At 69.5% G+C, this 56709-nt stretch carries 52 protein-coding genes and 1 pseudogene (1 of these 53 only partly in view); 22 read left to right on the forward strand and 31 right to left on the reverse strand.

Annotation, left to right across the window (positions count from 1 at the left end; all coding sequences use genetic code 11):
- The 15 genes from ABD830_RS07315 to ABD830_RS07385 all read right to left on the reverse strand — a co-directional run.
- A protein-coding gene (locus ABD830_RS07315; RefSeq protein WP_344985664.1) for a carbohydrate ABC transporter permease crosses the window boundary here: on the reverse strand, positions 1–387 show its beginning. The gene continues 531 nt to the left of window position 1, outside the view; only the first 387 of its 918 coding nucleotides appear in the window; it begins with the start codon at positions 385–387; the stop codon falls past the left edge of the window.
- Between the two features lie 102 nt (positions 388–489).
- Positions 490–1854, reverse strand: a complete 1365-nt coding sequence (locus tag ABD830_RS07320; protein ID WP_344985665.1) for an ABC transporter substrate-binding protein — start codon at positions 1852–1854, stop codon at positions 490–492.
- 148 nt (positions 1855–2002) lie between these two features.
- The gene (locus ABD830_RS07325; RefSeq protein WP_344985666.1) at positions 2003–4165 is read right to left on the reverse strand and encodes an alpha/beta hydrolase; all 2163 of its coding nucleotides are present in this window, start codon (positions 4163–4165) and stop codon (positions 2003–2005) included.
- 183 nt (positions 4166–4348) lie between these two features.
- The gene (locus ABD830_RS07330; RefSeq protein WP_344985667.1) at positions 4349–5335 is read right to left on the reverse strand and encodes a LacI family DNA-binding transcriptional regulator; all 987 of its coding nucleotides are present in this window, start codon (positions 5333–5335) and stop codon (positions 4349–4351) included.
- A gap of 1241 nt (positions 5336–6576) precedes the next feature.
- Positions 6577–7026 carry a DUF1931 family protein gene (locus ABD830_RS07335; protein ID WP_344985669.1) on the reverse strand — a complete coding sequence of 150 codons (450 nt, stop codon included), beginning with the start codon at positions 7024–7026 and terminating at the stop codon, positions 6577–6579.
- A 5-nt stretch (positions 7027–7031) separates the two neighbouring features.
- Positions 7032–8699: an FAD-dependent oxidoreductase gene (locus ABD830_RS07340; protein ID WP_344985671.1), complete on the reverse strand. Its 1668-nt coding sequence runs from the start codon at positions 8697–8699 to the stop codon at positions 7032–7034.
- A complete protein-coding gene (gene trxA / locus ABD830_RS07345) occupies positions 8696–9127 on the reverse strand; it encodes a thioredoxin (protein WP_192791799.1) in 432 nt (143 codons plus the stop codon). The genes ABD830_RS07340 and trxA overlap by 4 nt, the downstream gene beginning before the upstream one ends.
- Position 9128: 1 nt before the next feature.
- Positions 9129–11732: an ATP-dependent chaperone ClpB gene (clpB, locus tag ABD830_RS07350; RefSeq protein ID WP_344985675.1), complete on the reverse strand. Its 2604-nt coding sequence runs from the start codon at positions 11730–11732 to the stop codon at positions 9129–9131.
- Between the two features lie 24 nt (positions 11733–11756).
- Positions 11757–12047, reverse strand: coding sequence for a chaperone modulator CbpM (locus ABD830_RS07355; protein WP_344985676.1), 291 nt, complete (start codon positions 12045–12047; stop codon positions 11757–11759).
- Positions 12044–12982 carry a DnaJ C-terminal domain-containing protein gene (locus ABD830_RS07360; protein ID WP_344985678.1) on the reverse strand — a complete coding sequence of 313 codons (939 nt, stop codon included), beginning with the start codon at positions 12980–12982 and terminating at the stop codon, positions 12044–12046. The genes ABD830_RS07355 and ABD830_RS07360 overlap by 4 nt, the downstream gene beginning before the upstream one ends.
- Positions 12982–13485, reverse strand: coding sequence for a nucleotide exchange factor GrpE (locus ABD830_RS07365; RefSeq protein WP_344985680.1), 504 nt, complete (start codon positions 13483–13485; stop codon positions 12982–12984). The genes ABD830_RS07360 and ABD830_RS07365 overlap by 1 nt, the downstream gene beginning before the upstream one ends.
- 1 nt (position 13486) lies before the next feature.
- The gene (gene dnaK, locus ABD830_RS07370) at positions 13487–15379 is read right to left on the reverse strand and encodes a molecular chaperone DnaK (protein WP_344985683.1); all 1893 of its coding nucleotides are present in this window, start codon (positions 15377–15379) and stop codon (positions 13487–13489) included.
- A gap of 19 nt (positions 15380–15398) precedes the next feature.
- Positions 15399–15872, reverse strand: a complete 474-nt coding sequence (locus tag ABD830_RS07375) for a YflT domain-containing protein (protein WP_344985685.1) — start codon at positions 15870–15872, stop codon at positions 15399–15401.
- Between the two features lie 19 nt (positions 15873–15891).
- Positions 15892–16353 (reverse strand): Hsp20/alpha crystallin family protein, encoded by a 462-nt coding sequence (locus ABD830_RS07380; protein ID WP_344985686.1) that lies wholly within the window; start codon positions 16351–16353, stop codon positions 15892–15894.
- A gap of 47 nt (positions 16354–16400) precedes the next feature.
- A complete protein-coding gene (locus ABD830_RS07385; protein WP_344985687.1) occupies positions 16401–19052 on the reverse strand; it encodes a helix-turn-helix transcriptional regulator in 2652 nt (883 codons plus the stop codon).
- 173 nt (positions 19053–19225) lie between these two features.
- On the opposite strand from ABD830_RS07385, the gene ABD830_RS07390 reads away from it, so the two are divergent.
- Together ABD830_RS07390 and ABD830_RS07395 are read left to right on the forward strand one after the other, a co-directional pair.
- The gene (locus ABD830_RS07390) at positions 19226–19840 is read left to right on the forward strand and encodes a DUF1345 domain-containing protein (protein ID WP_344985690.1); all 615 of its coding nucleotides are present in this window, start codon (positions 19226–19228) and stop codon (positions 19838–19840) included.
- 39 nt (positions 19841–19879) lie between these two features.
- Positions 19880–20545, forward strand: a complete 666-nt coding sequence (locus tag ABD830_RS07395; RefSeq protein WP_344985691.1) for a hypothetical protein — start codon at positions 19880–19882, stop codon at positions 20543–20545.
- 92 nt (positions 20546–20637) lie between these two features.
- Here the strand turns inward: ABD830_RS07395 and ABD830_RS07400 are convergent, their stop codons facing one another.
- Entirely contained in the window at positions 20638–20793 is a 156-nt protein-coding gene (locus ABD830_RS07400; RefSeq protein WP_344985692.1) for a hypothetical protein, read from the reverse strand.
- Between the two features lie 370 nt (positions 20794–21163).
- Here ABD830_RS07400 and ABD830_RS07405 point away from each other — a divergent pair, with 370 nt between their 5' ends.
- Together ABD830_RS07405 and ABD830_RS07410 are read left to right on the forward strand one after the other, a co-directional pair.
- The gene (locus ABD830_RS07405) at positions 21164–21478 is read left to right on the forward strand and encodes a hypothetical protein (RefSeq protein WP_344985693.1); all 315 of its coding nucleotides are present in this window, start codon (positions 21164–21166) and stop codon (positions 21476–21478) included.
- A 157-nt stretch (positions 21479–21635) separates the two neighbouring features.
- The gene (locus tag ABD830_RS07410; protein ID WP_344985694.1) at positions 21636–22799 is read left to right on the forward strand and encodes a response regulator transcription factor; all 1164 of its coding nucleotides are present in this window, start codon (positions 21636–21638) and stop codon (positions 22797–22799) included.
- On the opposite strand, the gene ABD830_RS07415 is transcribed toward ABD830_RS07410, so the two are convergent.
- From ABD830_RS07415 to ABD830_RS07425, 3 genes and pseudogenes are all read right to left on the reverse strand, one after another.
- Positions 22787–23839 (reverse strand): alpha/beta hydrolase fold domain-containing protein, encoded by a 1053-nt coding sequence (locus tag ABD830_RS07415; RefSeq protein WP_344985695.1) that lies wholly within the window; start codon positions 23837–23839, stop codon positions 22787–22789. The two genes, ABD830_RS07410 and ABD830_RS07415, sit on opposite strands and share 13 nt — an antisense overlap.
- Before the next feature lie 101 nt (positions 23840–23940).
- Positions 23941–24448 (reverse strand): annotated as a pseudogene (locus ABD830_RS07420) (cupin domain-containing protein).
- A gap of 496 nt (positions 24449–24944) precedes the next feature.
- On the reverse strand, positions 24945–25907 hold the full coding sequence (locus ABD830_RS07425; protein ID WP_344985697.1) for an acyl-CoA desaturase: 963 nt from the start codon (positions 25905–25907) through the stop codon (positions 24945–24947).
- 216 nt (positions 25908–26123) lie between these two features.
- Between ABD830_RS07425 and ABD830_RS07430 the strand changes: the two genes are divergently transcribed.
- From ABD830_RS07430 to ABD830_RS07445, 4 genes are read left to right on the forward strand one after another with little or no spacing between them, the layout of a single operon-like run.
- On the forward strand, positions 26124–27425 hold the full coding sequence (locus ABD830_RS07430) for a cytochrome P450 (protein ID WP_344985698.1): 1302 nt from the start codon (positions 26124–26126) through the stop codon (positions 27423–27425).
- A 2-nt stretch (positions 27426–27427) separates the two neighbouring features.
- On the forward strand, positions 27428–29008 hold the full coding sequence (locus ABD830_RS07435; RefSeq protein WP_344985699.1) for a peroxidase family protein: 1581 nt from the start codon (positions 27428–27430) through the stop codon (positions 29006–29008).
- Positions 29005–31182: an alpha/beta hydrolase family protein gene (locus ABD830_RS07440; protein ID WP_344985701.1), complete on the forward strand. Its 2178-nt coding sequence runs from the start codon at positions 29005–29007 to the stop codon at positions 31180–31182. Before ABD830_RS07435 ends, ABD830_RS07440 begins: the two co-directional genes overlap by 4 nt.
- A 10-nt stretch (positions 31183–31192) precedes the next feature.
- Entirely contained in the window at positions 31193–31435 is a 243-nt protein-coding gene (locus ABD830_RS07445; RefSeq protein ID WP_344985702.1) for a hypothetical protein, read from the forward strand.
- Positions 31436–31584: 149 nt separating this feature from the next.
- Here ABD830_RS07445 and ABD830_RS07450 read toward each other — a convergent pair whose 3' ends face one another.
- The gene (locus ABD830_RS07450; RefSeq protein ID WP_344985704.1) at positions 31585–32988 is read right to left on the reverse strand and encodes an FAD-binding oxidoreductase; all 1404 of its coding nucleotides are present in this window, start codon (positions 32986–32988) and stop codon (positions 31585–31587) included.
- Between the two features lie 110 nt (positions 32989–33098).
- On the opposite strand from ABD830_RS07450, the gene ABD830_RS07455 reads away from it, so the two are divergent.
- Together ABD830_RS07455 and ABD830_RS07460 are read left to right on the forward strand one after the other, a co-directional pair.
- Positions 33099–33557, forward strand: a complete 459-nt coding sequence (locus tag ABD830_RS07455) for a MarR family winged helix-turn-helix transcriptional regulator (protein WP_344985705.1) — start codon at positions 33099–33101, stop codon at positions 33555–33557.
- A 408-nt stretch (positions 33558–33965) separates the two neighbouring features.
- Positions 33966–35186: a cytochrome P450 gene (locus ABD830_RS07460; RefSeq protein ID WP_344985707.1), complete on the forward strand. Its 1221-nt coding sequence runs from the start codon at positions 33966–33968 to the stop codon at positions 35184–35186.
- A 203-nt stretch (positions 35187–35389) separates the two neighbouring features.
- Here ABD830_RS07460 and ABD830_RS07465 read toward each other — a convergent pair whose 3' ends face one another.
- The gene (locus tag ABD830_RS07465) at positions 35390–36331 is read right to left on the reverse strand and encodes a LacI family DNA-binding transcriptional regulator (RefSeq protein ID WP_344985708.1); all 942 of its coding nucleotides are present in this window, start codon (positions 36329–36331) and stop codon (positions 35390–35392) included.
- A 169-nt stretch (positions 36332–36500) separates the two neighbouring features.
- Between ABD830_RS07465 and ABD830_RS07470 the strand changes: the two genes are divergently transcribed.
- From ABD830_RS07470 to ABD830_RS07490, 5 genes are read left to right on the forward strand one after another with little or no spacing between them, the layout of a single operon-like run.
- Positions 36501–37292, forward strand: a complete 792-nt coding sequence (locus ABD830_RS07470) for an ABC transporter permease (protein WP_344985709.1) — start codon at positions 36501–36503, stop codon at positions 37290–37292.
- Positions 37289–38080 (forward strand): ABC transporter permease, encoded by a 792-nt coding sequence (locus tag ABD830_RS07475; protein ID WP_344985710.1) that lies wholly within the window; start codon positions 37289–37291, stop codon positions 38078–38080. The genes ABD830_RS07470 and ABD830_RS07475 overlap by 4 nt, the downstream gene beginning before the upstream one ends.
- Positions 38077–39057, forward strand: coding sequence for an ABC transporter ATP-binding protein (locus ABD830_RS07480; RefSeq protein ID WP_344985711.1), 981 nt, complete (start codon positions 38077–38079; stop codon positions 39055–39057). The genes ABD830_RS07475 and ABD830_RS07480 overlap by 4 nt, the downstream gene beginning before the upstream one ends.
- 26 nt (positions 39058–39083) lie before the next feature.
- Positions 39084–40130, forward strand: a complete 1047-nt coding sequence (locus ABD830_RS07485) for an ABC transporter substrate-binding protein (RefSeq protein ID WP_344985712.1) — start codon at positions 39084–39086, stop codon at positions 40128–40130.
- The gene (locus tag ABD830_RS07490; protein ID WP_344985713.1) at positions 40127–41200 is read left to right on the forward strand and encodes an adenosine deaminase family protein; all 1074 of its coding nucleotides are present in this window, start codon (positions 40127–40129) and stop codon (positions 41198–41200) included. Before ABD830_RS07485 ends, ABD830_RS07490 begins: the two co-directional genes overlap by 4 nt.
- A gap of 46 nt (positions 41201–41246) precedes the next feature.
- On the opposite strand, the gene ABD830_RS07495 is transcribed toward ABD830_RS07490, so the two are convergent.
- A complete protein-coding gene (locus tag ABD830_RS07495) occupies positions 41247–41912 on the reverse strand; it encodes a macro domain-containing protein (protein WP_344985714.1) in 666 nt (221 codons plus the stop codon).
- A 153-nt stretch (positions 41913–42065) separates the two neighbouring features.
- Here ABD830_RS07495 and ABD830_RS07500 point away from each other — a divergent pair, with 153 nt between their 5' ends.
- Together ABD830_RS07500 and ABD830_RS07505 are read left to right on the forward strand one after the other, a co-directional pair.
- Complete coding sequence (locus ABD830_RS07500) at positions 42066–43646, forward strand: ADP-ribosyltransferase domain-containing protein (protein ID WP_344985715.1); 1581 nt, start codon at positions 42066–42068, stop codon at positions 43644–43646.
- 140 nt (positions 43647–43786) lie between these two features.
- On the forward strand, positions 43787–44665 hold the full coding sequence (locus ABD830_RS07505) for a DUF8094 domain-containing protein (protein ID WP_344985716.1): 879 nt from the start codon (positions 43787–43789) through the stop codon (positions 44663–44665).
- A 64-nt stretch (positions 44666–44729) separates the two neighbouring features.
- Here the strand turns inward: ABD830_RS07505 and ABD830_RS07510 are convergent, their stop codons facing one another.
- From ABD830_RS07510 to ABD830_RS07530, 5 genes are read right to left on the reverse strand one after another with little or no spacing between them, the layout of a single operon-like run.
- Positions 44730–45848, reverse strand: a complete 1119-nt coding sequence (locus tag ABD830_RS07510) for an NAD(P)/FAD-dependent oxidoreductase (RefSeq protein WP_344985717.1) — start codon at positions 45846–45848, stop codon at positions 44730–44732.
- A 32-nt stretch (positions 45849–45880) separates the two neighbouring features.
- Complete coding sequence (locus ABD830_RS07515; RefSeq protein ID WP_344985719.1) at positions 45881–46942, reverse strand: Gfo/Idh/MocA family protein; 1062 nt, start codon at positions 46940–46942, stop codon at positions 45881–45883.
- Positions 46939–47700 carry an amino acid ABC transporter ATP-binding protein gene (locus ABD830_RS07520; protein ID WP_344985721.1) on the reverse strand — a complete coding sequence of 254 codons (762 nt, stop codon included), beginning with the start codon at positions 47698–47700 and terminating at the stop codon, positions 46939–46941. Before ABD830_RS07520 ends, ABD830_RS07515 begins: the two co-directional genes overlap by 4 nt.
- A complete protein-coding gene (locus ABD830_RS07525) occupies positions 47697–48518 on the reverse strand; it encodes an amino acid ABC transporter permease (RefSeq protein ID WP_344985722.1) in 822 nt (273 codons plus the stop codon). Before ABD830_RS07525 ends, ABD830_RS07520 begins: the two co-directional genes overlap by 4 nt.
- Before the next feature lie 33 nt (positions 48519–48551).
- Entirely contained in the window at positions 48552–49406 is an 855-nt protein-coding gene (locus ABD830_RS07530) for an ABC transporter substrate-binding protein (protein ID WP_344985724.1), read from the reverse strand.
- A gap of 180 nt (positions 49407–49586) precedes the next feature.
- Between ABD830_RS07530 and ABD830_RS07535 the strand changes: the two genes are divergently transcribed.
- On the forward strand, positions 49587–50669 hold the full coding sequence (locus ABD830_RS07535) for a LacI family DNA-binding transcriptional regulator (RefSeq protein WP_344985725.1): 1083 nt from the start codon (positions 49587–49589) through the stop codon (positions 50667–50669).
- A gap of 149 nt (positions 50670–50818) precedes the next feature.
- Here the strand turns inward: ABD830_RS07535 and ABD830_RS07540 are convergent, their stop codons facing one another.
- Entirely contained in the window at positions 50819–51199 is a 381-nt protein-coding gene (locus ABD830_RS07540) for a YbaB/EbfC family nucleoid-associated protein (RefSeq protein ID WP_344985726.1), read from the reverse strand.
- 13 nt (positions 51200–51212) lie between these two features.
- The gene (locus ABD830_RS07545) at positions 51213–51599 is read right to left on the reverse strand and encodes a YbaB/EbfC family nucleoid-associated protein (protein ID WP_344985727.1); all 387 of its coding nucleotides are present in this window, start codon (positions 51597–51599) and stop codon (positions 51213–51215) included.
- Between the two features lie 138 nt (positions 51600–51737).
- Here ABD830_RS07545 and ABD830_RS07550 point away from each other — a divergent pair, with 138 nt between their 5' ends.
- From ABD830_RS07550 to ABD830_RS07560, 3 genes are read left to right on the forward strand one after another with little or no spacing between them, the layout of a single operon-like run.
- Entirely contained in the window at positions 51738–52052 is a 315-nt protein-coding gene (locus ABD830_RS07550) for a hypothetical protein (RefSeq protein ID WP_344985728.1), read from the forward strand.
- Positions 52049–53044: a WXG100-like domain-containing protein gene (locus ABD830_RS07555; RefSeq protein ID WP_344985729.1), complete on the forward strand. Its 996-nt coding sequence runs from the start codon at positions 52049–52051 to the stop codon at positions 53042–53044. The genes ABD830_RS07550 and ABD830_RS07555 overlap by 4 nt, the downstream gene beginning before the upstream one ends.
- Before the next feature lie 9 nt (positions 53045–53053).
- A complete protein-coding gene (locus ABD830_RS07560; RefSeq protein ID WP_344985731.1) occupies positions 53054–53731 on the forward strand; it encodes a hypothetical protein in 678 nt (225 codons plus the stop codon).
- Between the two features lie 47 nt (positions 53732–53778).
- On the opposite strand, the gene ABD830_RS07565 is transcribed toward ABD830_RS07560, so the two are convergent.
- On the reverse strand, positions 53779–54600 hold the full coding sequence (locus tag ABD830_RS07565; RefSeq protein WP_344985732.1) for an SAM-dependent methyltransferase: 822 nt from the start codon (positions 54598–54600) through the stop codon (positions 53779–53781).
- Between the two features lie 201 nt (positions 54601–54801).
- Here ABD830_RS07565 and ABD830_RS07570 point away from each other — a divergent pair, with 201 nt between their 5' ends.
- On the forward strand, positions 54802–56037 hold the full coding sequence (locus ABD830_RS07570; RefSeq protein WP_344985733.1) for a serine hydrolase domain-containing protein: 1236 nt from the start codon (positions 54802–54804) through the stop codon (positions 56035–56037).
- Between the two features lie 27 nt (positions 56038–56064).
- Here ABD830_RS07570 and ABD830_RS07575 read toward each other — a convergent pair whose 3' ends face one another.
- Complete coding sequence (locus ABD830_RS07575) at positions 56065–56397, reverse strand: YnfA family protein (protein ID WP_344985734.1); 333 nt, start codon at positions 56395–56397, stop codon at positions 56065–56067.
- Positions 56398–56709 lie beyond the last annotated feature (312 nt).

Here is a 56709-nt window from a genome sequence, read left to right on the forward strand (position 1 = left end):
GACTGTAGGAATCGCGTAGGGAAGGAAGATCATGAGGCGCGCGAAGCGGGTGAACAGGGAGGTCACGGCGTCCAGGATCAACGCCATCGCGAGCGCGACGATGATCTGCAGCGGGATGGACACCAGCGAGAAGCGGATGACGAACCACGACCCCGAGAGGAAGCTGGGGTCGGTGAACGCCTTCACGTAGTTGTCGAGAAAGACGAAGCTGGTGCCGCCGATCAGCTTCTTCTGGAAGAGACTCAGATACAGCGCGTACCCGAGCGGCGCGATGAGCAACGCCAGGAAGACGATCCCGAATGGCCCGACGAAGAGCCACCCCATCAGATGCTCACGGAGGCGCACCTTACCGCGGATCTTGTGCGTCTTCTCTTGGGTGCTGGACACACCCTCTTCTAGCAGGAGGGACATCTTGGGCTCCGGGAAGTCGATGCGGGGAAGCAGCGGGCGGGCCGGCCGGCCTCAGACGGCGCGGCCCCACCCCGCTCGTCACTGAACGGTGAAACCTTGCTCCTTGGCGTACTTCACCACGTCTTCCTGCAGCCGGTCGGCGGCCTGCGCACCGGTGACGGAGCCCTCGATGAGCGCGCTGACCTGCTTCGTCAAGGCGTCGAAGTAGTACTGGCCGAACGGGCTGTAGGTCATGCCCTTGTAGGCGTTCGCCGCGGGCACGTAGACCTCCTTGTTCGCCTGCTGGCCGTCGAAGAACGCCACCTTCAGGTTCACGAACTCGGGCGAGTTGAGCGCCTTGAGGTTCAGCGGGAAGATGATCTGGTTGGTCCAGCCGTCGGTGAGCGACTCCTTGTCGGCGTAAAGGCCGTACGCCACCTTCGCCGCGAGTTCGGGGTTCTTCGCCTGGCTCGTCACGGAGAAGGCAGACCCGCCCCAGTTCACCTGCACCGGGTTGGCGGGATCCCACTGCGGGAGCGGCGCCACCGCGAACTTGCCGGTGTCCTTGCCCTTGCCGACACCGGCACCGGTGAGGTAGCCGGGCGCCCACGCCGCCGAGATGTACGTGGCGTATTTACCGTTGATGACGCCGGAGATGTACTCGGGGGTGAACTGGTCCTCTGTCCCAACCAGCCCCTTCTTCGCCAGGCGCGCCCAGTAGTCGAGCACGTCCTTGGAGCCCTGGTCGTTCAGCTTGACGCCGACCTTTTCCGGCTGCGCCGGGTCGTAGGCGAACGGAGACGCGCCCTTCTGTATCTGCAGTGCCATCGTGAGGGCTGAGACGTTCGCGGCGAAGTCGCCGAAGTGCGGGCCGCCCGCGTCCTTCATCTTCTGCGCGGCCTGCTCGTACTCGTCCCAGGTCTTCGGCGGCTTGATGTCGTACTTCTCGAAGAGGTCCTTCCGGTAGATCATCGCCATCGGACCACCGTCGACCGGCACGCCATAGACCGCCTGACCGACGGATACGTCCTTCCACGCGCCCTCGCTGTAGTCGGCCTTGACGCGGTCATAACCGTACTGCTTGATGTCGACGAGCGACTTCTGGATCTGGAAGGTCGGGATCCGGTCCATCTCGATCATGATGACGTCGGGCGCCCCGGTGCCCGCCGAGATGGCCGTCTGGAACTTGTCGTACTCGTCGCCGCCCTGGCCGACGTTGGTCCAGCAGACCTGCACCTCACCGTTCTGCTTGTTGAAGTTGTCGACGACGAGTTGCGTGTTGGGGTACCAGCCCCACATCGTCACGACCGGCAGGTTCTTCTTGGGGATCGTGTTCGTGCAGTTGCTGGCGACGGCGTTTCCGCTCGGGTTGCCCGCGCTGCCGGCCTGCTGGCCGGAGGAGCAGGCGGCGAGCGCGGAGGTGGTGGCGAGCAGGGCCGCCGCGATGATCCTGTTTTTCGTCATTGGCTTGTTTCCCTTGGGGATCGCTGTAGGAGAGCGATCGAACGGGACGGGGAACAGGTGACGCCACCCGTACCCCGCCCCCGTGTCGATTCTCTTGTGAGCGCTAACATCACCCCGGGTGCGATATGTCGCCCGGGTCGGGCTTCCGTCAGCGCTTGAACAGGCGCGGTGCCAGGTCGATGAGGTTCTTCTGCCACACGTCCCAGCCGTGCGGCCCCGGGGTGACCCCGTCGAACTCGTAGCGGATACCGAGGTCGTTCAACGTGGTCAGGGACGTCATGAACGACGGGTAGACGAAGTCGGTCTGGTCGCCGACGTACAGGCGCAACAGCTTGGTCCCGTTGTTGATCGCCTGCGCGTCGACGCCGGCGCCGCTGCCGAACCCGGCCGAGAACGCCGCGACGTACGCGAACTGACCCGGGCGCGCCTTGAGCAGCGTGAGCGTCTGCCCACCTCCCATCGAGAGGCCGGCGAGGGCCTGCCGCGACGGGTCGCTGGAGATGTGGTACCGGGCACGGGCCGCCGGAACGATGTTCTCCAGCAGTTCCTTGGTGAAGTCGGACACGTTGCCGTTGCCCATCACCACCACCATCGGCACCAGGTCCCCGTCGAGGAACCGGTGGTCGAGGATCTGCTTGGCGCGGCCCATCTCCACCCAGTCGGTGTAGCTCTGGCCGCTACCGTGCTGGAGGTAGAAGACGGGGTACGGCTCGGCGCGGTTCGGGTCGTATCCCGGCGGGGTCCAGACCAGCGCGGTCCGGTCCTGGTTCGCGACGGTGCTCCGGTACGTCAGGCTCTCCACCTTTCCGCCCTGGCCGGCGGGCACGTCGGAGAGCAGCCGCGACCTCTCGCCGTTGACGAGGAAGGTGCTCCAGGTCGGCTCGGAGGTCACCTTCGTCGGGTTCGACACGTCCTTGACCGAGACGCCGTCCACCATCAGCCGGTAGTAGTAGAACCATGGGTCGAGCGGACCCACGGTCGCCCGCCACCGGTCGCCCTCGCGCGACAGCCGGACGCGCAGCCAGCTGCCGTTGGGAGCCAAGTTCGCCCACACCTTGACGCGTTGGGCGTCCTTGAAGTCGGTCGTCGTCTCGAAGGTGACGAAGCGGTCCTCGCTCACGAACGGCGTCGGCGTGGTGCCGGGGGCCGGCGGGTTGAACTCACCCTTCAGCCGCCCGTGACCGGCGCTCGGGCCGTGGTCCGACACCTTGCGGAACAGCCGCGGCACGAAGTCAATGAGGTTCTCCTGCCAGGCGTTCCAGTTCGCCCCGGCGTCGGGGTTGACCCCGTCGAACTCGTACGTGATCCGGGCGCGGTCCAGCGCCTTCGTCAGCCGGCTGGTCGCGTTGTACGCGGGATCCGTCACGTTCCCGGTGTACAGGCGCAGCAGCTTGATCGCGTGCGCGTCCGGCCGGCCGACGCCGTCCGTCAGCAGACCCGAGAACGAGCCGGCGTAGGCGAACTGAGCCGGGTGGGCCAGTGCGGCACGTAGCGCCTGCGTCCCACCCTCGGCCACCCCGGCGATCGCCTGGTGCGCCGCGCCGCGGAGCACGCGGTAGCGCTCCGTGACGGTCTTCTGGAGCTCCTTGTCTCCGGCCGCCGCGTCACCGTCGCTGATCACGACCACCATCGGCTTCATGGACCGCTGAGCCGACAGGTTGTCGAGGATCTGCTTGGCGCGACCGAGGTCGAGCCAGTCGGTGGCGCTCACACCGGTGGCGGACTGCAGGAACAACACCGGGTAGGCGTTGAGGCCCTTGCCCGAGTACGCCGGCGGCAACCACACCAGCGCCGACCGCTCCTGGCCCTTGGTCCGGTAGGTGAGGGTCTCGACCTTGCCGCCCTGCCCCTGAGGCACGTCCGCGAGCAGGCGCACCGAGTCGCCCGCCACGAAGAAGGTGCTCAGGAGCGGCTTGGACGCGACGCTCGTACCGTTCGTCGGGTCCTTGAGACCCTTGGTGTCGTCGCCCGTGACCTGGTAGGTGTACAGCCCCGGCTTGAGCGGGCCGAGGACCCCGGAAAAGGCGGTGCCCCGGCGGGTCAGGCCGAACTCCGCCCAGGTGAAGGAGGGCCCGAAGTTCCCCTCGATGACGACCCCGGACACCTGGCCCACGGCTGCCTCGACGGAGGCCACCGGAACGGTGAACGACGCGTAGCCGTCCTCGGAGACGCTGAGCCATGGTGTGTCCGCCGCCGCCGGCCGTGGCGCGAGCAGCACTGCCGCGATCAGCATGGCTCCGGCGGCGATCGCCACCGTGAATCGGCGTACGCCAATAGGCCGCGAGCTGCCGTGATAGGCTAATGAACGCATGTTTAAACTCCCTTGATGGTTGGCTGCGGATGGCACCCGCCTGGCCGACCTGACTTATTGGTGAATGTGCTGTGGGTTTCTGTGTGCACGTACCTCCATGGGTAACGGGGTTTGCATCTGAACGCTCGGTGGCTCGAGCGTTCAGATGTGTCCGGGCGCCACACTATGTGTAGCGCCCCGCTTTCAGGGCGTTCTGGGTGCCGCGGTGGAGCCGCGTACCACCAAGCGGATGGGAAGCACTATCTGGTGTGGGCCCTCCCAGTTACCGTTCACCAGCGACCTCAGCATGCGGGCGGCCTCGAACCCGAGCCGGTACATCGACTGGTCCACCGTGGTCAGCCCCGGATCGCACAGAGCCGACTCCGGTATGTTGTCGAACCCTGCAAGCGACAGGTCGCCGGGAACGCTGAGCCCCAGTTCCTTCGCGACCTCCAGGGCCTTCAGGGCCATCCCGTCGCTCGCCGCGAAGATCGCCGTCGGACGGTCCTCCCTGTCCATCAGCGCCCGTGCGAGCGGGACCGCGGACTCGGGGTTGAAGTCGCCCCTGGCGATCAACGTGGGGTCTACCGGCACCCCGGCTGAGGCCAGTGCTCTGCGGTATCCCTCTTCGCGCAACCATGCCGCCTCCAGATTGGACCTGCCCGCGATGAATGCGATCCGCCGATGCCCCAGGGCGAGCAGATGCTCGACAACCGTGGTGCCCCCCGCGAGGTTGTCCGCCGTCACCGACGGCACCGTCGAGTCCCGCACCGGATCGATGGCCACGATCGGGGTGTTGCTCCGCATGTCGCCTGAGGGCGTGATCACGATGCAGCCGTCGGTGAGCGTGCCCGACAGGCGGGCGAGATGCCGCCGCTCCCAGCCCTCGGAGTACGTTCCGTAGAGGTCGCTGTTGGCGTAGATGATCAGGTCGAAGCCCGACTGGGTCAGCGCCTCCGCCACGCCCTTGAGCACTTCGGCCGTGTAGGACTGGAAGCTGTGGCTCACCAGGCCGAGGACGTTGGTGCGGCTGCGCCGCAGGCTGGTGGCCACCAGGCTCGACTCGTAGCCGAGGTGCTCAATGGCCGAGCGGACCTGTGCGATTGTGCTCGCGCTGACGCCGTAACGGCCGTTGACCACCCGCGACACGGTCGCGGTCGAGACGCCTGCTAATCGCGCGACATCGCTCATCGTTACGGGCGTGCCGCCCTCAGCCATGCAGCCCTCACTAGTTGCAATCGTTATCGGTTACGTTTGCAGCGTCACCGTAAGCGATAACTTTTGCTGATACAAGGCCTTTTCGGCCGACCGAACATCACGAATTAGACCAGCTGGAACGCTGGGCGTATCAACGACGAGGCGGGCCCCGTCGAGTCGCAGACGCTGAGGGTCGTCGCCGGCCGCAGGTGCCGCGAGGCGGGCTGGACACCGTCCGCCATGCCGAGCACGGTCTCGACGGCCTGTCCGGTGCCAAATCTCGCTCATAGCGCTGGCCCGGCTTTCTGGACGCTGCCCGGCACCGCGAACATGCCGGCTGCCATCTGCACCATCAGTGCCGCCGTCAGCGAGAGCACCAACCACGTGCCGATGGCGGTCAGCGCGGCCGTGGCGGCACGCCGCAGGCGTCGATCTGGTGCTGGTCGGGCAGTTCGTGGATCAGCGCCACCGCCTGTCACACGAGGCCGCGCTGCGCATGCCAAACCGGCTGAGGTGAGCCGATCAGTTCGGTGGAGATCCACCAAGCCACCAGGCACCCGACGATGACTGTCACCGTCGGCATCAGCAACTGCTTCTCACGCCGCACCCAGCGACGTAGCCCACGCCGCCGCCATTGGCCTGAGCCGGGGACTCGGTCACCCCACCTGTCCAGCCATCGCCTCGCGGCGGACAATGCCATCACCGCACCCCCAGACGTGGTGCCCCGCCTGGCGGCTTCCGGTCGTCTTTCACCTCTTACCGTGAAGTTGCCCGCGTTGGGTAGCGGGCGCTCCGTTCTCGAGCAGCATTTTGCCCTGAGCAGGCCCTTCGACGACACAGCGGCGGATCGAGCGCCGACGTCGCTGTCTCATGACCAGACGTACGGGTCCAGCGCACGCTCGCTGTCGTTGACCTTGCCCTCACCCTGAGGAATTACCCGCCGGCCCCAAGCCCAGATCAGCGGCGATAACCGGCCATGGCCTCCAGCCGTGCGATCCGGCCGGCGATCGGTGGATGGGTGGAGCGGATTGCGCCCAGTGGCGAACGCGTTCGGCTGCAGAACCGGCGAAACGTACAGCCGGGGGCATGAGCTGGTACGCCTCCTCCGACAGTTCGTGGATCATCTGGTGCAGCGCGGGCCAGTCCCCTGCGGGGTGGGCCAGGCCTGCCTGTGCCCGAGCAGCCGCCATCCGATCGCGTGGCGAGCAGAGGCACCAGCAACGCGCCGAATCTCGTCATAGCAGTAGGTCGAAGACACGGATTGTGCGTGTCCACTCCTTGCTCGCCGGGTTCTTGCGGTCAGGCTCTATGGTTCTGATCGCCCTGGCGAGCGCCACGGAGAGCCCACCCGCCACAGCCGGTAGCCGGGCCTCGGCTTCTTCGCTGAGCGACAGATCCAGCGGAGGCAGTGCCGCGAGGTCCGCCAGGATCGATGCCAGATCCAGTTCCTCGTCCAGGTCCCGGAAGTCGTGCATGCTCTCCTGCAGTCCTTTGGTGATGGGCAGATCCCAGGGCTGGATGATGTCGCGCCGGTTCGACTTCGCGGCGGCCTCGGCGACGACGAGCATGTCGTACAGCTTCCGGTTGATGAAGTCGCTGTATCGCTTGAGATCGGATTTGTCCACGTCTAGTCCCGCGGCGGCGCGGAAGAAGTGCTCGAACCTGGAAACCGCGATCACTGGCATCCGGATCACCGTCCTTCCTGTCGATTCCCTGTCTTGGTGAACCTTTCGTGCACCAGGCGTACCGCCATGGCGCCCTCCCCGACGGCGGACGCGACCCGTTTGGTCGATCCGCTGCGGACGTCGCCCACGGCGAAGACGCCCTGCCGCCCGGTCTCCAGGGGCAGGGCCTCCCAGTGCGACGACGAGCCCTCGCCTGTGATGACGAAGCCCCGGTCGTCCAGCGGGACGGCGCCCTCCAGCCATCCAGTGTGCGGATCCGCGCCGATGAAGACGAACATCGCGTTGGTCTCGATCTCGATGAACTGCCCGGTCTGGTTGTTCTGGGCGCGCACGGCCCGCAGAGAGCTGTCGCCGAGGAGCTCGCGTACTTCGGTGTGGAACATGATTTCAATGCCGGGAGTCCTGGTGATCGCATCGGCGAGGTAGCGGGACATACTTCCGCCGAGGTCGCCGCCGCGGACGAGCAGGCGCACCGACGAGGCGTTCCTGGACAGGTACAGTGCCGCCTGGCCCGCGGAGTTGCCGCCGCCGACGATGACCACCGGCGCCTGGCGGCACATGCGCAGCTCGAACGGCGTCGCCGCGTAGTAGACGCCGCACCCTTCGTACTTCTCCAGATCGGGGACGTCGAGTTTGCGGTAACGGGCGCCGGTGGCGATCAGTACGGCGTGGCCCCGTACGACAGGCCCTCCAGCGACGTGGACGGTGTAGTGGCCGTCGTCCGCCTCCAGCCCGCTCGCCTCGGCCGGGACGGTCAGCCGGGCGCCGAACTTGGCCGCCTGGATGACGGCCCGCTCGGCGAGTTCGGCGCCCGAGATGCCCGACGGGAAGCCGAGGTAGTTGTCGATGCGGGAGGAGGTGCTCGCCTGGCCGCCCGCGGCGACCGCGTCGAGCACGACCGTGGTCAGGCCCTCCGAGGCCCCGTACACGCTCGCGGCCAGGCCGGCGGGGCCCGCGCCCACGACGATCAGGTCGCACACGCCGTCGGCCGGCCGGGGCACCGGCAGGCCGACGGTCTTCGCCAGCGTGGCGACGGACGGGTTGCGCAGCACCTGGTCTCCGCGCCAGATCACGACCGGGGTCTCCTGCGGGGAGATGCCGAGGTGGCGGAGGAGCGCATCCGTCTCCTCATCCTCCTCCAGGTCGATCCATCGGTGCGGGAGCCTGTTGCGGGCGGCGAACTCGCGCAACCGGCGGGCGTCGGGAGAATAGCGGGAGCCGATGATGCGGAACCCGGCGTCCATCCCGATCAGCATGGTGCGGCGGGTCAGGTAGGCCCGCAGGACGAGGTCTCCGAACGCCGGGTCACCGGCCACCATCGTGCGCACCTGGTCGGCCGGAACAGCCAGGATCTCGCCGGGCTCCCGCACGACGGCGGTCAGGAACCCGGCCTGGCCGGTGAGGAGGCCGAGCTCGCCGAGAAAGCGTCCGGGGCCGTGGACGGCGATCGTCCGCTCCTCCTCGCCGCCGTACCCCTCGACCGTGGCCACCTTGCCCCGCAGGATCACGATGAACTCCCGGATCGGCTCACCCTCCCGGTAGAGCACGTCGCCGGGCGACACGGTTCTGCGCTCGCCGCATTTCGACAGCTCGGCGACGCGCCGCTCGTCCAGACGGGGATAGGCCCCATGCAGGTCCGGTGTCTCGGGCAGGGAGGCCGCCGACTCCATCATGACGGTGTCCTCAACGTCCCCTCGACCCATTCGCGGAGCTGGGCCGGCGGGGCCCCGCCCGCGCGTTGTGCCACGACGCGGCCTTCGTTGAGCATCATGAGCGTCGGCACGGCCGTGATCGTGAACCGCTGCGAAAGGGCCGGGGCCCGGTCCACATCGACCTTGACGAGCTTCACCCGTCCGGCCATCTCGTGGGCGAGTTGTTCGAGCGCGGGCGTGACCGCCCGGCACGGCGCGCACCACTGCGCCCAGAAGTCGACGAGTACGGGGAGGTGCACCCGTTCCGCGACTTCCGCGAAGGTGTCGTCGCCGGCGTCGGCGATCCACGGCAGCGGCTGATGACAGTTCCCGCAGCGGGGCCGGCCCTCGGCCGCGGCCGGAACCCTGTTCTGCCTCCCGCAGTTCACGCAGGTCACGACGGTGTGCATGTCACCTCCTCGGCGGGTGGAAGGTGACGTTGAGTTCCCCCTTGTCGGCGCCGACCGTGATGGTCGAGCCGTCGGGGACGTCGCCGGCCAGCAGGGCGCGGCCGATCCTGGTCTCGACCTCGCGGGCGATGAAGCGGCGCAGCGGCCTGGCGCCGTAGACGGGGTCGTACCCCTGGTTGGCGATGAGCTTGCGCGCGTCCTCGGTGACCTCCAGCGTGAGCCGCCGCTCGGCCAGGCGCTGCCTGATGTCGTTGAACATCAGCTCGACGATCCGCTCGATCTCCGCCTCGGTCAGCGGCTTGAACAGCACGACGTCGTCGATCCTGTTGAGGAACTCGGGGCGGAAGTGCCGGCGCAGTTCCGCCATCACCCCGTCGTGGGCCTCGGGCTTGATCTCGCCGTCGGGGGTGATCCCGTCGAGCAGGTGGTGCGAGCCGATGTTCGAGGTCATGATGATCACGGTGTTGCGGAAGTTGACCGTGCGGCCCTGCGCGTCGGTCAGCCGGCCGTCGTCGAGGACCTGCAGCAGCGTGTTGAAGACGTCCGCGTGGGCCTTCTCGATCTCGTCGAACAACACCACCGAGTACGGCTTGCGCCGCACCGCCTCCGTGAGCTGCCCGCCCTCCTCGTAGCCGACGTAGCCGGGAGGGGCGCCGACGAGGCGGCTGACCGTGTGGCGTTCCTGGTACTCGCTCATGTCGATGCGGACCATGTTGTCCTCGGTGTCGAACAGGGCCGCCGCGAGTGACCTGGCCAGCTCGGTCTTGCCGACCCCGGTCGGCCCGAGGAAGAGGAACGACCCGATGGGGCGACGGGGATCCTTGATGCCGGAGCGGGCGCGGATGATGGCGTCGGCCACCAGTCGCACCGCCTCCTCCTGCCCGACGACCCGCTCGTGCAGGATCTGGTCGAGCTTGAGCAGCTTGTCCCGCTCGGCCTCCTGCAGCCGGGACACGGGAATGCCGGTCCAGCGCGAGACGATGTCCGCGATCTCGCTCTCGGTCACCACCTCGCGCAGCAGCCGCTGCCCGTGCTGCCTGCTGCTCAGCCGCTCCTCCTCGGCGCGCAGCCGGCGCTCCAGCTCGGGGAGCTTGCCGTGGCGAAGCTCGGCGGCACGGTTGAGGTCGTAGTCGCGTTCGGCCTGCTCGGCCTCCCGCCGTACGTGCTCGATCTCCTGCCGCAGGCTCTGGACCTTGCGCAGGGCCGAGCGCTCGGCCTCCCACTGCGCCCGCATCGCGTCGGCCTCGGAACGCAGGGCGGAGAGCTCCGTGCGCAACTCGGCGAGCCTGGCCCGGCTGGCCGGGTCCTCCTCCTTCTCCAGGGCGGCCTCCTCGATCTCCAGCCGCCGCACCCGCCTGGTCAGGGCGTCCAGCTCGGCCGGCATGGAGTCGATCTCGGTCCTGATCATCGCGCACGCCTCGTCGACCAGGTCGATCGCCTTGTCGGGCAGGAACCGGTCGGAGATGTAGCGGTGGCTCAGCGTCACCGCGGCGACGAGAGCGCTGTCCTGGATCTTCACGCCGTGGAAGACCTCCAGCCGCTCGCGCAGGCCGCGCAGGATCGAGATGGTGTCCTCGACCGAGGGCTCGTCGATCAGCACCGGCTGGAACCTGCGCTCCAGGGCGGCGTCCTTCTCGATGTGCAGGCGATACTCCTCGACCGTGGTCGCGCCGATCATGTGCAGCTCGCCGCGGGCCAGCATCGGCTTGAGCATGTTGCCCGCGTCCATGGCTCCCTCTGTCGCCCCGGCTCCCACCACCGTGTGCATCTCATCCACGAACAGCAGGATTCGGCCCTCCGCCGCCTTCACCTCGTTCAGCACGGCCTTGAGGCGTTCCTCGAACTCCCCGCGGTACTTGGCGCCCGCCACGAGCGCGCCCATGTCCAGGCTGAAGACGGTCTTGTCGTGCAGCCCCTCGGGGACGTCGCCGTTGGCGATGCGCTGGGCGAGCCCTTCGACGACGGCCGTCTTGCCGACGCCGGGGTCGCCGATCAGCACCGGGTTGTTCTTGGTCTTGCGGGAGAGGATCTGGATCACCCGCCGGATCTCCGTGTCGCGGCCGATCACCGGGTCGAGCTTGTCCGCACGAGCGTCGGCGACCAGGTCGCGTCCGTATTTCTCCAGCGCCTCGTACGCGACCTCGGGCATGGCCGAGGTGACGCGCTGGTGACCGCGTACGGAGGTGAGCGCCTCCAGGAACCGGTCCCTGGTCAGCCCCTGCTCGTGCAGCAGCCGACCGGACACGGTCGTGGGTCCTTCCTCGATCAGGGCCAGCAGCAGGTGCTCGACAGAGATGTACTCGTCCTTCAGCCGCCTCGCCTCCCGGTCGGCGGCGTCGATCAGCCGCGACAGGCGCTGGGTGACGAACACCTGACCCGGCGCGGCGCCCGGCCCGCTGACCTTGGGCCGCCGCGACAACTCGGCCTCCAGGTCGGCGTGCAGGCGCCGCGGATCGGCTCCGGCCTGCTCCACCAGCCTGGGTGCCAGACCTTCTGGCTGGTCGAGCAGGGCCATCAGGAGATGCTCGCCGTCGACCTCGGTGTGACCGAAGCGCAGGGCCTTGGTCTGGGCGTCGTGCAGGGCTTCCTGCGACTTCTGCGTCATCCTGTTCGGGTCCACTCCAGCCCCCTAGCGTCGTGAGAGGCCGCGCAGGGCGGCCTCCAGCTCCTCGATCCGGTCGAGGAGGTCGATCACCACGCCGATCGCGGCGTAGTTGATGGACAGTCCCTCGTGCAGCCGCTGGATCCGGGCCGCGGTTGCCACCTGGGAGGGGGCGAAGCACAACTCCCCCCTGGCGTTCCTGGTCGGCTCCAGCAGACCGAGCGTCACCAGCCGGCGCACGGCCTGCGGGTGCAGGCCCGTGGCCCGCGCGTAGGAGTCCAGGTCGAGTCTGATCGGGCGGACGATCGCGTACGTCATGAACGCCCCCTCGGGTCGAAGTGAGAGACGGCGGCGAGCTGCTCGAACAGGCGCCGCTCCTCGTCCGTGAGCCTGGCCGGCACCATGATCCGGACGTCGGCGAAGAAGTCGCCGGGCGCTCCGCGCGGATTTGGCATACCGCGGCCCTTCAACCGCAGGCGGCGGCCCGAGGACGTGCCCGGCGGCACCTTCACCTTCGCCTCGCCGCCCGGGGTGTCCACCGCGACCGTGGCGCCCAGCGCCGCCTCCCACGGAGCGAGCGGCAGCGAGGCGTGGATGTCGCGGCCCTCCACGCGGTAGCGGGGATGGGGGGCGATTCGCGTGATCAGGAGGAGGTCGCCGGCCGGCGCTCCGTCGCTTCCATGCCCGCCCTGGCCGGCCAGCCTGATCCGCTGACCGTTGGTGACCCCGGGTGGGATGTTGACCTCCAGTCGCCTCCCGCCGGGTAGCGTGATGGTGCGCCGCCCGCCGTGGTAGGCCTCCTCAACGGAGAGCGTCAGCTCCGCCTCCTGGTCGGCACCGGGCACGGGGCCCCAGTGCCGTCTGCCCCGGCCGCCGAACATGCCGCCGAGCAGGTCCTCCAGGTCGACTCCCTCGCCGAAGCCGAAGTCCCCGGGCCGGGCCTGGCGCCACTGGCCGCCCGCGCCGGCCCGCGCGCCGGCGCCCGCACGGGCGCGGGCCCACTCGGCGGGGTCCACATCGGGCGGCACCTGGCGGAAATCGTGCCCGAACGCGTCGTAGCGGCGGCGCGTCTCAGGATCGGAGAGCACGGAGTACGCCTCCGAGATCTCCTTGAACTTGTCCTCGGCGCCGGGATCCTTGTTGACATCAGGGTGATAGGCGCGCACGAGCTTGCGGTAGGCCCGCTGGATCTCGTCGGCGTCGGCGTTCCTGTCCACGCCGAGCACCTCGTAGTAGTCGCGCCGTGGGGCCATCACTCCACCTTCTTCGCGACGGCCACGATCGCCGGCCTGAGCTGCCGCTCGGCATCGCCGTAGCCGGGACGGAGCACCTCCACCACAGTGCCCGGGTCGGCATCGGCCCGCTCGACGGTGGCTACCGCCTCGTGGCGGGCGGGATCGAAGGGTACGTCCACCTCGTCATGGCGGGGGTAGCCGAGCTTGGCCAGGAGGTTGACGGCCTGGTCACGCACGGCCCGTATCCCGTCGAGTACCGCGTCCGCGCCGCCGTCGCCCGCGTGGCTCAGCGCGAGCTCCAGGTTGTCCAGGATGGGCAGCCACTCGGCCGCCACCCTCGCCCGTTCCTCCGCCCTGATCCGCTCGGCGTCGCGGGCGATGCGCTTGCGCAGGTTGTCCAGGTCGGCGACGGCACGCAGCCAGCGGTCCTCCAGCTCCGCGAGCTTCGCGTCGGTCTCCGCGGGCGAGATGGCTTCCTCACCCTGCGCGCCGGCCTGGGCCTGGGGTGTGTGCTCGTTCATGTCACTCGGGCTCCGACGTCGTGAACTCGGCGTCGATCACGTCCTCCTCACCGCCAGGGACACCTTCCGTCCTGTCCTGCGGCGGCACGCTGGGCCCGCCGCCCGCGGCGGCTCCGAGGCTGTGATAGACCTGCTGCAGCTCGCCGCTGAGTGTGCGCAGCCGGTCGATCGGCGCCTCTTCCTTGATCGCCTGCCGGGCCTCCTCCACGAGCTGCCCGGCCCTCGCCTTCTCGTGCACGGGAACCGCGTCGCCCAGCTCCTCCAGCCGGCGCTCCACCTGGTACGCGACCGAGTCCAGCTCGTTGCGCGCGTCGATGGTCTCGCGGAGTCTGGCGTCCTCCGCACGGTGCCGCTCGGCGTCGGCGACCATCCGCTCGATCTCCGACTTGTCCAGGTTGGAGCTCTCGCTGATGGTGATCCGCTGCTCGGCGCCGGTGTCCTTGTCCCGTGCCGAGACGTTGAGTATGCCGTTGGCGTCGATGTCGAAGGTGACCTCGATCTGCGGCACCCCCCGCGGCGCGGGCCGGATGTTCTCCAGCCGGAAGCGCCCGAGCACCCGGTTGTCGGCGGCGCGCTCACGCTCGCCCTGCAGGACCACGATGTCGACGGCGTTCTGGTTGTCCTCGGCCGTACTGAAGACCTCGGTACGGCGCGCGGGGATGGTCGTGTTGCGCTCGATCACCTTGGTCATGAGCCCGCCGAGCGTCTCGACGCCCAGCGACAGAGGCGTGACGTCGAGCAGGACGACGTCCTGCACCTCGCCCTTGATGATCCCCGCCTGGACAGCCGCGCCGATCGCGACGACCTCGTCCGGGTTCACCGTCATGTTGGGCTCCTTGCCCTCGGTGAGCCGGCGCACGAGATTCTGCACGGCGGGCATCCGGGTCGCCCCGCCGACGAGGATCACTTCGTCGACGTCCACGGGCCTGAGCTTCGCGTCCTCCATCGCCTGCTTGACGGGGGCGATGCAACGCTCGACCAGGTCGGCGGTGATCTGCTCGAACGTGGAGCGCATGAGCGTGGTGTTGAGGTGCTTCGGCCCCGAGGCGTCCGCCGTGATGAACGGCAGACTGATCGTGGTCTGGGTGACCTCCGAGAGCTCCACCTTGGCCTTCTCGGCCGCCTCGAAGAGTCGCTGCAGGGCCTGCGGGTCGTTGCGCAGGTCGATGCCCTGGTCCCGCTGGAATTCGTCGGCCAGGTGGTCGACGATCCTGCGGTCGAAGTCGTCGCCGCCGAGGTGGCCATCGCCGGAAGTGGCGCGGACCTCGACCACACCTTCGCCGATATCCAGGATGCTGACGTCGAAGGTGCCGCCGCCCAGGTCGAACACCAGCACGGTCTCGTTCGTCTTCTTGTCCAGCCCGTACGCGAGCGCCGCCGCCGTCGGCTCGTTGATGATCCGCAGGACCTCGAGCCCCGCGATCCGCCCCGCGTCCTTGGTCGCCTGGCGCTGGGCGTCATTGAAGTACGCCGGAACGGTGATGACCGCCTCGGTCACCTTCTCACCGAGGTATTTCGCCGCATCGGCGGCCAGCTTCCGCAGGACGAGGCCGGAGACCTCCTCCGGCGCGTACTGCTTGTCGCCGACCTGGAAGCGCACGGCTCCCTGGGGTCCCTCGACCACGTCGAAGGAGACCGCGTGGATCTCGCTCTTGACCTCGTCGAAGCGGCGGCCGATGAATCGTTTCGAGGAATAGATCGTTCCCTTCGGGTTCAGTATGGCCTGGCGGCGGGCCATCTGGCCTACCAGCCGTTCGCCCTGATCGGTGAAGGCCACCACGGACGGCGTCGTCCGCGAGCCCTCCGCGTTGGGCAACACCGTGGGATGGCCGTCCACCGTGGCGGCGATCACCGAGTTCGTGGTGCCGAGATCGATGCCGACTGCTTTCGCCATTACTCGCTCCCTCGTACTGCTATCCACTCATCGCCCGGAGCAGCTCATGGGCCCTGGCCACGTGTTCCGAATCGACGAGAACCTCATATTTGTCGGCCACGAGGGTGCTCTCGGAGACGAAGTCCCGCCGGCCGCCCTGGAGGGCGTGCGAGACCAGCCCGAAGATCGCTCCCGCCACCGCGCCCCACACCAGCCCCCAGAGCACCAGAGGCAACGCTGCCGCGGCCGTGATCGAGAAAATCGCCAGGAACAGACCGATGAGCAGCCCGAACCAGGCTCCGGTGGCCGCGCCCCATCCGGCCGCGCGCAGAAGGGTCATCCGCGCGAGAACCCGCTCCACCGAGCGCAGCCCGGCGCCGACGATCAACGTCCCCTGCACGGGGAATCCATGGTCGGCCAGGTAGTCGACGACTTTCTGCGCCTCCTCGTAGCTGCGGTAGCTCCCGATCGGTTCCCGGTTGGCGGTGGCGGGGCCTGACGACGCGACGGGCACGACTCCTCCTCTCCCCGCCTCAGGCGGAGACCTCGATGTGCTTGGGCTTGGCGGCCTCCGCCTTGGGCACGGTGATGGTCAGCACACCGTCGGACAGGCGCGCCTCCACGCGGTCGGCGTCGACGTCTCCCGGGAGCGTCGTGCGCAGCTCGAACTGGCCGGTCCTGCGCATCTTGCGGTGCCGGCGCTGACGCTCCTGCTCCTCGATCTGCCCGGTGACGATCAGCTCGCGCTCGGACAGCTGGACGTCGATCTGGTCCTTGCGCGCTCCGGGGACATCGATCTCCACGACGTAGGAGTCTTCGGTCTCCGACACGTCCGCCATGGGCACCCAAGCCCCCATGCCGCCATCGCCGGGAAGAGCGCCCAGAGCCTCGCCCAGAGCCGCGTTCATGAGCTGTCCCAGCCTGTCGTAGGCGTCTTCGATCTCGCGGGCGGGGAACATCTCGCCGCCCCTGCGACGTACTGTGAGCAGTGCCATCTGGACCTCCTGGATGGCTTCCTGAACAGGCCGAAAAATGTAACGACCTACATGTCCGAACCTGGCCCAGGTGTCTCGCGGGCACATCCCCCAGGTGAGTAGTCATCGCCGCGACTCCGTGCGACCCGTGCGCCGCGGCCGCCGCCGGGCGAGGCGTCCCTCGACTGCTCCGCCGCGAGCCGCGCGAGCTCGACCCGGGATCTGATGCTCAGTTTGTGGAAGACGTGCTTCAGGTGGAACGCGACCGTGTGCACACTGATGAACATCTGTTCGGCTATCTGCGGGTTGGTGCATCCGTCCGCCGCAAGCAACGAGATGGCGTGCTCGGTCTGGGTCAGGCTGTCCCAGCCGGAGACCGGGCGTTCGGCGTAGCTCCAGTGGCGGTGGCGTACCCCTATTCCGCGCAGTCTCCGGCGGATGCGCGCGGAGTCCCGCAGGGCGCCGATGTCGTGATACAGGCCCAAGGCGCGGTCCAGGCTCTCGGCCGCCGCCACGCGCTGCCCGATGGTGGAGAGCAGCATGCCGAGATCCTCCTCGGCGGAGGCCCGCGCCCACACGTCCTCGGTCCGCCCGGCGGCCAGGGCCAGCGCGTCGCGATCCCCGTCGAGCAGGCCCCTGGCATGCGCCGCGGCGGCGGCAAGCGTGGGAAACTCATGGTTGGCCCGGCCGAGGGCCTCGGCGGCGGCCACCACGTGCTCGGCCGCCGCCCGGTCGCCGGCGGCCAGGGCGACCCGGACCATCCAGGGGCCGGCGGCGGGCTCCATGCTGAGCAGCAGCGGGCGGGGCAGCTCTGCGAGCAGGGGCATAGCGCTGCGCGGCCCGTCTCGTGCCTCCGCGAGCTGCGCGGACAGCAAAGCGTGCCGGAAGCGAGCCTCGGCCGTGCCCCCGGGCTGTTCCGCGACGTGATGCGCCACCTCCTGCAGGTCGCCGCGTCGGAGCGCGACTGCGGCGAGCACGGCGCGGGCCGCCACAGCCGACAGCGGCGTGATGAGCGCACCGGCCAGGTCCAGGGCCCTGTTCGCCTGGGTGACCGCGTTATCGAAACGGCCCGCGAGCAGCTCCAGGCGGGCCTCCAGCGCCGAGGCGTCCGCCGCCCAGGCCAGATGGCCGTGGCCGAACATGTCCTTGCGTGCCTGGCGGAGCATCGTCCGTGCCTCGTCCAGCCGGTGGATGTCGACGAGCACGGCGACGGTGGCCAGGCAGGCCTCGTAGCGGCGGTCCTCGGGCGCGTCGGCGGCGGCCAGCCGTCCGGCGCTCTCCGCCAGAGCCAGCGCGGCCGTGAGCCTGCCCTCGTGCCGCTCGGCGGTGGCCAGGGCGACCAGCGCGGCGGTCCTGGCTGCGGAACCGTATCGATTAGTTCCGTCGATGACCTCCTGCGCGAACGACCGCAAGCCGGCGCCCTCCCGCAGGCGCACCGTGGCGTACAGATGCACGAGGGTCGCCCGCTCGCGTACGTGGCGGGGGAGGCCCGGCACCGCCAGCACCGTCTCGGCCTCGCGGATCGCCTCCTCACCCCGGCCCGTCAGGTACATGGTGTCCGCGAGCAGGCAGCGCAGTTCGGCCACCCCGTACACGGAGCCGTGCTCGGCGAGGCGGCCGCGCACCATCTGCTCGGCCTCGTCCAGCCGGCCACTGGCGACCGCCGCGTCTATGTCGGAGGAGGCCGGGCCGGTGAGCAGGCCGGCCGACCCCGGCCGCTCAGAGCCCATGAGAACGCCGGACTGGTCGAGCAGGGTCTGCCGCACCGATGAGGGGATGCCCGCGGCGACGACGTCCCCGACGAGTTCGTGACGGAAGGTGAGGCCGTGCTCGGTCACGAGGAGGATGCCCGCGGCCGTGGCCTCTTCCGTCATCGGGAGCAGCGCGGCGGGCGTGGTGTCCAGCAGCGACGCGGCGTGCTCCAGCGACAACGAACGGCCCAGTACTGCGATCGTCTCCATCAGGCTCCTGGCCTCCGCGCTCAGCGTGTCGATCCAGCGCCGCACCACCATCCGCAGCCGGTCGGGCACGCGGGCCCGCGCCCCGTCCCCCAGCAGCCCTTCCTCGCGCAGCCCCGCGAACAGCTCGGTAATCAGCAGCGGATTGCCTCCGGCGGCCGCCGCCAGCGCCCGCGTCGCCGGGTCCGGCGACCGCCCGAGCGTGTCCTGCGTCAGCGCCGCGACCGCGTCCGGTGACAGCGGCGCGAGCGTCACCCTGTCGGCCCCCTCCCATTCCAGGATGTCGAACAGCGACACGGCCTGGCCCCTGTCCGGCACTGTCGAGCGGCTCATCATCCAGCCGATGGGCCAGTTGACCAGCCGGTCGTGCAGGCTGTGCAACGTCCTCAGCGTCATTGGGTCCGCCCGTTGCAGGTCGTCGAGCACGGCCAGCACCGGTGACGTGGCCAGCAGCTCGAACCCTGCCCGCAGCCGCTCCAGGACCGGCGGACCGAAACGGGCGGCGGCGTCGCCCGCTTCCGGCTCAGAGCGCAGATCGAGGGCCTCCAGCAACATGCCGCACGGGGCCACCTCGCCCATCTCCTCCACCCTGCCGTGGACAACCCCGATGCCGCGTTCGGACGCCTCGGCGACGGCTTCGGCCAGCAGCCGGCTCTTCCCCGATCCGGGTTCTCCGTCCACCAGCAGCGTCCCGCCCGCACCTCGCCGCAACACCCGCAGCAGGCCATCGACGTGACGCCACTCCCGATCGCGTCCCCGCATGCTGTCCCCCCATGGACCGCCTGCCACGACGGGGAACGGTGAATCCCAAGCCCGCCAAGATCTTTCACACCCGCGGGGGACCACTACCCGGCTGGGGGATGTTGGCTGCGGGGGCTCGTTGGGATGTTGGAGCGGTGAGGTCTGGGTCCAGGGGACGCGCGGGGAAGCGCGTCATGTCGGTGAGGCGCGTGCTGACATCGCTGGGGGCCGGGGTCGTCATGGCGGCCGGTGCCTGGCGGCTGGGGGTCCCGGAGTTGTCGCCGCTGCTCGGCTGGGGTGTGGCCGCGACGGTGGGCCTGGTCTGGGTGTGGCTGATCAGCTGGCCCAAGGATCACCATGACACCAAGCGGTTGGCCAAGGAGGAGGGCGACGCTCGCTCCACCGACACCGGCGTGCTGATCGGCGCGGTGGCCAGCCTGGGGGCGGTCGCGCTCGCCCTGGTCCGCACCGCCAGTCACACCCCGCTGACGACGGCCCTGGTCATCCTGAGCGTGGTGACGGTCGTCGTGTCGTGGGGCCTGGTGAACACGGTGTTCGCCTTCAAGTACGCCAGGCTCTACTACGTGGACGAGGAGGGCGGCATCGACTTCGGGCAGGAGGATCCGCCGGCGCACAGCGACTTCGCCTACCTCGCGTTCACGATCGGCGTGACCTTCGGCGTCACCGACAACCGTGTGGTCAGCACGCACATCCGCAAGGTAGCCCTCGCGCACGCCCTGCTGTCCTACTTCTTCAACACCGGCATCCTGGCCGTGGCCATCAACCTCGTCACCGGCCTGGGCCAGTAACCCCTGATCAGGGCGATCCGCTCGGGGTAGGGCCTGGACATGCGCATCGCCCTGGTCGCCGATCCTGACCTGCCCACCGAGCTGGCTGTGAGGGTGGCGCGCGACCTACCCGGCCGGTTGCGGGAGCGGCTCGGCCCGGGCTTCGACGGGCAGGTGTGCGCGTACACCGCTCCCCTGGCGGCGGAAGAGCAGGTCGACATCTCAGCCATGCTCACCGCTGTCCGTCCGCACCTGCCCGAGTCCGGCTGGGACGTCGGGATATTCCTCACCGACCTCCCTCGCCGGCTGGGCCTGGACGCGGTGAGCGCGGAGGTCAGCACCGGCGACCGCGTCGCCCTGCTGTCGTTGCCCGCCCTCGGCACCTTTCACCTGGTCGGTCGGACCTTGGAGGCCGTGGTCAACGTCGTCGGCCTGCTGGTCCTCCCGCCCACCGGCCGTGACCGCCTCCCTGTGATCGGCCGTAGGGTGGAAGGAGACACCGAGCCCGGCCGGGTCGTCCCCGATCGCTATGTCATGCCCGGCCTGCGCGGGCGCGTGCGCCTACTCGCCGGCATGGTGCGGGCCAACCGCCCATGGCGGCTGTTCACCTCGTTGTCACGGGCGCTGGCGGGCGTGTTCGCCACCGCCGCGTTCGGCGTGATCAACGACACCGCCTGGCGGCTCTCCACCGCCTTGCTCTTGTGTACGGACCGTGTATCGCGGTAGATCATTTAGAGCCACCGCCAGTTCAGACCCAGCGATGGTCACCAGAGACGCAGACCCGCCAAAGAATCGGCGGGCCTGCTGAGTTCGGTGGTTCAGGTAGTGGCGTCGCCGGTGTGGTTCGGCAGGATGATCAGCCGGGCCGTCTGAGCGCCTGCGGCCCATACGGTGGAAGCGGCGCTCGTGTGGCCGAGGCGGGTCAGCTCGCCGTGGATCCGCCTGTGGCTCCACGTGGGATCGTCGGCGGCCATGCGCAGAACGAGTGCCTTGATCCGCGGTTGCGGTGGAAGGCCGTCCCGGGGCGACGGCGTTGGCTGTGGTCCCATTTCTTCGCCACGAGTTGGCGACTCCATGCCAGCAGCGTGGCCGGGGGGGTGATCGAGAAGATCTCTGCCCGGCGATGGCGAGATATCAGGGACGGGAGCGCCGCCAGCCACAGGCGATCGGATGGTTCGTAGCGCAAGGAGACCCCAACGCACTCAGCCGTAGACACCGAAGACGCACTACGTTCATTGCACTGTGTTGTCTACATGTTCCGGAGAGTGACACGGTGGAACCGCTACCTCAGGCGACGAGGTGTTCCAACGGCTCGACTCCACTCACGGCACAGCCTTCGCGTGCGTGTCGCGACAGCTCGCGAAGGTCGCGACCGCTGTTGAGGGGAGGCCGTTGGTGTGTCGCATCTCTGACCCGGGCGACTCGGATGAGGCGGCGGAGAGCGCGTCGGCCGACGCGAACCCCGCCGGTGATTCCTCGTCGGTGGTGAGGTGGTCAACGCGGGAAAGCACGTCGTGGTGGAAGGGATTGCGCACCGCTCTCAGCATCCTGGAGGTGGTCGCGGCCCTGAAACATGACGAGGCCCTTGTCGCGGCGACGAGGGCGCTCATCGCGGTTGGTGACATGATCGTCGGTTTTGGGGAGCAGAAGCGATCATGACGCCGGGCCCGGCCGTCATACGACGGCCGGGCCTGCTCCTCCAGGAAACAACGCACACAGGAAAACAACCAAGGGTCGCCAACACGAACGCATCGTTCCACCCGCACGAAAAGAATTTCGTGCGGCGAAGGTTCCGCCAGGTAAGAGGAGGCGCTGTATGGAGTCCGCATCCGGCATGTGCCTGGCGTGTGACGAGCCACTGACCGCGGTGGCCGACGTGGGGCGGCCACGGCGGTATTGCTCGGCCACATGCAGGTCAGCCGCCCGCAGGGCGAGGCAACGCGAGAAGGCGATTTCCGCCGCCGGCCTGAAACAATGCTCGACGACCGTCGCCGGCCACTCCTGCACCCGTGACGCAGAATTCGCTCTCGTCGTCAGCGGAGAGGAGTGCCGGGCATGCGCAACGTGCTATGAGGCGACCCTGGCCTTCCTGATCGACCAAGGGGTGCCTGCCGACTCGATAGAAGTCACCCGCCTGACAACACCCTCAGTAGGGACGTCGAAGAGCGCGCCTGCCATCCGCAAGTCGGTGAAGCGGGGCCGGATCTTGCTGGTCGAAGACGACATAACCATCTCGGAGCCGCTGCGACGCTACCTGAATCGGGCAGGCTACAACACGACGGTCGAGTATGACGGGCCGAGCGGACTTCGCGAGGCATACGCAGGACGGCCCGACCTCATCCTGCTCGATCTGGGACTCCCAGAAATGGATGGCATCGAGGTACTGCGTCGGCTGCGGGCCGTGAGCGACGTTCCCGTGATCATTGTGACGGCGCGCAGCGACCTCGACGACCGGATGCTGGGGCTGACCGTCGGCGCCGACGACTACCTTGTGAAGCCCTTCCACCTGGTCGAACTCCTCGCCCGGATCGAACGAGTGCTGCACCGTCGCAATCTCTCGGTGCAGTGGACGGAGGAGATCTACGACGACGGACTGATTCGACTCGACTCCGCACGACGAGAGGCCCATGCAGCCGGGTCTCGGCTGAACCTGACGCCGACCGAGTTTCGCCTGCTCAACCTGCTTGTTCGCCGCGCGGGTGCGGTCCAACCCCTGGACACCATTCTGGCGCATGTGTGGGACGACCCATCCGTGACCACGACCGGCCGAGTCAAGTTCACGATCTCCCGTCTGCGCCGCAAATTGGATTGCACCGCTGCGGGCAGCGCATCGATCGTTTCCGCTCGAGGAGTCGGCTACCTCTACCGACCACCGACCAAGCGCGCGGAGGCCGTCGCTGAAACGTCCACCTCCACGGCCGGCTACGGCCACGCTGCCCATGTCCTCAGCATCCTGAACGCCGATGATCAGATGCTGTGACCGCCTGCCATCCCCGAGCGCCGCGATCGACAGCAGTAGCCGGGAAGGGAACCGCCGCCGCGAAACGACAGCACCTTCATCCGACAATCTCGGCACCCTCGACATCTCCCGCGGAGCCGCCGGCCGCGTCGCCTCCGGCCACGGGATGTCCAGAGGCCGGTCATCCCGGAGGCAGGCGTACAGGTCGAGCACGCGGGTGCTCTTGGCGGCGAACTGCAGGTCACGGGTGAGCACGTGTGACTGATGTTGCCAGGCTTGCCTGGCTGGGTCACTCCGTCGCAGGCGCCGAGGGTTGTGGCCTGTCTGAGGTGGCGGGCGATCAGGGCGTAGCTCTGGCGGGCCTTGTCGGCGTCGTTCATGTCGTATGCGTGGTCGGCTCGTGGGACGTCGTGGTGCTCGGCCAGCGCGCCGGCCTTGTGCAGCCGCTGCGCGTACTGGCTGCCCTCGGCGTGGAGGCGGTCGTATTCGGGCGTGATGACCAGCGCGGGGGCGATCCCGGTCAGGTCCGCGGTGTCGGCCGGGTGGGCGGGCGAGGCCAGGCGGTCGGCGCGGATGCCCTGGTCGGGTGCGTAGGCGTTGTCGAAGACTTCGCCCATCCACGGACGCAGCATCGGCTTGGCGATGGCCGAGCGCTTGTCCTTGGCCGGCGTGACCAGGTCCAGCGGCGGATAGTGCAGGACTTGCAGAGCGATCGGCGGCCCGCCCTGCTCCAGTGCCTGGCGTGCCACGGCGGCGAGCGCGCCGCCGGCGCTCTGCCCGCCGACCGTCAGCCGGGTGCCGTCCCATCCATGCTCCGCGCCGTGCTCGGCCACCCACTGGACGACTTCGAAGACCTGACGGACCGGTGCAGGAAAGGGGTGCCCAGGATCATGGTCATGCTCGTGAGCCTGCTGTGGACCATGGACCCCCACAGCGACGGCCGGCAACGTTACCTCGCACTCGTCCAGGACGCCCTGTCTCCTGACGCGGCCAGCCCGCTGCCGGCCGCAGCTCCCCCACTGGAACCTAGGTGGCGGCGAATCTGCAGGCAGGCGCGGCACGCAAGCGCCCTATCTTGCGGGTCGCCCACGGCCCGCGCCTGCAGCGCTCCGGCAGCGATCGCCGCACCCACCTCGGGATCGCCTCGGCAGGCTGCAAGTAATCACGGTTGTTCGCCGCGCACGTGCGCACGCAGCCCTTGCAGGCCGAACAGGATGAGAAGCTCGACCACGCCGCCGTCGGCGCTGCCCAGCCAGTGCGGCAAGGACGTGTCGAACTCGGCTGCCTCACCGGGCGTCAATGTCAGGTCGCGCTCCCCGAGCACCAGCCGCAGGCGGCCGTTGAGCACGTACAGCCATTCGAAGCCTTCGTGAGTCTGCGGGGTCGGTACGAGCGGTTTCGGCCGAGCGGGGATGATCATCTTGAACGCCTGCGTACCGCCCGGCCGCCGGGACAACGGAACGAAGATCATCAAAGCGCCGGATCGGCTTCAGGTGGATCCGGGGGTCGCCCAGGCGCGGGGCACCGACGAGGTCGTCCAACGGAACGTCGTAGATACGGACCAGCGGCAGCAGCAGACCGCGCAGACTACCGGTCGCGTCGTCCCAGCCGCCAGGTGGTTGCGCGCCCAGCGTGTCCAGACCGGCGTTGGCCCGGAAATTGGCCAGCATCCGGTCGGCCGAATAGGAGCGCAGGAAGGTCAGGATCCGATCCCGGTTGGCGGTGAACAGGCTCGTGCCCAGCGTGACCTGGCTGTTCGCGAACGGCTTCACGATCCAACTCCCGGGCACGGGAGGATCGTTCTGCGGCAGAGGAGCCACCATGCGGGCCGCGGCCTGGGCCGTTCCGGCGGGCGTCGCCAGCGCGAGCGCGGACGAGGTGGCGGCCGCCAACACCGCGAGTCGAAGCGCCTCGCGCCTGGGCACCATTTCTGACATCGCGCTGTCCTCTTCCTCACTCGGGATCCGATGTGGAGGGCATGTGGGCGCGAAATGGTAGCGCTAACATTGCGCGTCTGGAAGCCAGGCCGGTTAATGCATGGTTACTGTCACGCTTCTTTCCAGGCCACATTTCGGGAGTGTCAACGACCTCGTTGGGCTCGTCAAGAGACCGCGAGCGATATTGTGCCTGCCGAAAATGCACCTTACCGGCGGCAGGCTCGCCGTGTCATCGCAGCGAGTCGGCACCGTGGTCGGGACTGGGGTCGGCGCGGTGGGTCGTCAGGCGGTGGGGGTCCGGCCAGCGTACGCCGTGAGCCCAGCCCGCCCGCTCGAACCAGCGGATCAGCCGCGCACTGGGGTCGAACTGGCCCTTGAGCACGCCGTGCCGCGCGCAGGTCGGCTCCACATGGTGCCAGTTGTGCCAGCCTTCGCCGAGCGTCAGCATCGCCACCCACCACACGTTGGACGAACGGTCCCTCGTACGGAACGGGCGATCACCGAAGGTGTGGGCGATCGAGTTCACCGACCAGGTCACGTGGTGCACCACGGCGTAGCGGACCAGACCGCCCCACAGGAGCGCGCTCCACGCACCCGACCACGACATCGACCACAGCCCGCCGGCGGCGGCCGGGAGCGCGAACGACATGAGAACGACCGCCGGGTAGGCGGCGTCGAAACGTCGCACGTCCGGGTCGGCCAGCAGGTCCGGCACCCAATGCCGGCGGCTGGAGCGCTGATGGGCCGTGTAGAACCAGCCGACGTGGGCGTGCAGCATGCCGCGCAGCAGTGCCGGGCCGCTGTCGCCGTAGCGCCACGGCGAGTGCGGATCACCCTCGCGGTCGGCGTACTTGTGGTGGCGGCGATGCTCGGCGGCCCACAGCGTAAGGGGGCCCTCGACGGCCATGCCGCCGGCCAGCATGAGCGCGATCCGCAGTGCTCGGTTGGCCTTGAAGGCGCGATGCGTGAAGAGGCGGTGGTAGCCGATGGCGATCCCGAAGATGCTCACCAGGTACATCGCGACCGCGATGACCAGGTCGCGGGGGCCGATGCCCCAGCCCCAGGCGGCCGGCACCGCGAGGGCCAGCAGCAACACGGGCAGGACGACCAGGACGATCAGATAGGCGGTGCGGCGGCCGGTGGTGACCGTCACCGTCTCCGCCGTGCCCGGCTGCGGCATGGGTGAGGGCACGTCTGCTCCATGGGTGCTGCGGAACGATCGGGCTCCCTATTCAACGGCCAGGCCCATGGACTGCGGCAATGTCCCAACAGTGACGGACTGATTACTCGGAGGAAGCAAAACCATGCACCCGGTCGTCATGAAGAAAAGGGGTGACGCATCCCTAGATTGTGATTGCGCAGCGTGATCATCGTTGTGCGCTCCGACATCAGGCGGAAGGTCCACGGAATGGGTGCTGTCGATCAGGCGACCACGGGCGGCCATCTCGAGAGATATGACGAGGCGCTGGCCAGGGACCCGATGTCCGCGTTCAGCCTGGTCCGGGAGTGGATGCGTACCGACTGGCGGAGCCTGTTCGCCGAGTTGCGCGAGCGGCGCCCCGTCTTCGTCACACCCGCCTTCACGGTCGTGACCCGCTTCGCCGACGTCGCCGAGGTGCTCTCCCACGAGCAGGTCTTCTCGGTACGCGCCTTCGGTCCGCGCCTCGACGCCGCGCTGGGCGCCCCGTTCATGCTGGGCAGGGACGCCACGCCGATGAACTGGCGGGAAAAGGGCCTGATGCAGCTCATGCTCGACCCGCGGGACGCGGCCGAGGTACGCGAGCTGGCCGGCTGCCTCGCCGACGAACTGCTCGACGCCGCCTGGCCCGACGGGCGCCTCGAAGCGGTCCACGGGCTGTTCCGCCCTGTCGCCCTCGGCGTGTGCGCGCGGTATTTCGGCGTTCCCGGTCCCGATCCGCAGACCTTGGGCCGGTGGACGCGCGCCATCGTCGCCGACGGCTTCGCCAACTTCCTCGGGGATCCGGAGATCCAGGCCGCGTCCGTCAGCGCGGGCGCCGAGCTGGTCGGATACCTGCGAGACCGCCTCGCCGAGCACCGGGCCACGCTGAAGGCCGGACGGGACCTCCCCGACGACGTCTTCGCCCGCCTCGTCCGCTCCTCTTTGCCCGCCGGGGCGACCGTGACCGACGACCGCATCGTGATCAACATGGCCGGGCTGCCGCTGGGCTTCGTGGAGAGCGCGCCGGGGGCCATGGTCGAGGCGGTCGAGCAGCTCCTGCTGCGCCCGCGGGTGCTCGCGGAGGCCGCGGCCGTCGCCGGAGACCCCGAACGGTTCGATCCGTACGTCTGGGAGGCACTGCGGTTCAGCCCGTTCTTCAAGCTGCTTCCCCGGCTGTGCGAGCGCGACCATGTCCTGGCCGGCGGCACCCCCCGCGCCACGATGATCCCCGCGGGCACGTTCGTGCTCGCGGCGCCGGCCTCCGCCATGTTCGACGCGGCCGTGGTGCCGGAGCCCGACGAGTTCCGCCTCGACCGCCCCCGCCACCATCAGCTGTTCTTCGGCTCCGGTCATCACGCCTGCCTCGGCGTGCACCTGGCCGGCGCGGTGATCGCCGAGACCGTACGCCGCCTGCTGCTGCGTCCCGGCGTGCGGCTGCTCCCGCCACCGGCGGGCCGCGTCGAGCGGACGCTCGGGATCTTCCCCGACGCCTTCACCCTCGGGCTCGGCACCGACGGGCGGGAAGGCTGACGATGACGGCGAGCCGAGCACGCAGCATCGCCACGGATGGTCTCGCCAACCGGCTCAGGTTCCTGGCGCTGACCCACGGCCGGCCGTTCTGGGACCTCGTACAGAGCAGCCGGCCGGTCCGGTGCCGGATCAACGCCTCGCTGATCGACCATGCGATTCGCGAGATGCCGCCGCGCCCCGAGCCGCTGAGCACCATGGCCGACTACACCTCGTGGGCCTCCTTGACCGACCGCACCTACAGCGGCAGGCACCTGCCTCCGATCACCGTCGCCGAAGAGAACCGTCCCACTCCTGAGCTCGCCGGCGGCCTGTTCACCCGGGGCGAGTCCATGATCCCCTGCCCGCGCTCCACGGTGCTTTTCGCGTACTTCGCCCAATGGTTCACCGACGGTTTCCTGCGCGGCGACACCAACATCCCGCGCGACCCGCGCAAGAACAGCTCCAACCATCACATCGACCTGAACCAGGTGTACGGCCTCGACGAGGCGGCGACGGCCGCGCTGCGCACGTTCGACGGCGGGCTGCTCAAGAGCCGGCTCATCAACGGCGGCGAGTTCCCGCGCTACCTGTGCGAGAACGGCAAGATCAAGCCAGAGTTCGCCCCGCTGAATGTCATCCGCTTCGACCAGCTCTCCGACGCGCAACGTGACACGCTGTTCGCCACCGGCAGCGACCGGGGCAACGGCCAGATCGGCTTCACCATGCTCACGGTGCTGTTCCTGCGCGAGCACAACAGGGTGGCGCGGCTGCTCGCCCGGGAACATCCGCGCTGGGACGACGAACGGCTGTTCCAGACGGCCCGCAACGTCCTCATCGTGCTGCTGATCAAACTGGTCGTCGAGGAGTACATCAACCACATCACCCCCTACCACTTCCGGTTCACCCTGGACCCGCGGCTGTCGGCGATGCTGGTCCACGCGCCCTGGCACCGGCAGAACTGGGCCTCGGTGGAGTTCAACCTCGTCTACCGCTGGCACAGCCTGATCCCGTCCCACCTGTCGGTGGGCGGGCACGACCTGCCGATGGCCCAGACCTTCTTCGGCAGTGCGCTGATCCCCGGCCCCGGCCTGGGGCGGCTCTTCGAGGACGCCTCCCGCCAGCGGGCCGGCCGCATAGGCCTGTTCAACACCGACCCCGTCCTGCGCGAGATCGACGTGGCCAGCATCGCCGACTCCCGGGCGCTCGGGCTGGCCCCGTACAACAGCTACCGCGAGCACTGCCGCTTCCCCAGAGTGCGTGCCTTCGAGCAGATCTCCGGCGACCGGCGGGTCAGCGGCGCGCTGCGCGAGCTCTACCGCGACGTGGACGACGTCGACCTGTACGTCGGGCTGTTCGCCGAGGAACCCGGATCCCCGGCCGCGATCCTGCCTCCACTGCTGACCAAGATCATCGCCATCGACGCCTTCTCCCAGGCGCTCACCAACCCGCTGCTGGCGCCGCGGATCTTCAACGCCGCCACGTTCTCCCCGGAGGGCATGCGGGTCATCGCGGCCACGCGCACACTGTCGGACGTGCTGCGCCGCAACACGCCGGAGGACCCGAGCCCCCGCCTCGTCAGCATGTCCCGGCAGCCCCCGTCATGACCGGCGAGAGCGATCCGGCCGCCGGGCCGCTGCGCGCCGCGGCCCGCGAACTGGTGGACATCGCGCTCACGATCCAGGACGCGGCGGCGCACGCCACGGCCGCGCTCACCGACGACGCGCTGCTGCGCGCCTTGCCGCACGCTCCCGCGGCGGCCGGACCCGCCTACCGTGCGCTGTTACGGGCCACGACGAACGGTCAGGGCCTCGGGTACGCGTTCACCGGCGGCCGGCTGGCCACCGTGGCCGCCAAGGCCGGTGCCATGCTGGGGGCCGAGAGTCTGGCCGTACGTGTGCTGGCCACGTCGCTGCGGTTGCGCGTGGCAGCCGTGGCGGTCACCCACCCCGAGCTGACCGCGGACCCCATGGTCGCCCGGCTCATCGACGCGGCCGCCGCCGACCGCGATCTGGAGGCCGTCCGGGCCCTGCGCGCCCTGCTCAAGGACCGTGGTGCGGTGCGCGCGCTCAGCCAGCTCGCCCCGGTCTTCGGCGAGGTCCTCGCGCTGCGCGCGCTCCTGGACGAGAACCCGCTCAACGACGCCACCGCCTGGCTCATCGCGACGGGAAGGGGCTTCGCCACCGCCGATCCGATCACCGGCATGAGCAACAAGGCCATCGCCGTCCTCGACACCGGGGAAGGCGCCGCACGCCGGATCGAGCTGACCGCGGCCGAGTCGGCCCGGCTGTGCACGCGGGGGTCGCTGCTCGGCTTCCTGGCCAACATCAGCACGATCGGCACCACCGGGCGGGCCCTCATCCAGAGCGTCGAAGGACCCGACGGTGTGATCCGTCACGTCCTCCATGCGCCGGGCATGCGAGCGGGACGTCCCGACGGCGAATCACCCCAGGACCTGCTCGGCGCGTTCAGCAGCGCCGTCCTGTCCAGCAGCCCCTACAGCCGCGCCCTGGCCGAGGCCGTCGCCGACTACGGGCCGCCTCCGGGCGCCGAACTGGCGCTCGTCGGACACAGCGCGGGCGGAGCGGCGATCATGAACCTGGCGCAGGACCCCGGCTTCTGCGCCCGGCACACGGTCACCCACGCCGTCGCCGTCGGCTCGCCCGTCGACTTCAAACGCCCCGCCGACCCGCGCACCTGGGTGGCCAGCGTCACCAACCAGCACGACATCATCCCCACCCTCGACGGGCAGGGCGCCGGCACCTGCTTCGACCTGCACCCCGGCTGGTACGTGGTCGACTACGCCGACTCCACCCACCTGTTCCCGCACTGCCACAGCATCGAGCGCTACCTCGCCAACATCGCCGACGACCTGCCCGAGGCTCGCGATCACATCGAGGAGCGGCTTACGCCCTTCCGGGGGCGGGTCGTGCGCTCCCAGGCGTACCTGCTGTTCGACCACCCGCCCGACCCGGAGGAGTTCCCCTTCCTGACCGTGCCCACCCGCGCCGTCGACAGTTCCGACGGAACCGTCGAGCTGCCGATCAGGTGCCGCGACGGCGACGCGCTCACGGCGTACTTCGCCGCGCGCCCGACAGCGGTGGCCGGCCTGCTGGAGGGCACGGGGCTCGGTCCCGCCGTACAGGTGGCGGGCCGTGCGCTGGTCGCCGTGCACGTCGCCTGGAACCGGCACACCACCGTGGGCGGCTACGGGGAGTTGCATGTCGGCGTCGTCGTGCCCGGCCCGTTCCGTCGACGCTCCCGTTCTCCCGTCTGGTCCGGCCCGCTGAGGCGGCGCTCCTGCCTTTCCGTCTGGACCGACCTGCTGCGGGCGGCGGGCCTGCGCCGCTCCGGCAGCTTCCTCGTCGGCTCCGCGGTCGACACCACGATCGTTCGCGCCCTCGGCCCGCGGTTGTGGGGCGGCGAGACGTACCTGACGCCCCTGGAACTCCGGCTCGGCACCCGGTCCGCCCACGTCACCGTCGACCAGATCCTCACTCTGCGTGGGCGGCTCGGTCCGGGACTGCCCCTGAGCGATCCCGGCCTGGTCGGCTATGCCCGCGAATCCGGTGCCGTGCTGCGGTCCTGCGTACGGACCCGCGGGCAGGCCCGGCTGCACGCGGCGCCGTCACTGCGGCTGGTCGTCGAGCCGCAGTCGACCCACCCGCTGGCCGACCAGCTCCGCGAGCTCGCGCTCGACGGCGCCCGTCCGCTGCTGTGCCTGTCGGCCATCACCCGCCAGACGCTCCGGGACGCCGCCGTCCCGGTGCCGCCGGGCTGACGGAGGAGCCATGTCCGCCGAGATCGCCGCGATCATCGCCCACGCCGAAGTCCTGCGTTCGGACGCGCGAGCTCTCGCCGCCTGCGCCGAGCGCCTGCGCGCGATCGAGGCAGGGCTGAAGGGCGGTGGCGGGGCGCCGCATTGGCTGCACGCATCGGTGGCCGCCCACCTAGCAGCCTGCGCGGCGGCCGCCGCCGACCTGGAGGCGTCCGCGCAGCGCCTGAGCCGCTATGCGGACGAGGTAAGCCCATGAGCGGGCGACCCGCCACACGCGCGTGCGCCATCGCGGTGGGCCCCAGTTCCAGGGTTTCGAGAACGGCAGAGGTGCGCCACGACGTCTCCGCGGCCGCTTCTACGCTCCGGCCATGGCGCACATCAGCTACCTCGACCCGTCTGCGCCGTTCAGGATGGGGTGCGCTCGCCGTTACTGAGCGGCAGGATGTTGTGATTGATGCGGAAAAGGTGGTTCGGGTCGTACTTCGCCTTCAGCGTGGCCAGCCGCCGGTAGTCCGCCTCGGTGTAGGCCCGCCTGACCCGCTCGGGAGCCGAGTCGTGGTCGAACAGGAACCCCGGAAGCATGGCGCCGGTGTCCCACCGCCGGAGCCGGTCCAGCACCTGGTCGGCGGCCTTGCGTGCCGCGTCGGCCTGCTCGGCCGGAGCCGGTACCCGCAGCCACAGGTGGAAGGCCGCGCCCTGGGTGCTGACCGCGTGCGAGCGGCCGGGCGGCCGGTTCAGTGCCCCGCCCAAGTGGCGTAGCTCGATGCCGGGGAACGGGCCCCCGGGCGCCGACGGGTCGATGAACGAGACCAGCTCCTCCACGGCCTCGGCGTCCAGTTCGTGCAGCAACGCGCTGCGCAGGTGCGCCATGACCGGGTTCTTGGGGTCCTGGTAGATCTCGGTGATCTGCGCGTACGGCATGGCGCCGCAGGTGTCCTTCTCCGGGCCGAGCGCACGCAACGGCTCCACCAGTCGCTTGCCCAGCTCCCCCTCCCCCGTGTAGACCACCCGGACCTGCACGAACGAACGGCCACGGAGCTCCTCGGGCAGCTGCGGCGCGTCGGGGAAGCGCAGCAGCGTCGCCGACGACGACATCTCGTCGGGCTGCTCCTTGGCCCAGGACAGGTACGAGCCGAGCACGAGGGCGGCATGCCTGGGATCCTCGCCCGGGTAGTAGAGCTCGCCACCGTAAATGGTGCGCAGCGGCAGCAGCTCGATCTCGGCCGCGACCACGACACCGAAGTTGCTCTTGCCACCCCGCACCGCCCAGAACAGGTCGGGCTCCTGGTCGGGCGAGACGGTGCGGAGCAGGCCGTCGGCGGTGACGACGTCGAGCGAGCGGACGTGGTCGGCGGCGAAGCCGTACGTACGGGCGGTCAGCGGGAGACCGCCGCCGGTCAGGTAGCCCATCACCCCGACCTGGCCGGAGGAGCCGCACAGCGGCGCGAGGCCGTGCTCGGCCGCTGCGGCGAGCACCTCGCCCCACCTCAGCCCGGCTCCGATCCTCGCGGTGCCGGCACGCGGGTCCACCGACAGTTCGCGCAGCTCTCCGGTGGCGATGAACACGGCTCCATCGGCAGGCACCGACTTGCCGTGCCCGGTCGACTGCACCGCGACCGGGTATCCCGTCTCCGCCGCGAACCGGATGGCGGCGGCCGCGTCGTCGGCGTCGGCGGCGACCACGATCGCCGCGGGCCGGTGCTCGACCGTCAGCAACCAGCCGGAGCAGGCCTCCTCAAAGCCCTCGTCACCGGGGTAGAGCGTGCGCCCCCGGATCGGCGCGTCGGCCGCAGACTCCTTATCCAGCATGTCAGTCATCCACCTTAATTGCGCCAGGAAAATATTGGAAGAACCAACGTTGGTTGAGCCAACCATACCCTCAATCGTGGGTAGGGCCAACAATTTGCTAGATTGTCCCGGTGAACGCCGCAGAAGGAACGCCGCCGCAGCGGCTGCGCACGCTGCCGAGCAGATTGATCAACGGGGCGGCACTGGCCGCCAACCGGATCGTTGATCAAGCGCTCGCCCAGGCCGGCGTTCGGCGCTACCACTACTCCCTGCTCGCCGCGCTGGAGGAGTACGGCCCGGCCAGCCAGGCCGCCCTCGGCCGCCGCACCGGCATCGACCGCAGCGACATGGTGGCGACCGTCAACGACCTCGCCGAACGGCAACTCCTCAAGCGCGCACCCGACCTGGAAGACCGCCGACGCAACATCATCACCATCACCGCGGCAGGCCGAAGCCAACTCACCCACCTCGACCGGCTGCTCGCCGCCGCCCAGGACGAGTTCCTCGCCCCGCTGCCCCCGGCCGACCGGCGGCACCTGATCGACCTGCTCACCCGCGTCGTCGATCATCACGGTGGCAAGCGCCACTGATGTGTCATGGGGTCGGCCGTACGCCAACCCTCCGGCGGTGCGGACGTCGAGTGGCGTGCGAAAGGTGTGGGGCGAGGACACGTCGTGGGACGGCAGCTCCATTTCGCCTGCCGGCTCGCTTCTTGAGGAGATTTGGGTTTCCTGGTAAATCCACGATAAAACCCTCGAGCAAAACTCGGCATCCGCAAAGATGGCCTGCTGCGTGCGGGACGGGAGTCAAAGGAGAGACGCCCGAGCCGGGAATCACGGCCATTCTTCATTTCCTTGAGCCTGCGGTTTCGGGTTGACCCGGAGGCTGGTGACCGGACGGACCGCCATAACTCAAAAGAGTGAGCAGCGCGTTACTTCATCTTCGCCGTGATGTCGGGGAGTGTGGACGGTACGCCCATCTCTGCAGGGAGGACGACGTTGTCGACATCCGTGGGCCAGGAGCCCTCTTCCCAGAACGTGCCGTTCCTCGATGTGCTGGATCCGGCTTTCGACTTCGGCGCCCCCGAGGCCTTCGCGGCCCAAGCGGAAAGCTGGTACGCGACAAGCCCCATAGGCCTGCTCGTGCTGCGATATGAGCAGGCCAACGACCTCCTACGCGACCGGAGGCTGGACCACAACGGCAAGCGGTACCTGGAGACGAACGGGATCTTCGACGGTCCGATTTACGAGTGGTTCGTCCCGATGATCGTCAATCACGACGGAGAGGATCATCGCCGTCTGCGCCGCCTGATGAGCAAGGCGTTCACCGCGCGCACGGTGGAGAACCTGCGGCCGTTCATCCGGGCGCAGGTCGAGCAGCTGACCGAGGACCTGGCGTCGGCCGAGGCGTGCGAGTTCGTCGAGGATTTCGGCTCCCGGCTGCCGCTGGCGGTCATGTGCCGGTTGCTGGGCGTGCCGCCCGAGGACTACGACGTCTTCGGCACCTGGACCAGGGACATCGGCCTGGTCTTCAGCCTCGCGGCCGGGGGCGATGTCGTCACCAGAGTGGAAGCCGCGGTACGCGGTCTGAACGATTACGCCGACTTCCTCATCGAGGAGAAGTCGGCCAGGCCCACCGACGACCTCAGCTCCGCGCTGGTCGCCGCCTATCAAGCCGACGACGGCCGCGTCAGCAAGGACGAATTGCGCAACCTCCTGGTCACGCTCGTGTTCGGCGCGCAGGACAACACCCGGTACCAGCTCGCGAACGCCATCGTCGCCTTCTCCGAGCACCCCGACCAGTGGACCCTGCTGGGACAGCGGCCGGAGCTGGCGGCCCAGGCCGTCGAAGAGGTGATGCGCTGGCTTCCCTCGGCGGGCTCCATCTACCGGTTCGCCGCGGAGGACTTCGACTACGAGGGATTGCACATCGCGCGCGGCACCTTCCTCATCATGTGTGTGAGCATCGCCCAGCGCGACCCGCGTGCCCACAAGAACGCCGATCGCTTCGACATCACGGCCGTCAGGGAGAAGCCCCCACTGCAGTTCGGTGCGGGCCCGCACCACTGCCTGGGCTCGGCTCTGGCCCGCGTCGAGATAGGAGAGGCGCTCCCCATCCTCGCCGAACGGCTGGGGCCGCCCTCCGTTGTGGGGCCGATCACTTGGCAAGGCCCCCTCGGGATCCAGGGCCCGGATGCGCTACCGCTGCGCTTCGGCTGATCGACATCCGCCGGCTGAAGCGGCCGATGCCCGGTGCGAGGTGGCGCGTGTGAGTGAGAAAGGTGGGTGGCGTATTCAGCGCGCCCGCGCTCGACGCGACGGTGACCGCCGTGGCAGGCGGCGCAGTGCGGCCGACGGCGGAGGACCGGCACGTGAAGGCGGCGCGCCGCGAGGCGGACCGGATCCCTGCGCGGGCGAGCCGCCTAGCTGATCGGGACGGTGAGGCGGCGTCTGGTGGGTGGTGCCTCCTTGCGCTCCCCGAGGAGGGTCATGAGCTGGTCCATGGCCACCTCCCCCAGCTTCTCGCCGTCCACGTCGATCGAGGGAACGTCACCCAGGCCGAGGCTCTCCACGATCATGCGTTCCGAGCTGACCACAACATCGCCCATTCCGCGTCGGAGCAGGACGAACATGAGGCCAAGGCCGATCGAGGTGGCGTAGGGGACCACGGCGGTGGCGCGGGCGGCCACCACGGCCTCCGCCGCCTCCACCCCGGCGGCGAACGTCGAGGGGTAGGGGCCGAGCATGGTCAGCGTCGCGCCGCTCGACTCGGCCGCGGCGCGGATGGCCGCCTGGCGCTGGCGATCCTGCCACGAGCCCGCCGGGCCGCCGATGTAGACGATGCGCTCGTGGCCCTTCGCGACGAACCAGCTGACGAGCGCGCCGAAGGCGGTGGCCGTGTCGGCGACCGCCGAGGTCATGCCCTCGATCTCGCGGTCGATGAGCACCGTCGGCTTGAACGACGCGGCGGCGCGGACGATCTCGTCCGAGCCTCGGGGCGCGGCGAGCAGGAAGCCGTCGACCTGGTGCGCCAGTTGCTCGACCGCGGCGAGCTGGGCCGCGTGCTCCAGGGAGTGCACCGCGATGGTCAGCTGCATGCCCGAGTCGGCCGCGCGTGCCTGGGCGCCGCTGATGATGGGGGTGAAGAAGGTGTTGTCGAGCGTGGGCACCACGACGGCGACCACCCCGGTCCGCCCGCGGGCCAGCTGGGTGGCTGCCCGGTTGGGGACGAATCCGAGCTGCTCGGCGGCTGCGCGGACGCGGGCCACCGTCTCCGGGGCGGCCAGGTCCGGCCGGCCCAGGGCCCGGGAGGCCGTCGCCTTGGAGACCCCGGCCAGCGCGGCGACGTCCGCGAGTGTCGGCACCGATCCTCCTTGAGTTGTCGTTGTCACACGGATTTCACACGGGGGTTTGTGCGCGAGGCCGCTCATAATCTATGGTCAGGCTCATGCAACCGGTTCCGCAACCGGTTCCATCAAGCGTACGCCACTGAGAAAGGACGCCGACATCTCCCGCACATCGGCCCTTCTACTGGTGCCCGGTCTCGTCCTCCTCGTCGCAGGCTTCCTCATCCCCTCGGCCGCGATGCTCTTCGCGCCGCCGGACGTGGCGACCAGCGAGATCTTCGCGCGCCTGGTCGAGATGCTCAAGGACCCGTACGACCTGGAGGTGATCGGGCGCACGGTCGGGCTGGCCCTGGCTGTCACGATCATCTGCGTCGTCCTCGGCTTTCCCATCGCCTACTGGCTCGCCCGCTCGTCGTCGCGCTGGAGCGGGGTCTTCCTGGCAGTGGCGATCTTCCCATTGATGCTGAGCAACGTGGTGCGGACGTTCGGCTGGCTGGTGATCCTCGGCTCCAAGGGGGCGCTCGGCCGGCTGCTCGTCCAGCTCGGCCTCGTCGACGCGGCGCCGCAGTTGCTCTACACCAAGCTGGCGATCGTCCTCGGCCTCACGCAGCTGTTCCTGCCGCTGGCGATCATCTCCTGCTACTCGGCCGTCGCCCAGGTCGATCCCGGCCTGGACGACGCCTCGCGCGGGCTCGGCGCGAGCAGGATCCGTACGATGTGGAACGTCGTCATCCCGCTGACCATGCCGGGCATCGTGGTGGCCGCCACCCTGGTCTTCGCGGGCTCCGTCACCGCCTACACCACGCCCTATCTGCTCGGCGGGTCCAGCCAGCGGATGCTCTCCACGCAGCTCTTCAACTACGCGAGCACCACGGTCGACTGGGCCTCCGCCTCGGCGACGGCGCTCATCATGACGGTCCTGGTCTTCCTGGTCTCCGGGCTGTCCTCGCTGATCGGGCGGAAGGGGGCCACCTCATGAAGCGGCCGATCACGGCGGCGCTCGCGGTCGTCGGCTACGTCATCATGATCGTGCCGATCATGTTCGTGGTCGCCACCGCCTTCACGGCGGGAAGCACCCTGAGGTTCCCGCCCGACGGCATCTCGCTGCGCTGGTTCGACGAGGCGCTCGGCTACGAGCCGTTCATCGGGGCCGCGGTCTCCAGCCTGGAGCTCGCCGTCCTCGCCACCGCGCTCGCGCTGCTGATCGGCGTGCCCGTCACGCTCGCCGTCCACCGCGGAAAGCTCCCTGGCAAGGGCCTGGTCGAGGGGTTGTTCCTGTCGCCGCTCATCGTCCCCGAGCTGGTCGTGGGTCTCGCGCTGTTCCAGCAGCTGATGATCGGCCTGGACCTGGACAACTTCAGCACCCTGCTGGTCGGGCACACGGCGCTGATGCTGCCTTACGCGGTACGCGTGACCGGGGCCTCGCTCGCGCTGGCCGACCCCACGCTCGAGGAGGCCGCCCGGGGTCTGGGCGCCTCGCCGTTGCGTGCGTTCTTCAACGTGACGTTGCCCGTCCTGCGTCCGGGGATCTTCTCCGCCGGGCTGCTCAGCGTGGTCACGTCGTTCAACAACGTGCCGCTCTCGCTCCTGCTGCAAGGACGCGACTTCCGGACGCTGCCGGTGACGATGCTCGACTACGTACAGCAGTCCTATGACCCGATGGTCGCCGCCGCTTCCACCCTCATCCTGGCCGCCACCGTGATCATCGCGGTGATCGCCGAGCGCACGGTCGGATTCGCCAAGATCTTCGGAGGGATCAACCAATGACCGCCGCCGCCGAGTTGATCGGAGTCACCCAGAGATTCGGCTCCTTCACCGCCGTCGACGACATCGACCTCGCCGTGCCGTCAGGGAAGCTGACGACGTTGCTGGGCCCGAGCGGCTGCGGCAAGACCACCACGCTCAGGATGGTCGCGGGCTACTCCGTGCCGACGTCGGGGACGATCCGCATCGACGGGGTCGACAGCACGCGCACGCCGCCGGAGAAGCGGGATCTGGGGATGGTCTTCCAGTCGTACGCGCTGTTCCCGCACATGACGGTGGCCGACAACGTCGGTTACGGGCTCAAGCTGCGCAAGGTGCCGTCCGCGGAAAGACGGTCGCGGGTCATGGAGACGCTCGAGCTCGTCGGGCTCGCGCACCTGGCCGACCGCAAGCCGAAAAAGCTCTCCGGCGGGCAGCAGCAGCGGGTGGCACTGGCCAGGGCGATCGCGATCAGGCCCAAGCTCCTGCTGCTCGACGAGCCGCTGTCCAACCTCGACGCGCGCCTGCGCGTCCAGATGCGGGCCGAGATCAGGCGCATCCAGGCGGAGACCGAGCTGACCGTCATCCTCGTCACCCATGACCAGGACGAGGCGCTGGAGATGTCCGACGAGATGGTCCTCATGAACGAGGGCAGGATCGTGCAGCAGGGCTCTCCTCAGCAGGTCTTCCCCCGTCCGGCCGACCGCTTCGTCGCCGAGTTCCTCGGTTACGAGAACTTCCTCACCGCGGCCGATGGCACGCCTCTGACCATCCGGCCCGAGCATCTGCGCATCGCCGAGGACGGCCACGGGCTGGCCGCGACGGTGGCCGACGTGGCCTTCCGCGGCGTCGACCTGCTGGTCTCGCTCGACGTGGTCGACCCGTCGGGCGCGACCGTCAGGCTGCTGGCCGACGTACGCAGCGATGCGAAGCCCCTGACACCTGGATCGAGCGTCACGGTGTTCGCGCCGGACGACCACCTCGTCCCACTCCCCCGCTGAAAGCCCGTTGAAAGAAGGAACGACCCATGCCCACGCGCCGCGCCGTACTGGCCGCTGCTCTGACCGTGCTCGCCGCAGCCGGATGCTCCGGCTCCGGTGAGAAGCAGGCCGACCAGAACACCATCGTCGTCAGCACCTTCCCCTTCGGGGTGAAGGAGTTCGAGCAGGCGGTCGTCGCTCCGTTCACCAAGCAGACGGGGATCAAGGTCGAGCTGGACACCGGCTCCAACTCCGACCGGCTGTCGAAGCTGAAGCTCGCCAAGGGCGAGCCGGAGGCGGACGTGGTGCTGATCTCCGACTACTTCGCCGCGCTCGGGCAGAAGGACGGCCTCTTCCAGAAGGTCGACGTGCCCAACATGAAGCAGCTCGCGCCGTTCGCGACCGAGGGCGCCTACGACGGGCCGGCCTACACGCACCAGCTCAACGGGATCATCTACAACACCGGCAAGCTCAGCCAGAAGCAGGCCGCCGACTGGGCGCTGTTCGCGGACCCAGCGAACGAGAAGAAGGTCGCACTTCCCGATATTTCGGTGACTGCCGGACAACTCATGGTCTCGGGGGTGGGTGAGTCGTACGGCAAGGGCCCCTACGACATCGACACCTCGTTCAAGACCCTGGCCGGCTGGGCGCCGAACGTCCTGCAGTTCTACACCTCCTCGACCGAGGTCACGAACCTGCTGACCCAAGGCGAGATCGTCGCCGCCGACGCGCTGAGCGGCTTCGCCACCAAGCTCGTCACCTCGGGCGAGCCGATCGCCTGGACGGCTCCCGCCAAGGGCCGCTACATGGCCACCAACCGGGCGATGATCCCCAAGGGCGCGCGCAACCAGCAGGGGGCGGCGAAGCTCATCGACTACATGCTGTCCACCGAGGCGCAGAGCGCCATGGCGAAGGCCGTCGGTGACCTGCCCACGAACCCGAAGGCCGAGATCCCGGCCGACATCGCCAAGGTGACGGGCGAGGCGGCGAAGGACCCGGTGGCCGCCGGGTTCAAGACCCTCGACCCGGCGCAGCTCGTCGACACCCGCGCCACCTGGGTCGACCGCTTCACCCGCGAGGTGGCCGGCAAGTGAACCTGGACCTGATGCCCAAGGTCGATCTGCACTGCCACCTCATCGGCACCGTGCGCGCCTCGACCTTCGCCGAGCTGGCCAGGCGGGAGGGGCTCGACCTGCCCGACACGCCCGAGCGGATCTACGCGGACGTGAACTCGCTCCCGCCGGACCCGGCCCTCTACCTGAACACCCGGGTCCCGGTTCCGCAGGGCAGGAGCGCGGACGAGCCCGAGGTCTCCTACTCCCTGTTCCAGGTCTCCTCGTGGGTTCTCCAGGTGCTGCGCGAGACCGACGACCTCACCAGGATCACCTACGAGGCGTTCGAGGCCGCCCACCGGACCAGCGCGACCAGGCATCTCGAGCTCTCCTTCGACACGCTGACCGAACATCAGGAGAAGCTCGGCTACGCCACGGTGATCGAGGCGTACGCCGAGGGCATCCGGATGGCGGAACGCGACTTCGGCATGTCGGGCAGGCTCATCGCGGCCATCGACCGGAGCGGGTCCGGCGAGGAGGCGCTCGCCTGGGTGCGCACGGTGGTGGACCACCCGCACGACTACGTGGCGGGGATCGGGCTGGACAACCTGGAGACCGCCGGGCCGCCCGAGCGGTTCGAGGCCGCCTTCCGGCTCGCCGGTGAGGCCGGGCTCCGCCGTACCGCTCACTCCTCCGAGCACGCGCCCGTCGCCGCGAACACGATCACCTGCCTCGACGTGCTCGGGTGCGACCGGATCGACCACGGCTACTTCGTCCTCGAGGACGACGAGGTGGTGGCGAGGGTCAGGGACGAGCAGATCCCGTTCACCGTCATCTCGACCACCTCGCGGCGCTCGTGGCGGCCGTGGCGGCGGGCGTCGATCGCGGCGATGCTCGAGGCCGGGCTCAACGTCATCCCCGCTTCGGACGACCCCGGGATGTTCCCGACGTCGCTGGCGAACGAGTACCGGATCCTCTCCGACCAGCTCGCCGTGCCGGACGAGCGGTTGCGTGCGATGGCGCTGGCCGGGGTGGAGGCGTGCTGGCTGCCGGAGCCCGAGAAGGACGCCCTGCGCGAGCGCTTCGAGGCAGAGCTCGCAAGCATGAAGTGATCGCCCCGGCCGGTCTGGTGGCCGAGGCGTTCCGCGCCGGGTCGGCTCAGCCTCGGGTGCGGTCGGCGGGTGGCTGGATCCGGACCCGCTCGGTCTCGGGCCTGCTGTCGAGGTCGTCGAGCTGCTGGAGAATGGTCTGCCGCAGGTCGCCGTAGTCGCGGAAGGCGTAGTCGTGGAAGAGCGTGTAGCCCGTCCACATCAGGTTGGCGCACACGCGTGGCGGCACCTGCCCCGTCGCCGCGCCCATGCCGACCAGTGCCACCGACTCGATGCTGCCCGGCGCCTTCTCGTTCTGCATGTGGATGGCCTGGAACGCGGCGGCGCAGGCCAGAGCGACGTTCAGCGTCTCGCTCACGTCCTGCGCCGACTGCACCATCGTCGGCGTCGAGATCAGGAACTTCGGATTGGTGGCCCCGGACGGCACGCACACGGCGCTGCCCACCGGGAGCGACCCGTCGAACCGGTCGCGGATCGCCCGCTGGACCTTCAGCTGGATGCCCGCGCCGAGGTGCCGCTTGATCACCGCGTCGACGCCGCCGTCCATCCGGCCGCGGGCGTTGGTGGGGCTGACCCAGGCGTCGACGTGCCGGCCGAGGATCGACCCCTTGTGGATCTCCACCTCGGGCGTGTCGGCGAACGCCGCCAGCCAGGACTCCACCACCTTGGCGTTGACATCCACCAGGACGACTTTGAGCGCTTGCTTGACGGTCACGGGCCACTCCGGGACTGGAAAGGTGATCTTCTAGGCTCACGAAGATAGCGGGCCTCACCGACATTCCCGCCAATCCCGGCAAGAGATCGCATCGCTGGCCTTCTCACGGCACAATGCCTCCTCGATCACCCCTCGCCGAACCGGGAGCCCGCGATGAGCAACACCCCCACCCCGCCCGACCCCAACGACCCGCTTGCCCTGGCCGAGCTCTTCGCGGGCGGCGGCGAGCCGTGGCTGCCGCTGCTGAAGCCGGTCATCGAGGCCCAGCCTGGCGCGGCCACGTTCATCGGCCCGGGCCGGGGGCCGGACGTCGTGCCCGTACGGGAGCTGACCTTCCAGGCGCTCAAGCCGAACCCGCCGCACAAGTGGAAGGTCGTGGTGTTCGGCCAGAACCCGTACCCGCGGGTCGAGAGCGCCACCGGCATCGCGATGTTCGACAACACCTTCCACGACTGGGCGGACAGCACGTTCGGCAAGGTCGTGAGCATCCGCTGCATCATCAAGGCGGCGGCGATGTGGAAGCACGGCATCCCCAAGAAGACGCCGATCGCCGACATCCGCGCGCTGCTGAAGGAGCACGACACCGTACAGCCGCCCGAGTGGTTCCAGGCGATGCTCACGCAGGGCGTGCTGCTCCTGAACGCGGCGCTCACCGCCAGCGGCGACCGCTCGATGGGCACCGACCGGCACACCGCGTTCTGGCGGCCGGTCGTCGAGCGGCTCGTCGAGGAGATCCTGAAGGCCAAGCAGGACGCCGACGAGGAGGATCGCGGCGTGGTGTTCGCCTGGTGGGGGGCGCACGCGCGGAACCTGAAGGAGGTCGTGCTCCGGCTGCAGAAGAAGTACCCGGGGGTGGAGGTCAGGCACATCGACCACCCCAACCCCGCGGCGCAGGGCGACATCTTCTGCGACGGCGACCACTTCGCCCTGGTGAACGCGGCACTCAGGGCACTGGGCGCCGATGAGATCGACTGGCTGCCCAGCAAGGGCTGGAACCAGGCGGGCGGGGCCGACGCCGACCGCATGGGGGCGTTCATCAACTCCACGATGGAGCTGCACAAGCTCTACCTCGAACGCCTCGCCAGCGTCAAGGACGAAGGCCTGGTGCTGCCGGCGATCACCGGGGTCTTCGACACGCCGCTCATGGACTTCCGCGAGGCGGTCGCCCCGGTGGCCAAGCTGCTGTCCGGTCTCGACTGGCACGTGGAGCAGTCGTGCCGGTTCGGTGAGAACCTGGCGGGCGCGAACCTGTCCGTCGACGAGATCGCGGCGCTCCACCTCTACACCTGCGAGTCGTCGTTCTACCGGCAGATCAACGCGACCCTGCGCAATCCCGACCGCAGCCGGATCGTCCCGTACCTCCCGTACCTTCGCCTGCTGTTCTCGGCCGTCTCGCAGTTGCCGGCCCGCAAGGAGCCGCTGTGGCGCGGGGTCTCGCTGGACCTGCGGGCGCAGTACCCGCTCGGCCGGACGGTGACGTGGTGGGGCGTCTCCTCGTGCACCTCGAAGCTGAGCGTGGCCGAGGCGTTCCTCGGGCGGCGTGGCAAGCGGACGCTGTTCGAGGTGCACCCCGTACGGGCGGTCGGGATCCGGAGCTTCTCCGCGTTCACCGGCGAGGAGGAGTTCATCCTCGCGCCCGGCACGCAGTTCGAGGTGACCGGCGTGAAGACCGAGCGCGGCGGGCTGTGCACCGTACAGCTGACCGAACTGGCCGAGCAGCCGCTGGTGGCGTGAGCGGCTCAGCCGGCGCACGATGGCTCGCGCAGGTGTAAGTCCACCTGCGCAGCCCGGCTCGGGTGTCCGATATGTTCTTTTCGGCCATGTCTTTGCCTGGTCTTGGGGGGTCGGTGCCGGTGCGCGGAAGGCTGCTGATCATGGCTCTTGTCTTGAGCCTGTCCGGCTGTGGTGCGGTTCAGCGGCTGGTCCCCCGGCCCGCCGGCGCGCCCACGCCCACCCCTTCCGCGTCTCCCACGAGCGCCGCCCCCACTCCCTCCGCCACCAAGGCGGCGCTGACCGCCCCCCAGGCGAGCCAGGCCGTGCGGGAGTGGGTGGGCAGGTACAACGCGACGCTCAAGAAGCGCAAGTGGTGGCGGCAGAACGCCCGGCTCGAAGCGCTGTTCGTCGAGGGGGCGCTGCACGAGGGCGTGCTCGAACGCAACCATGAGACCTTCGGGTGGAAGCCGGGGCACAAGCCGATCAACCTGACCGGCGCCCCGACGGTCTACCTGCCCAGGCCGGAGCGGCAGCCGTCGATCGGTGACTGGTTCATCGCGCAGGTGACCTACGCGGACACCAAGGGCCATGCCCGTCCGCACGTGCTCGCGTTCTTCCGCTCCCCCGGGCAGTCCGTCAAGCTGGCCGTCGCGACCCCGGTGCACTGGGGGCAGCGCATGCCCGAGCCCCTGCTCGACGCCGACGGCTACGTCACCGACATGGACGACGCCGTGGCGCGCGACGTGGCCGAGGAGTACCTGAACTTCTGGAACGGCAAGAAGAAGGAAGGCGCCTCCGGCTACCGCCTGGCCAGGAACAGCTACAGCCGCAAGGCGTTCCGCGCGGTGCAGAAGGGGCTGTACGTCGCGTTCGCCGGCCACGGTTCGGTCTTCGGGTTCCGTACGGCGGATGGCGGCTCTTTCTTCCTGTTCGCCATGGTCAATGACGCCAAGAGCGTCAACCAGGTGCTGAGCGAGGCGCTGCTGGTGCCCAAAGGCAGCAGGACCATCCAGGAGCTCGGCGCCAACTGGTTCTCTTAGCACGTGGTGTCCCGATCACGGACGGCACTCTCGTCCGCCCGTGATCGGTTGAGCGGGCGCGGGCCTACCGGAACCGGCGCGCGTTGAACGGGGCCAGCATGGGGTGCGCCCGGCCCGTGCCGATCTCGTACGCCAGCAGCTCACCCGCGATCAGCGCGAGCGTGGCGCCGCTGTGGGTGAAGGCGGCCCAGAGGCCGTCGATCTCGTCGACCCGGCCGAGCACCGGATCGCCGTCGCCGGGGATCGGCTTGGGCCCCATCGCCAAGCGCTCCGGCTCCAGCCGCGGGTTGCCGGCCAGCAGCCGGGAAGCCTCCGCCAGCAGCTCCGCCACGATCTCCTCGGCGATCTCGAAGCCGCCGTCGGCGGTCGGGCGGATGCCGGCGGTGGTCCAGTCCGAGTCGACCGCGAGGGCTCCGTGCGGGGCCGGGCGGACCGCGGCCCGGGGTGTGTTGAGGACCGCGCGCAGCGGCGTGTCGACCGGCTTGGTCGTCACCAGCAGCGAGATCGGCGTCTGGTCCGGGATGGCGACGCCGAGCTCGGCGGCCATCGCCGGCACCGCCGGGCCGGTGGCCAGCACCACCGTGTCGGCGGCGTGCGACTCGCCGTCGGCGGTGCGGACCCCGGACACCGACCCGCCCGCGGTCTCGATCCGGGCCGGTCCGGCGTTGGTCACCAGGCGGCCGCCGTGCTCGGCGAACTCCTTGATCAGGTGCTGGGCGAGGTTGGGCAGGTCCACCCAGCCTTCGCCCGGATTCCAGATGGCACCGTCCGGTGAGACGGCCGCCGGGTCGATGCCGGGGGTGTAGTCGGCCACCCGGCTCCGGTCGATCAGGTGGCTGTCGTAGCCGTGCGCCAGCTCGTACTCGTGGACGCGGTGCAGGTCGTCGGCGTTCTCCGGCGCCTCCCAGGTCAGGCCGCCGTCGAAGCGCAGCCAGCTGAGGCCCGGGTGCCGGGCCGCCAGGGTCCGGTAGCGGTCGATTCCGGCCATCCGCAACCGGTGGTACTCCTCGCTGCGCATGCCCGCGGAGTTGAGCCACGACAGCGAACGGCCGGAGGCGTTGCTGGTCAGCTCCCCTTCGGTGATCAATGTGACGTCGGCACCGCCCAGGGCGAGGTGGCGGGCGGTGGAGACCCCGATGATGCCGCCGCCGACGACGACGGTCCGGGGTGGGGTGCTGCTCATGAAGGTCCTTTCGTGGGTCACCGAACGGGAGGTCAGCGACCCCGGCGGATGTCGGTGGTGGTGTAGATCTGCTCGATCAGCTCGATGACCGCCAGCGCGTCACCGGCGGCGAGCGGGGGTGGGCCGCCCCCGGTCAGGGCGACGGCCAGCTCGTCGTAGAAGGACGGGTAGCCGCCCGGCTCGGTCGGCACGGGAGACTGTCCGTCCCGTCCGCCCAGCCGTCCCCAGCGCTCCTCGGGCTCCCGGCCGTACGACGCGTCGCCGGGACCGAGGCCGGAGGCCAGCTGCTGCTCCTGGCAGTCGAGTCCCCATTTGACGAAGCCCGCCGCCGATCCGGCGATGGTGAACCGGGGCCGCTCGAGAGGGGCCAGTGAGCTCATCGCGAGGTGGGTGCGTACCCCGCTCTCGTGCACCAGGGACACGAACGCCTCATCGTCGCCACCCGGGCCGGGCCGGTAGCGGGTGAGCTCGGCGTGCACGGAGCCGACCGGCCCGAACAGCTGCAACGCCTGGTCGAGCAGGTGCGGCCCGAGGTCGAACAGCATCCCGCCGCCAGCCGCCGGCAGGGCCTGGGCCTTCCACGCCTTGGGCTCGTCCGGCTTCCACCATTCGAAACGCGACTCGAAGGTACGGATCTCGCCGAACGCCCCGTCCGCGGCAAGCCGGCGTACCGTACGGAAGTCGCCGTCGTAGCGACGGTTGTGGAACACCGTAAGGAGCACCCCCCGCCGCTCGGCTTCGGCGATCAGCTCTCGTCCCTGCTCGGCCCGTACTGTGAAGGGCTTGTCCACCACCACGGCCAGCCCGCGGGCGAGTGCGGCCAGTGCCAGGTCGTAGTGCGAGTCGGGCGGTGTGGTGACCACGACCAGATCGAGCCGGCCGGACTCGGCGAACAGCTCGTCGGCGGTCCGCAGCACGGCGGCCCCCGGATGGTCCTTCGCCGCCTGCGCCCGGCGATCCGGGTCGGCCGTGACCACCGCCGACACCTCGAACCCGGGATTCGCCGCCAGGAGCGGGCCGTGGAACACCCGCCCGCCGGTGCCGAAGCCGATGATCCCCGTCCGGATCGGCCGGCCGCCGTCCTGCCTGCTCACAACACCTCCGAAAGAAACCGCTGCAACCGAGGACTCTGGGGACGGTCGAACAGCTCGTCCGGGCTGCCCCGCTCGACCACCTCGCCCTCATCCATGAAGACCACCTGGTCGGCCGCCCGGCGGGCGAAGCCCATCTCATGGGTGACCACGACCATGGTCATGCCCCGCCCGCCCAGACCCGCCATCAGGCCGAGCACCCCCTTGACCAGCTCAGGGTCCAACGCGCTTGTGGCCTCGTCGAACAGCATGACCTCCGGCTCCATGGCCAGCGCCCGGGCGATCGCCACGCGCTGCTGCTGACCTCCGGAGAGGTCGCGGGGCCGGTGGTCGGCCCGCTCCGCGAGCCCCACCTCGGCCAGCGCCCGACCGGCCCGCTCCCGCGCCGCGGCGCGGGGCATGCCCTTGACCTTCCACAGCGCCAGGGCCACGTTGTCCAGGGCGGTGTGGTCGGGGAACAGGTTGAAGTGCTGGAACACCAGCCCGATCCGCTGCCGCAACTGCTCCGGCACCATGCTCGAGGCCTTCTCGCCGGCCAGCAGCACCTCGCCGCTCTTGGGCTCGTGCAGCCGGTTGATGCCGCGCAGCAGAGTCGACTTGCCCGACCCCGAGGGGCCGATGACGCAGGTGGTGCTGCCCGGCCGGACCTCGAAGCTGACGTTGCGGACCACGTCGAAGCTGCCGTACGCCATCGACAGGTCCACCAGCTCCAAGCTGGAGCCGTGAAAGGTCGATGCCTCCGAGGAATCAGCGTGGTTCATGCCTTGCTCCCTGTGGCGCTCCCTGTGGCGCTTCCTGTCGCGCTTCCTGCGGCGAGAGGGCTGCCGCTGTCGAGCTCGTCGAGCTCCTTGAGGCCGCTCACCGGCCCGGCCTTGCGCCGGCCGGTGCGGAACCGTTGATCGAAGTAGTTCACCAGGTGGGTCAGCGGCACCGTGATGACCAGGTAGAACACCCCGGCCAGGAGCAGCGGGGACAGGTTGCCCGACAGGATCGCGGCGTCCTGTCCGACCCGGAACAGCTCCCGTTCGCTGGCCAGCAGGCCGAGGAAGTAGACCAGGCTCGAGTCCTTGACGATCGCGATGAACTGGTTGACCAGGGCCGGCAGCACCCGTCGCACGCCCTGCGGCACGACCACCAGACGCATGGCCCTGGCGTAGTTCATCCCCAGCGCCCGGCAGGCCTCGAGCTGGCCCTTGTCGACGCTCTGGATGCCGGCCCGGAAGATCTCGCCGATGTACGCACTGGCGATCAGGCTCAGCGCGATGATCCCCAACGGGTAGGGCGAAGGGCCGAAGACCGACTGGCTCAGCCTGGCGAACCCCTGGCCGATGAGCAGGATGGTCAGGATCGCCGGCACCCCGCGGAAGAGGTCGGTGTAGACCCGGGCCGGGATCCGCAGCCACGGCGCCGTCGAGATGCCCGCGACCGCGACGAGCATGCCGAGCACCAGGCCGATCACCGTGGCCGCGACCGAGATGATCAGCGTGTTGGCCAGGCCGACCGCCAGCATCTGCGGCAGGACCTCGGCCATCGCCGAGAAGTCGAAGAACGTGCGGATCAGGTCGTCCAGCCAGTCCACGTCAGCTCCTTTCTGCGTGTTCGGGCGGCCCGATCATTTGGCGGCGGCCGGCGCGCCGGTGTGGTCACCGCCGGGCAGGTACTGCTTCGGCATCGGCGAGCCGGGGAACCACTTCTCGTACAGCCGCTTCCAGGTGCCGTCCTCCATCGCCGCGATCAGCGCCTTGTCCAGCGCCGCCTTCAGTGCGAAGTTGCCCTGCTTGATCGCGAACCCGGCCGGAGCGTCGAAGGAGGGGATGTCGGCGGCGCTGACCAGGCCGAACTGCGCGATGTAGGACTTCGCGGCCTCGTAGTCGAGGAAGTGGGCGTCGACCGATCCGCGGTTGAGCGCGGAGATGGCCGCGTTGTTGTCCGGGAAGCGGACCAGGTCGGCCTTCGTGAAGTTCTTGACCGCGTACGCCTCCTGCAACGTGCCCTGGACCACGCCCAGCCGCTTGCCGGCGAGCCCGTCGGCGGAGGTGATGCCGGAGTCCTTCTTCGTGATCACGGTGAGGTAGCCGGCCAGGTAGCCGGTGCTGAAGTCGACCGTCTTCTTGCGCGCGTCGGTGATGCCGATGGCGGCGACGCCCGCGTCGAACTGGCCGTTGGCCACCGCCGGCAGGATGGCCGAGAAGTCCTGGCCGGTGTACACGACGTCGGTGATGCCCATCCGCTTGGCGACGTCGCGGAAGAGCTCGACGTCGAAGCCGCTGAACTGGCCGTTGGCATCGGTGAAGGTGTAGGGCTTGGCGTCGCCGAGGCTGGCGACCCGCAGCTGCCCGGGCTTGATCAGCCCGTAGGGGTTGTCGGCGCTGTTCTCGGTACTGCCGCCGCCGCACGCGGCAAGGCCAAGCACGGAAATGAGCGCCAGCAGCGCCACCAGTACGGATTTGCGAGGGGTTGGAGACACGGGGACCGCCCAAGGGTGGGGATTCAGTGAGACCGGTCTCACCCGTGTATGCTGATTGAGACCGGTCTCAGTGGGATTTCCCGAAGACTAGGAGACGCCTCCCGCGCACGTCAAGCGTCGAGGCCCCGGACATCCGTCCGCCGTCGCCGGCGCTGAGGCGACCCGAGCAAGGCAGGATTCATGGCGAAGGCAGGCAATCACCGCGAGATCACCGTCGCCGACGTCGCCCGCGAGGCCGGTGTCTCCAAGGCCCAGGCGGCTCGCGCGCTCGGAGCGTACGGCGCCGTGAGCGACGCCGTACGCGAACGGGTGCTGGCCGCCGCGGCCCGGTTGAACTACCGCCCCAACCAGCCGGCCCGCACCCTGAACACCGGTCGCTCGCACAGCGTCGGCGTGGTCGTCGGCGACATCGAGAACCCCTACTTCTCGCTGGCGACGCGGGGCATCTCCGACGCGGTCGAGCGTTCCGGCTTCACCGTGGTGCTCGCGAACACCAGCGAACGCGTGCTGGCCGAGCGCGCCGCGGTGGACATGCTGATGGACAAGCGGGTCGACGGGCTGATCGTCGCTCCGGCCTCGACGAGCGATTCGGCCCATCTGCAGGCCGTGGTCGACGCCGGGCGCCCGCTCGTGCTGCTCGACCGCACCGTCCCCGGACTCGGCGTCGACGCCGCCCGGGCCGAGATCGAGCCCGCGGCACGCGAGGCGGCCGACCATCTGCTGGCCCTGGGGCATCGCCGGATCGGCTACATCACCACCGCCGACGGCAGCGACGTCCGCACGGACGGGCCCCACCCGCTGCCGTCCCCGGTGGCCGCCCGCGTCGCCGGCCTGGTCGGCGGATTCACCGAGCACGGCCTGACCTGGGATTCCGACCTGCTGCGGTCCTGCCGGCACGACGAGGCGGCGATCAGGAAGGCCGTGGTCGATCTCGTCCGCGACCCGAGCCCGGCGACGGCCCTGATCGCCTCCGACAGCCTGATCGGGCTGGTCGTCGTCGGGGCGTTGCAGGAGGAGGGCCTGCGGATACCCGACGACGTCTCGGTCCTGATGTACGACGACCAGCCATGGGCGCGGCTGGTCACGCCACCGATCACGGTGGTGGCGCAGCCGACGTACGACATTGGGTACGCGGCCGGAGCCCGGCTCGCCGCGCTGATCGCCGGCGCCACCAACTCCCCGCCCCTGGTGCCTCTCCCCGCCACCCTGATCCGGCGCGGCTCGATCGGGCCGGTGGGCGGCGGATCGCCGACGCGCCCCTGAGCGTCTCTGCGCCGGCGGGTCCCAGGTCGGCATGCCGCGGTGGAGTGACCTCACCGGTCAGTGCGAGTCGCCGCCGTGACCCCGGTCGCCGTCCTCATTGCCGTCAGTGCGGGTCGCCGCCGTGACCCCGGTCGCCGTCCTCGTTGCCGTCAGTGCGGGTCGCCGTCGAGCAGGCGTTCGAGACGGGCGGTCGCCTCGACCGGGTCGTAACCGGGGAGGGCCGCGCGCATGAGGTCGTGAGTCTGGCGTTGGGCGTCGGCGGCGGCCTCGCGGACCGCGGCCAGCGTCTCCTCCGCCAGCTCGTGGCTGTTCAGCTTCATGGCGCGGGCGCTGTAGGAGACGTCGAGCACGCGGCCGTTCGGGTCCACGCTCGCCTTGACGTTGCCGCCCGGCCCCGCTCCCGTGCCGACGATCTTGTTGAGCTCTTCCTGGGCCGTCTCCAGCCAGGCCAGCATGCGCTCGCCCTGGCGGCCGGCCTCGTCCAGGTCCTCGTCCCTGATGTTGCCCGGATCGATCAGCGGGCCGAACACGCTTGCCTCCCCCTCAGATATAGAGATCGCGGGCCGCCTGCTCGACCCGCTGGCGTACGAAGGTCTCGTCGAGCGGCTCCGGCAGGGTCCTGCCCTTGACCTTGTCCGCGATCTCCAGGGCCTGCCGTTCGGCGTTCGCCTGGGCCTCCTGGAGCACGGCCGTGACCTTCCTGCCGAGCTCCCGCTCGCTCAGCCGCATGGCCCGCGGGTCGATGCGGAGGCGGGTCAGGCCGCCCTGGCCGTCGGCGGCGGCCTCGACCAGGCCGTCGTCGCTCCCGGCCCCGCCCTCCACCTGCTGGATCGCTGCCCTGGCGGCCCGCAGGTCGCGCATGATCTGCCGGCTCTGGTCGAGGTAGGCGGCCAGGTATTCGGCGTCGTTTTCCGGCGCGGGTGTCGGCATGTCAGGACTCCGGCGGTCAGATGGCGTGCTGGCCGACCAGTTTAGACACATCCTGTCTTGATCTTGACATCGAGATGTGGATCTCATGAACGGGAAATCTTGCCTATTAGGCGGTATGTAACGATATGGTCCTGGGGCATGACGGGACTTGAGATCGCCCTGGGGGCGGTGGGACGGAACGCCTCGGAGATCAGGACCCTCGGAGAGGACTACGACGCCGCGATCCAGCGGCTCAGGGAACGCGCGAACGGCGCCGCGGCGTGGGGCGACGACGGCCTGTTCGGCGTGATCACCGCCGCGTACGCCGAGTGCACCCAGATGGGACTCGCCGCGCTCACCGGGGTGTCGTCGGAGATCACCGGCACCGGCGAAGGGCTGGACGCCGTCGGCAGGAACACTCAGGCCGCCGAGGACGCGAACGTCCACAACCTCGGAAACAGCACGTGGGCGTGATCCTTCCGCCGGAGGTGGCGGGGTTCGTGCAGATGCTCGGCATCCTCTGGCCGAACATCGACGAGGACGAGATCAGGAAGGACGCCACCGCCTGGCGTACCGTGACGGCCGGCACCGACCGCTCGGGCGTGGAGGCCGACACGTCGGTCCGCAGAACGCAGGCCGACTACCGCGGCGAGTCCGCGACGGCCATGGCCGGCCGCTGGAACGCCACCGGAGGCAGCGGCGGCCATCTCTCCCAGGCGGCCGCCGCGGCGAGAGTGGTGCCCGTGGTCCTGGACGGCACGGCGAACGTGGTGACCGCGGTGAAGCTGGTCGTGGGCACCCAGGCCGCCAGCACGCTGGTCAATGTCGCTCAGCTGGTGGCATTCGGGGGCGCGGCCGGCGCTACTGCCGCGTACGCGCGCATGCTTCTCGCCCGCAACGCCGCCGGGAAGGGCCTGCGCGAGGCCGGCGAGGGCACCGCCAAGGTCCTGGCGCCGGGGCTCCGCTCCAAGGCCACGGCGACCTGGCACCGCATTTTCGGCGACCTACGTGGGCTGGGCCGCCCGGGCGGCACTCCGGCGCTGGCCGGCGCCGGGGGCCGCAGCGTGGGTCCGAGGGCGATGACCGGCCCCCGCCACGCGCGCGACTACATGGCGACCATGGGCCGCAACAACAACAATGCTCGAAGAGGCAGCGGCGGCCGTGGCGGCCGAAGCGGCGGCGGCCGAAGCGGCGGCGCCCGGGGCAGAGGCGGCGGCGGTGGTGGCATCAGGAACCTGTTCCGCCGGGATTCGTCAGGGAAGATCCACGGCGCACTTCCCGCCAGCACCAGGGGCATGACGAAAGAGGAGGCGGAGCGGGTCCAGCGGGAACTGCTGGCGAGCATCAGCAGAAGAGAGACGGAGCAGAGGGCGCTCGGCGAGGAGGCCGGGCACAGGACCCGGATCAACATGGAGAAGGAGGCCCTCAGGAAGATCCGAGAGGACATCCAGAGGAGATGGGGGTGACGGTAGGAGATGCAGACGCAAGCAGGCGATGACCTGATTGAGCGCATCCGCACGCATTCGGCCGACGACGACGTCGTGGGCCCGGCGGCCAACGACCTGCTGAGCGAGCTGTACGCGGGATACCCCGTCGAGAACCTCGGCCGGCTCCTGCACAGCGGCGACGACGCGGCCGTGGGGGCGGGCATCTGGCTGCTGTCTGAGCTGGGAGAGCGCGCCGCTCCGATGATGGACGAGATCCCGGCCCTGCTCGCGCACCCGCTCCGCCGCGTTCGGTACTTCGCGATCGAGGTCGTGCTGTTGTGCGCCGACGCCCGCCACGGGTCCGTCATCGCCCAGGTCATGAACCTGAGCCGGGATTTCGAGAGCGCCGTCCGCTGGAAGGTGCTCGAGTTCCTGGCCGAGGCCACGGACGACCAGCTCGCGGCCGGGGCGGCTGCGCTGGAGCCCGGTCAGGTCAAGGAGCTGGCCGAGTGGTTGATCCGCCTGGACGAGGAGGAGGAGCCCGATCCACGGGACGTCGTCGCCCGGCTCGAGGGGCCTGACCCGCTCGCCCGGCTGTTCGCCGCGGCGGCCGCCGCGCACCTGTCCGACGAGGACGACCCGAACCTCCTGCAGCATGCGGCCACCGCCGATGACGAGGAGATCAGCTCGTTCGCCCGGCAGCGGCTGGAGGAGCTGACGGGGTAGCGTGCCCAAGGCTGAGCGGGGCCCCTGGCTGTACTGAGGAACCCGTGTTAAGGAACGCGGCCGACACCGCCCAGGATGCCGCCCTTCTCCAGCCCAGGAGGGATGAACGGGTCGTCGTTGCGCCAGTCCTGCACCGGGACCAGGCCGGGTTCGAGCAGCTCCAGACCTTCGAAATAGGTGCTCACCACGTCGTGGTCCCGCAGGTGGAGCACGCCTGAGGTGGTGCGCCGGTAGACGTCCTGGGTCTCGCTCCGCAGGTCGGGGGCGCTCTGGCCCTTCTCCACGTACGCGTGCGAGATGATCAGGTGGCTCCCCGGCGACAGCGGCTCGCGCAGGGCCCGGATGATGCCGGCCACCTCGCCGTCGTCTTCGAAGAAGTGGAAGAGCGCGACGGCCAGGACCGCCACGGGCCGGCTGAAGTCGAGGTGGTGAGCGGCGGCGGCCAGGAGCGCCTTGGGGTCGTGCGCGTCGCCGTCGATGATCACCGTGTCGGGGTTGTCGGCCAGCAGCGCACGGGCGTGGACCAGCACGATCGGGTCGTTGTCCGAGTAGACGACCTTGGCGTCGGGGATGATCCGGTGCGCGACCTGGTGCACGTTGTCCTGAGTGGGCAGGCCGGTGCCGATGTCGAGGAACTGCCGCACGCCGGCCCTGGCCATCGCCTCCACGGCGCGGACCAGGAAGCCGCGGTTCGCCCGGGCCATCTCCCGTACGTTCGCGCCGCGCTGGCTGCTCAGCGCGAGGATCCTCTCGGCGGCCTCGCGGTCAGCGGGGAAGTTGTCCTTCCCGCCCAGGAAATAGTCGTACATGCGGGCGACGGTGGGGACGGTCGGATCGATCTTCCCCGGAAGCCGTTCACGCTCGGTCACGCTGCACCCTTCCTCACCTTTGATCGCATCTTATGGGGAATCACCAGATCTGTGATCGGAATCAGTGAGGTGCCCGGTATGCACACGACTCCCTCGCAAGAGGGAGTGCGGAAATAGGTAGCACCGGCGATCCGCGGCGGCATCGTTGATCGACAGGATGGGCGCACCGCACCAGCAATCCCCTCACCTGGAGATACTCCGATGAAGCTGTCAGTCGCCTGCCTCGCCCTGGCCACCCTCGTCGCGGCGGGGCCCGCCTACGCGGCCACGCCGACCCCGGCCTCCACGCCGACCCCCGCATCCTCGCCGAGCGCCTGCCCGCCACCGGCCGTCGTCCAGCCCGATCCGGACGCGGCCGTCCCGCCCGTCAACGCCGCCGCGCTGCGGCAGTCCATCGCGGGCCTGCCCGCGGCCGACGCCACCGCCGCGATCGTCCGGGTGGGCGGCACCAAGGGCGCGTGGACGGGCGTGACCGGCGTGGCGGATCTCGCCACCCAGCGCAAGGCGTCGCAGCACGTACGTTTCCGGGCGGGCAGCGTGACCAAGACGTTCACCACCGCGGTGGTGCTGCAGCTCGTGGCCGAGGGCAAGATCTCGCTCGACGGGACGGTCCAGGACTACCTGCCCGGCCTGCTGCCCGACTCCTACCCCGACGTCCGCGTCGGCCAGCTGCTCAACCACACCAGCGGCCTGCCGTCGCCCGACCTGCCGGACACGTTCGACTGGGTGTACCGGACCCGGTTCAAGACGTGGACGCCGAAGGAGTACGTCGCGCTGGCCGTACGCAACCCGATCGAGTTCACGCCCGGCACCCGGCAGCACTACCTCAACACCAACACCTTCGTGGCCGGCCTGCTGATCGAGAAGGTCACCGGACGCTCGTACGAGCACGAGGTCACCTCCAGGATCCTGCGCCCGGTCGGCATGCGTGACAGCTATCTGCCCGGCACCTCTTCCCGCATCCGCGGCCCGCACCACAAGGGCTACCAGTCCGTGCCCGCGGGCTTCGACGACGCCATCCCCTACGGTGCGGGCCAGGTGGTCGACATGACCGAGACCAGCGTCACCTCCACCTGGGCCTCCGGCGACCTCATCTCCACCGTTGTGGACCTGGAGAAGTTCCTCAAGGCGCTGTTCTCGGGGAAGGTCGTGCCGCCCGCGCAGCTGGAGCCGATGTTCACGGTCCCGGAGGTGATGATGTACGACAAGTGCGGCAACCAGCCGGCCGTCTACACCTCGGGCATGGCGAAAATGGTGCTGCCGGGCGGCATCGTGGCCTACGGCAAGACCGGCGCCCGCTACGGCTACGCCGCCGGTGTCGGCGCGACCCGTGACCTGAGCCGGACCCTCGTCTACTCGGTCAACTCCACCGACGCCAAGGCCTCCGGCCAGAACCAGCGAACCCTGCGCATCGCACTGGCCGCCTTCACGGGATGATTCCGCCGGGGGTGCTCCCGACTGTGGTCACCCCCGCGGGGCGTACATGATGACCAGGACGCCGATGATGCAGATGACCGATCCGATGACGTCCCACCGGTCGGGCTGGAACCTGTCCACCACCACCCCCCAGATCAGCGACCCCGCGACGAACACGCCTCCGTAGGCGGCGAGGATGCGGCCGAAGTGGGGATCCGACTGGAACGTGGCGACGAACCCGTACAGGCCCAGAGCGATCACACCGGCCCCGACCCACAGCAACCCACGCTGCTCTCTCACCCCTTGCCAGACCAGCCAGGCCCCGCCGATCTCGGCGAGCGCGGCGACCACGAACAGCAGGAGGGAACGCGCGACAGTCACGGTTGCGACTGTAGAGGACCGCCTTCGGCCGACGTCGGCAGGCGGGCCGCCCCCGCCTGATCGGAGAACGGCAAGGGGCAGGACGGACTCGAACTCCGCCACACGCAGCGGCCGTTCCGCGGTCGGCAGAGTGCATTCAGCCGGCACCCATTCCATGGTCTCTCCTCGAGCCGAGGCCGTCCCCGTACGGACGTCGCCCATGGCTCGACGGTAACCCTGTACCCGGGTACAGGATGCAACCCCCATTAACACCCCGACGCGGACGCCCCCAGGACTTTCGCAAACAGCCTGTACGCCTACGCAGCCGAGCCA

Origin of the sequence: Nonomuraea helvata, from assembly GCF_039535785.1 — a bacterium.
Taxonomy (GTDB): domain Bacteria; phylum Actinomycetota; class Actinomycetes; order Streptosporangiales; family Streptosporangiaceae; genus Nonomuraea; species Nonomuraea helvata.

Excerpts from the sequence above, each read along its gene's own strand:
- ABD830_RS07560 (WP_344985731.1), top strand. The coding sequence starts at position 53,054 with ATGCAGACGCAAGCAGGCGATGACCTGATTGAGCGCATCCGCACGCAT.
- clpB (WP_344985675.1), bottom strand. The coding sequence starts at position 11,732 with ATGACGCAGAAGTCGCAGGAAGCCCTGCACGACGCCCAGACCAAGGCC.
- ABD830_RS07390 (WP_344985690.1), top strand. The coding sequence starts at position 19,226 with ATGTCGGTGAGGCGCGTGCTGACATCGCTGGGGGCCGGGGTCGTCATG.
- ABD830_RS07400 (WP_344985692.1), bottom strand. The coding sequence starts at position 20,793 with ATGGCCGCCGACGATCCCACGTGGAGCCACAGGCGGATCCACGGCGAG.
- ABD830_RS07550 (WP_344985728.1), top strand. The coding sequence starts at position 51,738 with ATGACGGGACTTGAGATCGCCCTGGGGGCGGTGGGACGGAACGCCTCG.
- ABD830_RS07335 (WP_344985669.1), bottom strand. The coding sequence starts at position 7,026 with ATGCCAGTGATCGCGGTTTCCAGGTTCGAGCACTTCTTCCGCGCCGCC.
- ABD830_RS07325 (WP_344985666.1), bottom strand. The coding sequence starts at position 4,165 with ATGCGTTCATTAGCCTATCACGGCAGCTCGCGGCCTATTGGCGTACGC.
- ABD830_RS07385 (WP_344985687.1), bottom strand. The coding sequence starts at position 19,052 with ATGCGGGGACGCGATCGGGAGTGGCGTCACGTCGATGGCCTGCTGCGG.
- ABD830_RS07360 (WP_344985678.1), bottom strand. The coding sequence starts at position 12,982 with ATGGCCCCACGGCGCGACTACTACGAGGTGCTCGGCGTGGACAGGAAC.
- ABD830_RS07500 (WP_344985715.1), top strand. The coding sequence starts at position 42,066 with ATGAGCAACACCCCCACCCCGCCCGACCCCAACGACCCGCTTGCCCTG.
- ABD830_RS07355 (WP_344985676.1), bottom strand. The coding sequence starts at position 12,047 with ATGACGTACGCGATCGTCCGCCCGATCAGACTCGACCTGGACTCCTAC.
- ABD830_RS07320 (WP_344985665.1), bottom strand. The coding sequence starts at position 1,854 with ATGACGAAAAACAGGATCATCGCGGCGGCCCTGCTCGCCACCACCTCC.
- ABD830_RS07520 (WP_344985721.1), bottom strand. The coding sequence starts at position 47,700 with ATGAACCACGCTGATTCCTCGGAGGCATCGACCTTTCACGGCTCCAGC.
- ABD830_RS07395 (WP_344985691.1), top strand. The coding sequence starts at position 19,880 with ATGCGCATCGCCCTGGTCGCCGATCCTGACCTGCCCACCGAGCTGGCT.
- ABD830_RS07365 (WP_344985680.1), bottom strand. The coding sequence starts at position 13,485 with ATGAACGAGCACACACCCCAGGCCCAGGCCGGCGCGCAGGGTGAGGAA.
- ABD830_RS07445 (WP_344985702.1), top strand. The coding sequence starts at position 31,193 with ATGTCCGCCGAGATCGCCGCGATCATCGCCCACGCCGAAGTCCTGCGT.
- ABD830_RS07485 (WP_344985712.1), top strand. The coding sequence starts at position 39,084 with ATGCCCACGCGCCGCGCCGTACTGGCCGCTGCTCTGACCGTGCTCGCC.
- dnaK (WP_344985683.1), bottom strand. The coding sequence starts at position 15,379 with ATGGCGAAAGCAGTCGGCATCGATCTCGGCACCACGAACTCGGTGATC.
- ABD830_RS07410 (WP_344985694.1), top strand. The coding sequence starts at position 21,636 with ATGGAGTCCGCATCCGGCATGTGCCTGGCGTGTGACGAGCCACTGACC.
- ABD830_RS07570 (WP_344985733.1), top strand. The coding sequence starts at position 54,802 with ATGAAGCTGTCAGTCGCCTGCCTCGCCCTGGCCACCCTCGTCGCGGCG.
- ABD830_RS07505 (WP_344985716.1), top strand. The coding sequence starts at position 43,787 with ATGGCTCTTGTCTTGAGCCTGTCCGGCTGTGGTGCGGTTCAGCGGCTG.
- trxA (WP_192791799.1), bottom strand. The coding sequence starts at position 9,127 with ATGCACACCGTCGTGACCTGCGTGAACTGCGGGAGGCAGAACAGGGTT.
- ABD830_RS07545 (WP_344985727.1), bottom strand. The coding sequence starts at position 51,599 with ATGCCGACACCCGCGCCGGAAAACGACGCCGAATACCTGGCCGCCTAC.
- ABD830_RS07450 (WP_344985704.1), bottom strand. The coding sequence starts at position 32,988 with ATGCTGGATAAGGAGTCTGCGGCCGACGCGCCGATCCGGGGGCGCACG.
- ABD830_RS07430 (WP_344985698.1), top strand. The coding sequence starts at position 26,124 with ATGGGTGCTGTCGATCAGGCGACCACGGGCGGCCATCTCGAGAGATAT.
- ABD830_RS07440 (WP_344985701.1), top strand. The coding sequence starts at position 29,005 with ATGACCGGCGAGAGCGATCCGGCCGCCGGGCCGCTGCGCGCCGCGGCC.
- ABD830_RS07475 (WP_344985710.1), top strand. The coding sequence starts at position 37,289 with ATGAAGCGGCCGATCACGGCGGCGCTCGCGGTCGTCGGCTACGTCATC.
- ABD830_RS07330 (WP_344985667.1), bottom strand. The coding sequence starts at position 5,335 with ATGAGCGATGTCGCGCGATTAGCAGGCGTCTCGACCGCGACCGTGTCG.
- ABD830_RS07435 (WP_344985699.1), top strand. The coding sequence starts at position 27,428 with ATGACGGCGAGCCGAGCACGCAGCATCGCCACGGATGGTCTCGCCAAC.
- ABD830_RS07380 (WP_344985686.1), bottom strand. The coding sequence starts at position 16,353 with ATGGCACTGCTCACAGTACGTCGCAGGGGCGGCGAGATGTTCCCCGCC.
- ABD830_RS07535 (WP_344985725.1), top strand. The coding sequence starts at position 49,587 with ATGGCGAAGGCAGGCAATCACCGCGAGATCACCGTCGCCGACGTCGCC.
- ABD830_RS07340 (WP_344985671.1), bottom strand. The coding sequence starts at position 8,699 with ATGATGGAGTCGGCGGCCTCCCTGCCCGAGACACCGGACCTGCATGGG.
- ABD830_RS07480 (WP_344985711.1), top strand. The coding sequence starts at position 38,077 with ATGACCGCCGCCGCCGAGTTGATCGGAGTCACCCAGAGATTCGGCTCC.
- ABD830_RS07510 (WP_344985717.1), bottom strand. The coding sequence starts at position 45,848 with ATGAGCAGCACCCCACCCCGGACCGTCGTCGTCGGCGGCGGCATCATC.